The organism is Flagellimonas olearia (genome assembly GCF_009184425.1).
In the GTDB taxonomy this organism is placed as follows: domain Bacteria; phylum Bacteroidota; class Bacteroidia; order Flavobacteriales; family Flavobacteriaceae; genus Flagellimonas; species Flagellimonas olearia.
The window spans coordinates 978,200-1,035,870 of sequence record NZ_WELG01000002.1; the positions used below are offsets into that span (position 1 = coordinate 978,200).

A 57,671-nucleotide genomic window follows, 5' to 3' on the forward strand; every position below is an offset into this window, starting at 1 on the left:
GAATAATTGTAACATGAAAAACACTACGATATATAAAAGTTTCATTCTAACTGCATCCTTGGGTCTGATCCTAATGGGCTGTGGAAGTGATAAAAAACAAACTGCGGATACAACCGCAGCAGTACCGGTAACCGTTGCCAATGTGGATACAGGCGATAGCTCCACCATTTTGGCCGGAAGTGGTCAAATTACAGCCGTGAACAGCGCTACGTTGAGTACCCGAATGATGGGTTACGTGGAGTCCCTTCCTGTGAAGATAGGTCAGAAAGTAAACAAGGGAGACCTTCTTATTTCCATCAACAATGTGGATCTACGGGCCAAAAAAGCACAAGTGGAAGCTTCCATTACCGAAGCTACGGTAGCCTTCAACAATGCGAAGAAAGATTACGAAAGATTCCAGAGCCTTTTTAAGGAAAGCAGTGCCTCACAAAAGGAATTGGATGATATGACTGCACGCTACGAAATGGCCAAAGCCAGATTGGAAGCAGCCAATCAAATGAAGAACGAGGTGAATTCCCAGTTCGCCTATGCCAACATTAGGGCGCCTTTCAATGGGGTGGTTACCAACACCTATATCGATGAGGGAGACATGGCTAATCCCGGTGTTCCCTTAGTATCGGTGGAATCCCCAGGAACAGGATTTGAGGTGGAGGCCAAAGTGGCCGAAAACAATATTTCTTCCATTGAAGTGGGAACCAAGGCGCAGATTTTAGTGAAAGCGTTGGATACCACTCTTACAGGTGAAGTATCCGAACTGAGTGCTTCGGCACAAAATACTGGAGGACAATATATAATGAAGGTGGCATTGGACAAGACAGACGCCAAGATTTTGTCAGGCATGTATGCAACCATAAGGCTGGAGACGGAACAAAAAGGTTATGGGAATGACATGGTTGTGGTTCCGTCGAAGGCCCTGGTGCATAAAGGTCAATTGACCGGGGTGTATACGCTTGGTCAAGATAATGTGGCCTTGCTTCGCTGGTTGCGTTTGGGTGAAAATTATGGTGACGAAGTAGAAGTATTGTCCGGTTTATCCAAAGGAGATCAATACATCGTATCAGCCGAAGGAAAGCTGTACAATGGCGTTAAAGTAAGCATTCAATAACCCAAAAAAGCTAACAATGAAAGACGGACTAGCAGGAAAAATAGCCAAAGGGTTTATCAGCTCCAAACTAACGGTGCTCTTAATGATTGTGTTCATGGTCATTGGGGTGTACAGTTCTTTTTTGATCCCAAGGGAAGAGGAGCCACAGATTGATGTACCCATGGCGGATATTTTTGTGGGATACCCTGGAGCCAGCCCAACAGAGGTGGAATCCAGGATCACAAAACCGCTTGAAAAAATTATATCGAACATTAAAGGCGTAGAGTACGTGTACACCACTTCCATGCAGGAGCAGGGGATGGCCATTGTGCAGTTCTACGTTGGGGAAGATATCGAAAGATCATTGGTGCGCTTGTATGACGAAATCAACAAGCACATGGATCAAATGCCCAACGGGGTTACTATGCCTTTGGTAAAAACCCGTGCGATTGACGATGTGCCCATGCTTGCTCTAACCCTCTGGAGTGATGAGTATGATGACTTTCAACTTAGAGAGATTTCTGGAGAGCTCATCAATGAGGTTGAAAAAGTAAACGGGGTTTCCATCACTAAAAAGATTGGAGGAAGAAACCGTCAGCTTCGAGTGGTGGTGGACAAGGATAAAATGGCCGAATCAGGCATCGATATGTTGGCCGTGGCCCAAATGATTCAAGCCAACAACCAACAAATGGATGCTGGGAATTTCCTTTCCAACGATACTGAGTTCCACATTAGCACAGGTAACTTTTTGGAAAGCAAGGAAGATTTGGAAAACCTGATTGTGGGAACCAAACAAAATCAACCCATCTATTTAAAGCAGGTAGCAACAGTTTTGGATGGTCCAGAATTGCCTAAAAATTATGTTTCCCTTGGATTTGGGGCTGCGAGTTTGAAGTCAGAAACTTTCAAATCTGAATATCCAGCGGTAACCATTTCCATTGCCAAAAGAAAAGGGGCCGATGCCATGAAGATTGCCGATGTGGTGTTGGACAAAGTAGAGCATTTAAAATCAAATTTGATTCCAGCTGATGTACATGTTGAGGTAACCCGTAACTACGGTCAAACTGCTTCGCAAAAAGTATCTGAATTATTGATGCACTTGATCGGGGCAATTATCGCTGTAACCTTTGTGGTGATGTTGGCCATGGGTTGGAGAGGTGGATTGGTGGTATTCCTTTCCGTACCGATCACATTCGCTTTGACCTTGTTGAGCTATTACATGCTCGATTACACTTTGAACCGAATCACTTTGTTTGCATTGGTGTTCGTAACGGGTATTGTGGTGGACGACTCTATTATTATCGCGGAGAACATGCACCGCCACTTTAAAATGAAACGATTGCCGTTCAAGGATGCGGCACTCTATGCCATCAATGAGGTAGGAAACCCGACCATTTTGGCCACCTTTACGGTAATTGCATCCGTATTGCCCATGGCATTTGTATCGGGATTGATGGGGCCTTATATGTCCCCAATGCCCATCGGAGCATCCATTGCCATGTTATTATCACTATTTGTAGCCTTGACCATTACCCCTTATTTGGGATTCATTTTCTTGAGGGAAAAGGACAAAAAGAAAAATAAAAAAGAAAAAGAGGCGGTCGAAATTCAGGACACTTTTATTTATAAAGCCTACGAGCGTTTCGAAAAACCCCTGATTGAAAGTAGAAAGAAGCGATGGGTTTTTATTGGCATCACTGTGGTGTTGTTATTTGCTTCTGTGGGGATGTTCTTCACCAAATCGGTAGCCGTAAAAATGCTTCCTTTTGATAACAAGAACGAGTTCCAAGTAGTTATCGACCTCCCTGAGGGGTCTACTTTGGAACGTACTTCAGCAGTCGCTAAAGAAGTAGGGGCTTATTTGTCCACAAGACCTGAGGTTGTGAACTATCAAACCTACGTGGGCACATCAGCACCAATTACTTTCAACGGATTGGTAAGACACTATGATCTACGTGGCGGAAGCAACATGGCCGATATTCAAGTAAACCTTACCGATAAGCACGACCGAAGCGAGCAAAGTCATGATATCGCCAAGGTGTTGCGACCTAAAATCCAAGAATTGGGCAAAAAGTACAATGCAAACATTAAGATTGTTGAGGTGCCACCAGGCCCCCCTGTACTTTCCACCATTGTTGCTGAGGTATACGGACCCGATTACGAAAAGCAAATTGCATTGGCCGAGGATGTAAAAGGTATCTTGAACAATACCACCGACGTTGTGGATGTGGATTGGATGGTTGAAGACGATCAAGTGGAATACGATTTTGTGGTGGACAAAGAGAAAGCTATGCTTTATGGTGTAACACCCCAGCAAATTGTACAGGTGATGGCCATGGCTTTCCGTGAGCAGCCCGTTTCCCATATTTATCGCGAAGAAGCATTTGACCAAATCGGAATTGTGTTGTCCGTTAGTGAAAAAGACAAATCGAGCTTGGATCAGATCCAACAATTAAAAATAACATCCCAACAAGGGAATATGGTGTCCGTGGGTGATTTGGTTTCCATAAAAGAGGGGACCAAAGCCAAAAGCATCTATAGAAAAAACCAAAAGCGAGTGGTTTATGTGATGTCCGATATGGCAGGTGAACTGGAAAGCCCAGTGTACGCCATTTTGGGCATGACGGATAAGTTAAATCAATTGGAGCTACCTCAAGGCTATTCCATTAACGAACTCTATATGGAGCAACCCCAGTATGAGGATGACTACACGGTAAAATGGGATGGGGAATGGCAAATAACCCTTGAGGTGTTCCGTGATTTGGGAATCGCGTTCCTTGGTGTAATTGTGATCATTTATATGTTGATCGTAGGATGGTTCCAAAACTTTAAAGCGCCAATGGTGATGATGGTGGCCATTCCACTTTCCTTGATCGGAATTGTGTTGGGTCACTGGATGTTGGGCGCATTTTTTACCGCAACCTCCTTTATCGGGATGATTGCCCTGGCGGGAATCATGGTGCGGAACTCGGTATTGCTTATCGACTTCATCAACCTTAGGTTGAATGAGGGAGTTCCCCTTAAGCAAGCCGTAATTGAAGCGGGTGCCGTACGTACCACACCTATTTTGTTAACTGCGGGAACCGTTGTTATTGGAGCTTTTGTGATCTTGTTCGACCCCATTTTCCAAGGGTTGGCCATATCACTTATGGGTGGAACCATAGTGTCTACCGTATTGACGCTTTTGGTGGTGCCATTGGTGTATTATATGATTGAACGTAAAAATTATAGTTAACATGAAAATGATCATTGTTACCACGGTAGAGGAATACAAAAAGGATGTCCTGAAGATTTTTAAAAAGGCAGGTGTTGAAAGTTTTAGCGGTTCCGATATCGACGGATACAAAGGGGCAGCCCCATTGATGTATACCAGCAGTTGGTTTCCCAGTGAAAAAGGCGGGGCCGCTTCCAATATGTTTTTCTCGTTCACCGAAGAGGAAAAAGTAACCGAACTGTTCAAACTCTTGAAACAGTTTAATGAGGAGAGCGAGACCACCAATCCCATAAAGGCGGTGGAAATCCCTATTGAAAGAACCGTTTAAAATACTTAAAATGAGAAATAGAATTGTAAGAGGAGTAGCAGGAACCTTTATATTGATCAGTTTGATCTTGGCCATTTATGTGAACATCAATTGGCTTTGGTTTACTGCGTTTGTAGGAGCCAACTTGTTGCAATCTTCCCTCACCAAATGGTGTTTGTTGGAAGATATCCTGAAAAAGTTCGGCGTTTCCGACTCGGACAAGAGTTGCTGTTGAAACCGTAGGTTTGATATTTAAGGCATTTTCTCCACCTTTGTCATAAATTGGAGAAAATGCTTTATCAAACATGGCCTTGGTATGTGTCGGGCCCCCTTATAGCCTTGATTATGGCGCTGCTCATTTTAATGGGCAAACGTTTTGGAATGTCTTCCAACCTAGAGACGTTTTGTTCCATTGGTGGGGCAGGAAAGTTTTCGGATTACTTCAAAGTGGATATTAAATCCAAACGCTGGAACCTATTGGTGGTTCTGGGCTCCGTTATTGGAGGATTTTTGGGAGCACATTGGTTGTCGCCCAACCCCGCAGTCGATATTTCACCCAAAACCGTAACCAAACTTCAAGAATTGGGATTTGATAGTGCTGGAAAAGCCTATTTGCCCACGGAACTTTTTAGTTTGGAATCGTTGTCCGACCCAAAAATTTGGATCATTCTGTTGATTGCAGGTTTTTTGGTGGGCTTCGGAACCCGTTATGCCGGTGGGTGTACTTCCGGACACGCCATTTCCGGCCTCAGTAATCTGCAACGACCTTCGCTCATAGCAGTCATCGGATTTTTTATAGGTGGACTGATCATGGTTCACTTGTTGTTCCCCCTAATTTTTGCATCATGAAGAACTTGGCATATATTTTAATCGGTACTTTTTTGGGAATTGTCCTTTACAAATCGGAAGCGGCATCATGGTTCCGGATTTATGAAATGTTCCAATTCGATTCTTTTCACATGTATGGGATAATCGGTTCTGCTTTGGCTGTAGGGGTTATTTTGGTCTTATGGATCAAAAAATCAAAAGTGAAATCCTTTTCAGGAGAACCCATTAGCATACCCGACAAAGAGAAATCCTTTACCCGATATATTGTGGGAGGAACGCTCTTTGGATTGGGTTGGGCGTTGGCAGGGGCATGCCCTGGACCGATGTATGTTTTGGCGGGTGCCGGTTTTTGGCCCATACTTATAGTTATAGTTGGGGCGTTGTTCGGAGCCTTTATCTATGGTGTTTTGAGTGATAAATTGCCACATTGAGGTTGATTTAACGGAATATTTGGGCAAAACAACGAGTTTGGATGGCATCTCAGAAGTAGGGCTTTAGCTTTGGAGCACCCAAACCTACTTATAGTCCCAAGATGAAGCTTACCGTTTGTATCATAGACGATGATTTAGTGTCCCAGTTTGCGACACGTTACTGCATACAGCAATCCCAAGGAGATTTTGATATTATTACCTGTGCCAGTGGAGAGGAAGGCCTTTCCGTGTTTCTGGACTTGGTAGAGAATAATGGAAGTCTGCCAGATGTGGTCTTTTTGGACTTGGTCATGGAAGGAATGAATGGGTGGACCTTTTTAGAGAATATTCAAAATCTCTTTAAAGGACATGTACTTCCCAGGGTCTATATACTGTCAGCCTTTTCCAATACGTTGGACAGGACCATTGCCAAGGGGAACCAACTCATTTCAGGGTATATAGACAAGCCACTTTCCCGTTCTTTTTTGGATAAAATCTTACAACAGGAACAAAAGAGGGCTGGTTTTTCCTCCTAGAAACTGTTTGTGCGCTCTTCATATACTAAGACTTTATGTTGAGTAAAGGCCAATTGGTAGTGCAAAGTTTTTCAAAAAAACATATTTTTGCAGTCCATTTTCAGGAATGGCCCCGTAGTTCAATGGATAGAATAGAAGTTTCCTAAACTTTAGATGCAAGTTCGATTCTTGCCGGGGCTACAAAGTAGCCGCGCAAACACGGAAAGTATGCAAAGCGAAGCTTTGGAATCGAAGTTTATGCCGTACCCTGATATGGTGATTCTTGCCGGGGCTACTTTTTGACTTCTGAATGATTCAATGAATCATTAAATAAATGAAAATCAGACATTTAGCATTTTTTGATTTTGGAAACAAATACCTTTTTCACGGAAATCATCCCTCAAGAACAAGTATTTGGTTAAAAATCACCTCGCTCAGTAGTATTGGTTAGTGGTAAGATTTGGGCTTGCAGCGCGAAACGTGGTTTCGCTCGCTTGTATTAAAGGGGTGTATAAACCCTTAAATGAAATAACCAATTCAATTCATATGGGATACAATGCGGTCTGTTTGTAGCAATCTTTTATATTCTACTGGATTTGAACTTTTTAGGATAAGATAAGGTGCGCCAAGGCAGCAAGAATGCTACCAATGATAGGGCCTATTACAGGAATCCATGAGTAACTCCAATCACTTCCATCTTTTTTTCTAATAGGAAGTAGGGTATGAATTAACCTTGGGCCAAGGTCACGAGCAGGATTTATGGCGTAACCAGTAGTGCCACCAAGAGCAAGGCCTATCACAAATACCAAAAGAGATACGGGTACCGCTCCCAAAGACCCCATTCCTATAGGGGTCTTCGCGTTGCCTTCACCCAAAAGGGGGTCGCTAAAATAAAAGATTACAAAAATGAGACAAAACGTCCCTATTATTTCACTCAATAAATTTGATGACCAATCTCTTATGGCTGGTGCAGTACAGAAGGTGGCTCTTTTGGCATCTGCATCATCTGTCTGGCGATAATGGTTACGGTACATTGCCCACACAACAAAACTGCCAAGCATAGCGCCAATCATTTGTGATGTTATATATGTTGGAACGAGTTCCCATGAAAATTTTCCAGCCATGGCCAAGCCAATGGAGACGGCGGGATTGAGGTGGGCTCCACTATATGGACCTGCAACGACCACACCAATAAATACTGCTAGAGCCCAACCTGTGGTTATTACAATCCATCCACTGTTGTTTCCTTTGGTATCCTTTAAGACCACATTGGCGACTACACCATTCCCCATCAGAATAAGAAAGAAGGTTCCGATAATTTCGGCTAGATATGCTGTCATTTGGTTATGATTTAATTATGATTAGACCAATTACTTGTAGTATCAATGGCTTTGTGCCATTGGCAGATACTTTTTTCCAATGGAAAATCACCATTTGGTTTGTATTCGGTTTTTACTTTCCATTGTCTTTTGATTTGTTCCACATCACTCCATATACCAATGCCAAGTCCTGCCAAGTAAGCTGCTCCCAATGCCGTAATCTCCGTAGTTTCCGGTTTGACTATACCGGATTGAAGCACATCGGATTGGAACTGCATCAAAAAATTGTTGGTAGTGGCCCCACCATCAACCCTTAACTCTTTGATTTCAATATCCGCATCTGCTTCCATGGCCTTGAGTACATCATAGGTTTGAAAGGCAATGCTCTCCAGAGCTGCTCGGGCAATGTGCCCTGCAGTGGTTCCTCGGGTAATGCCCACAATGGTTCCACGAGCATGTTGGTTCCAGTGAGGGGCTCCCAACCCGGTAAATGCGGGAACAAAACTTACCCCGCCATTATCATCGGTACTGTTTATTAGTTCTTCGATTTCTGGTGCGGAATGAATAATACCAAGTCCATCCCGTAACCATTGTACAACCGCCCCGGCAATAAAAATGCTGCCTTCCAAAGCGTAAACCACCTCATCACCAATCTTCCATGCTAGTGTGGTGAGCAATTTGTTTTTGGAAATAATGGGCTTGCTTCCAATATTCATGAGCATGAAACAACCGGTGCCATACGTATTCTTTACCATTCCTGGTTCTGTGCACATTTGCCCGAATAAAGCGGCATGTTGGTCCCCTGCAATTCCTGTAATAGGGATTTTCTTTGCAAATATAGCCCCTGATGTTGTGGCCAAGTCCCCGCTGGAATCACATACTTCTGGCAACATTTTTTTTGGTATGCCAAAAAGTTCTAATAACTCATCGTCCCAAGAGAGCGTATGGATATTATATAAAAGATATCTTGAAGCGTTGGTACTATCCGTAATGTGCTTTTCGCCTTCTGAAAGGTTCCATATCAACCACGAATCAACTGTTCCGAGAGCCAATTGACCTGCTTCAGCCTTTTCACGTGCGCCTTCCACATTGTCTAGTATCCAACGGACCTTGGTTGCGACAAAATAGGCATCGATGACCAAGCCTGTTTTTTCGCGGATCATCGGCTCATGACCTTGGGCAATGAGTTCATCACAATAGTCAGAGGTGCGCCTATCTTGCCAAACTATGGCATTGTAGACGGGTTCCCCCGTTTCTTTATCCCAAACCACGGTGGTTTCCCTTTGGTTTGTGATGCCTATTGCAGCTATATCATCTGATTTTAATTTGGACATTGAAACCGCTTCGGCGGCAACCCCAATTTGGGAAGACAAAATCTCATTGGCATCATGCTCGACCCATCCCGGTTTTGGAAATAGTTGCCTAAACTCTTTTTGGGCTATGTTGATGGCCTTTCCGTTCTGATCAAAAATCAAAGCGCGGGAACTAGTGGTGCCTTGGTCAAGGGCAAGAATATATTTTGACATGTTGGTTATTATTTTTTGTTTTATTCTATCTTTTGTAATTCACCGGATATTAATACCTCGCCCAATAATGGATTGACAAGGTAATTTTTTGCGATGTTCTGAAAATCTTTTATCTGAGTATTTATCCATTCCTGATCTTTACCCATTTCTCCAGCCATAATTTCCGCTACTTTTGGAGCCAGTTCAATAGCCGCTCTGGCGTTCAGGAATAGAATGCGCAATCGGCGAGCCAGTATGTCGTCAACCGTACGGGCCATTTCATGGCGGACCGCCCAGATTACCTCGGCAACGGTAAACGGAAATTTAGGATGGAGCGGGTGGTTCCAATCAGGATGGTCTTTTTTAAGCTGAGCAATCCCTATGGCATCTGCCCCATAAAACTCAAGCGCTCCGTCAGCTATCTTCCCTGTTGTATATCCATGGATTTTTAAGGTCTGTGTTTGACATGGGCCAGCTGATAAACTACCAACTTCTATAGCTTGGTCCACCGTATCTTCTGCCATCTTCCTATAGGTGGTCCATTTGCCTCCCGTAATGGTGATTAATTTGGATGCGGTGACTTTAAGCTTATGGTCCCTGGATATTTCTTTGGTGCCCACTTCCTTGTTTTCAGGTAGTACGAGAGGTCTGAGACCTACGAATACACTTAGTACATCTTTTTCCTTAGGGACTATTTTCAGATAATCTTTTAAGGTATCCAAAATGAAATTTATTTCTTGCTTCAAGGGTTTTGGCTCCAGTTGATGACGATCTAATGGTGTATCGGTAGTGCCTACTAAAAGATGATTATGCCATGGAACGGCGAAAAGTACCCGACCGTCAGTGGTGGCTGGGATCATAAGTGCGTGCTCGCTATCGAGGAAGGATTTGGGTAAAACCAAATGAATTCCTTGGCTTACCTTTAATAATGTATTGGCATCCGGATTGTCCATTTTAAGGATATCATCTACAAAGACCCCAGTAGCATTGATGACCACTTTTGCTTGGACACTATAGGTTTTTCCTGTTTCCATATCAGTTACCTGCACTCCGGTCACTTTGCCATTGAAATCTTTATTCAACTCATTTACCTTCATGTAATTAAGTAGATTCCCTCCTTGTTCAATACTGGTCTGGGCCAAGTTGATGGCCAAACGGGCATCATCGAACTGGCCATCAAAATATTGCACACCTCCGTTAAGCTTATTAGGACTTAAATTGCTCATCTGCCTAAGTACAGTAATGCGTTTTAGCAAGGATGTATTTCCCATTCTGAATTTTTGAGCCATCCAGTCATAGATTTTCAACCCTATGCCATAGAAATATTTTTCCCACCAGCGATAGCTTGGAATGATAAAGGAGAGAGAATTGACCAAATGAGGTGCATTTTCTAGCATTATACCTCTTTCCCTCAACGCCTCAAAAACCAATTTAATGTTTCCTTGGGCCAAATAACGTACGCCTCCATGCACCAATTTGGTGCTTCGGCTAGAGGTTCCTTTGGCAAAATCGGATTGTTCAAAAAGCATGGTCTTTAATCCGCGTGAACTGGCATCCAATGCCACACCCAGTCCTGTGGCTCCACCACCAATGATCAGAATGTCCCAAACTTCATGTTCTGTTTCTATTTTATGTAACAACCGCTCGCGGCTAAAAAGAGTTTCTTTTTGTTCTTTTTTCATGTATAATTGGAAATAAAACGAAGCAAATATAACACAAATACAATGCTTACATAACATAAAGACAAAAAAAAGTTCTATAAAATGTCAAAATGGTATTTGTTTTTATTTTTTTTTGTTACTTTCGTAATTGTTAAAATTGTATTGCTTTTAAAAACCAACTACTAAAACTAAATTTTAGGAATCCAATGAAAAAAAGTTATGTGTATGTGCTTCTTTGCAGTTTGCTCTCTTTCTCTGCTTGGTCACAGGATACTATGATCAAGGGGGCGATCACCGATCAAGGGGGCGTTCCTCTTCCAGGGGCGTCAATTGTTGAAAAAGGAACCTCCAATGGTGTCGTTTCCGATTTTGACGGACAATTTGGCCTAACTCCTTCCAAGAATCAAGTGGTTCTTGTAATTTCTTATGTGGGATATACGACCTTGGAAGTTTCCGCTAGGGCGGGGTCTTTTCAAGAAATTGTCATGGAGGAGGATGCCAGTGAACTCGACGAAGTCGTTGTAACGGCCCTTAATATTACCCGTGAGGAAAAATCATTGGGTTATGCCGTTGCCAAAGTTGAAGGTGAGGAAATGACCAAATCCGTAGCGGGAAACTGGTTGAACAGTATGTCAGGAAAAGTCCCGGGGCTCTTTTTTGCCCAAGCGGGATCTGGTCCCAGTGGTTCCATCCGAGTGACACTTAGAGGGGATCAGTCCCTAAATTATGGCAGCAATGAGGCGCTTATTGTTGTTGATGGTGTTCCCATAAGTTCTGGTATGACTGCCACACGTGCAGTGAGTAACTATGCCCAGGCCGATGCACCGGTGGATTTTGGCGATGGTTTGAGTGATATCAATCCAGAGGATATTGAATCTGTATCGGTCCTTAAAGGCCCTGCGGCGGCAGCTCTGTACGGTTCCAGGGCAGCGAATGGAGCTATCATGATTACGACAAAATCTGGTAAAAAAGGTAAGGGGCTTGGTGTTACCGTGAACACCACGGTGAGTTTTGAACAGGCTGGTTTCTTTCCTGATTTTCAAACGGAATACGGGAACGGTTCAGATATGGGGGAACAGCCTTATTCCCTTTGGGAACTGACTGAAGATATGGCTCCTGATGGTGTGGCGACGAATAGGCATTACTCCAGATATACTTTTGGGGAGCGTTTCGATGCAAATAAAATGCGCTACTTATATGCTTCCAAAAACTGGGAGACTGGAACATTTTCAAAATTACCCTGGGTATATCAAGATGATTGGTACACTGGCTTGTTTCGAACTGGGGTAACCACGATCAACACGGTAAGTATCAATGGGAACAATGGTGAGGGAACCTCAAGTAGGCTCTCCATAACCGATTATAAAAATGATTGGATAATGCCCAACACAGGGTTCAACCGTCAATCAGTGTCCCTAACGTTCAATACACCAATCAATGACTGGATTTCCTTGAATTCCAAAGTGAACTATTATCGTAAGAAAAGTGATAACATGCCAGGAGGAGGTTATGATGAATCCAATCCTATGTATGCCTTGATATGGGGCTTTAATGTAAACAGTATGGATGATTGGAAAAACGAATATTTTGAAGGTAGGTACAACTTCTTGAATTGGTCCGCGCAAGGGGAAAATGGAGAGGGGTTGGTATTTCCTTCTGCAAATTCATACAACCCGTATCGAACTTTATATGAGGCTCTAAGTGCTCACGACAAGAACAGGGTTTTTGGGAACATCGGACTGAACTTTGACCTTGGCCATGGTTTGTCTTTGGATTTGCGTTCAGGCCTGGATTGGTCCACGGAATTTAGAACACAAAGAAGGCCCTTTTATACAACGGATTACCAAAATGGCTTTTATAGGGAACAGACGGTACGTTATTTGGAGAACAATAACGACTTTATGTTGCGTTACGAAAACAATGATATAGCCGATGGTCGATTTACGCTCTCCACATTTGTGGGTGGAAACAATAGGGTAAATGAATATTACAACAGTAGGATTACCTTGGAGCAATTGGGCGAGGAAGGCATCTATCATTCCACTAACTTGCCAACGGGAGTCAATCCGGACAATTATAACTATAGAAGCAAGAAGATTGTGAACAGTTTGTACGGAATGTTGTCATTGGGCTGGGACGACACCTACTTTTTGGATGTTACCGCACGTAACGACTGGTCCAGTACGCTTGCTAGTAGCAACTGGTCATTCTTTTATCCTTCCGTTGCGGCAAGCGTCCTTCTTGACAAAGTATTTGATTTCCAGACCAACGTTCCATGGGTTGATTTTACCAAACTGCGTTTTTCATGGGCCAACGTAGGTAATGATACGGGTGCGTATTCATTGTCACAACCTTATGGGAATACTTCGTTTCCAGGAGGTTATGTGCTTCCCGGAACCATTAGGAATCCGTTGATCAAACCAGAGAATATTGAAAGTTGGGAAGTAGGTTTGGAGGCTAAATTCTTCAAAAATCGATTGTCATTTGATATCACCAAATACTACTCTTCAACTACCGATCAAATCGTGTCGGTGAACGTAGATCAAATTACCGGGGCAACAGGTAGGATAGTCAATGCGGGAGAAATTACCAACGAAGGAATTGAGATTGCTGCTAGGTTTGTTCCAATACGGACGAAGGATTTTGAATGGTCATTTGATGCCAATTGGTCCAAGAACAATAACACCTTGGTAAGCTTACAAGAAGGCTGGGATCCAGATGAACCCCTGCAGACTGATATGGGCACGACCATTGGTGGTAGAGTCTATGTTTATTCCTATTTAGGTGGGGAAATGCACAACATTTATGGTCGTGGATTCCAGAGAGCGCCCGAAGGTGCTACCTATATTGATGAAAATGGAGAGACGGTTGATGCTTCAGGAATGCATATAGTAAACTCCCAAGGATATCCCGTACTGGATGAGTCACCTGACCGTGAGATTGCGAAGGTAAATCCAGATTGGAGAGGGGGTATGACCCAGCGTTTTAGATATAAGAACCTCTCCCTATCTGCGGCATTTTCTGCACAAATGGGCGGAAGTGCTTATTCCGTGACCAATTTTGCCCTCTCGTATCAAGGAAAGCTTAAGAATTCCTTGGAAGGTCGTTATGATGGATTGGTCCACGAAGGGGTAAATGCAGTGGAAAATACGGATGGTAGCATAACCTATACCAAGAATACCACGGTGACAGAAAACATCCAAACCTACTATAATGCCTATATCTGGAATAGGAACAATACGGAGATGAATACTTTCAGCACGGACTTCTTAAAGTTGAGGGAACTACGATTGGATTATCAAATGCCGCGTAAGGTAATGGAAAGTACAGGCATCTTTCAAGACATGAGTTTTGGGGTTTTTGCCACCAATGTGTTCTGTTTGACAGATTTCCCACAGTATGATCCCGAAACGGGAATGTTGAACGGTTCGAATATCATGATGGGTATCGAGTCTGTGACCTTCCCGATGACCCGTACATACGGTCTAAATGTTAAACTTTCATTCTAACCATAAAGCATGAAAACGTTGAAAAAAATAGCACTTATTATAGGAATCTTGGTACTTACTTGGGCATGTACCGATAATTTTGAAGAAACCAACACAGACCCCAACAGGACCATCGTGGGGGATATTCAGGCCAGTGGCATGTTTGAACCTCTTTTGTACAATGGGGCCAATGCTTGGCAGAACTACACTTGGTTTTGGAACAACGAACTCATCCAATTCACGGCCTTTACCGGAGGGACCACCCGTCAGGAACATCGTTACTTCATAAGTGATGCCAACTGGCAGAGCGTATGGAATTTTTACGCCAGATATGCCAATAATGCCTTGCATATGCATGATTTGAGCGTTGAGCAGGAGGATCCATCGTTGGAAGCCATTTCCATTACATTGAAAGTCCTATATCTGTCGAACCTAACAGATATGTTCGGGGACATACCCTATTCCGAAGCCTTTTTGGCACTCTCGGAGGAAGGAGTGGTCAAGCCTAAATTTGATTCGCAGGAAGAAGTGTACCGACAAATGTTTTTGGATCTGGAAGAGGCCAATAATATCTATGCCACAAATCCAACGTTCATTAAACCTGCTCTTGATGGCATGTATGGTGGATCCATGAATCAGTGGCGTAAATTCAATAATTCTCTCTACCTGCGATTGCTTAACCGAGTTAGTGGACGAAGCTCTATGAATTCAGGAAGTAAAATGACGGAGATCTTGAACAATCCTTCAAAATACCCCGTATTCATGTCCAATGAGGATAATGCGACCGTGGTATTTTCGGGAAATGACCCTTATCGTAGTCAATTTGATAATACTAATGAAGGAAGTTTTACCAGTTCTGGGAGAAAACTTACGGAGCAGCTCATCAAGATGACCGTCCTGACCAATGAAAGTGATGAACAAATCTATGAAGACCCTCGATTGGCCATATACGGAAAGAAAAACCCGAATACGGACCCAAATTTGCCATTTGTATGGAAAGGCACTGTGGCAGGATGTACTGAATCTGAGCAAAGTGATGTGGATAGAGGGACCTCTTGGCTCAACGCGGCGGTTTTCTGCCGAGCCGATGCCCCTGGGTTTTTCATGGATTATGCCGAAGTACAGTTCATCTTTGCGGAAGCTGCCTTAAAGGGGTTGATTCCGGGAGGGGAATCCGCTGCGCGTCAATATTATGAGTCGGCAGTTGCGGCTTCCATTGAAAAATGGGCTCTCTTGGGACAATACAGTGAAACACCTGTGGTCATTTCCAATGAGGACATCTCTGCTTTCTTGGCTTCGGATCTAGCGGCATGGGATAGTTTGGACAATAAGGAAGAGCTTATCGGTAACCAAAAATTCCTTGCCCTTTTTTGGGTGGGAATGGAGGCATACCATGAATACAGGCGCACCGGTTACCCCGAGCTTACAATAGGGGATGGGGCTATATATAACGACTTTATACTGCCCACCCGATTTGCCTATCCGAATACGACCATGGCCACCAACGGTGAGAATGCGCAAGAAGCATTGAGCCGCATGGGCGGGGAGAACAATATGAAGACCCCTGTATGGTGGAGCAAGGAAGCCATTGAATAAACAAAGAAGCCAAATCCAAACATTTTGATAAAAATCTCAAGAATATGTATAGTAAAGGAATTTTAACAATAAAATCGTATCCAAAGTTCTTTTGGGCGTTGATCATATCTTGCTTTGTTGCTGTATCCTGTAATGACGACAATGGAGATGGAAATACAGGCGACCCCTATTTTATGATCGAAGATGACCCAACTTCCCTGACGGTGAGTGTTGAAGGTATTAGTCAAAAATATGTCGTGCGTTCCAATAGGGATTGGGAAGTGGTGGCCCAGTCAAGCGTCGATTGGGTAAAAGCCTTTCCTGATGAAGGTGATGAAGATGGTATTTTTAGTTTTGATGTGGATCCCAATGATTCTTTTGAAAGCCGGACCGTGAACTTTGCATTTGTGGTTGGTGGAGAAGAACAACCGGTTCTTTTTAGAATCGACCAGGAGGCCAACGTTCCATACATTACCATTGTTGATGGAGAAGATGGTATTTCTGTGCCATCTGCAGGAGGAGATGTGAACGTTTCACTGGAAACCAATGTGGAATGGACCTATGTATTGGGAGATGAAAGTTGGATAACCGGGGTAGAACAAACCGATAACTCTTTGGTCTTGAACGCCGAAAAAAATACTGGTTTGGAACGAAGTACCACTTTGACCATCCAATCAACCACCAATGGGCTTACCGAAGAGGTCGAGATAACCCAGTCAGCCGGTAATGTTATCTTGGAAGAGGACTTCAGTTGGCTTACCTATGGCAGCACTATTTTCTATACAACTTCTGGCGAAACCCGAATGGACAGCTGGACCGAGGAGGAAATGGCCCGTGGTTGGACAAGTACCGAAAATACCTTTACCAGTAATCAAAAAGTGGTCTATGCAAGACCAGGGTTTGTGAAGTTGGGCAAGACCAATTATGGAGGCGACCTTATTTCGCCCCCACTTGCGGAGCTAGATGGTCCTACCGATGTGCAGGTTACGTTCAAGGCCGTTCCTTATGAGACGGCAGGTGGAACCCAAGACGATAATAATCTCGTGGTAGGGGTCGTAGGCCCTGGGACTACCAGCGTTCCTTCCTTTACTGTAAACAATTATCCTGACTACGATGCCGATCCTGATTGTGTCCTGATTTGGGAAGACGAAAACAGCACCTACACTTTTACCATTACAGGAGCTACCTCTGAGACCCAGGTTCGTTTTCTTGGTGGGGCTTTTGACCTGAATGGTGTAGGGGCAGGCAAAAACAGGATTTTCATCGACGATATTAAAGTAGAAATCATCAACTAGGCATATCCAATGAAGCATACCCGTAGAAAGTTTGTGAAGACCGGTATTGGAGGGCTCGCCTCGATGACCACTTTCAATATTCCCTTTTTTGGATTGATTTCCTGTAGTTCTGATGGTAATAATGACGTTCCGCCGAACAATGGTTTGGGCATCACCGGGGTCTCCGTACCTCCGGTGATTAATGCCTCGGCCGGAAGTGAGTTCGTCCTAAATGGAAAAGGATTCAAGAAAGGTGACCAAATCGAATGGATTTCCACCTCGGATAACTCCAAAAAGTTCTCTTCCTCAATAGACTCTATTACGGAAGCGTCCGCTACTTTGGTGTTGCCAACTGAAATTCCCTCGGGCGGTTACCGTTTGGTGCTGTCCCGAAATGGGGAGACCTTGGCAATGGGGTCGGTTCAATTGAACATAGTGGCTGATTCTGATGTGCCGGATATTGAAGGGATGACCATTAAGGGTGTCGTTTTCAGTAGTGGAGTTGGAGTGGCCGGGGTGGTGGTTTCCGATGGTCATGAAGTTACCACAACCAATGAAGATGGTATTTATTATCTGCCCTCTGGCAAGGAGTCTGGATTTGTGTATATATCTGTGCCTGGAAATTATGAGGTGCCTACCAATGGTAATGCTCCCCAATTCTTCAAACGACTTAGTGCTAGCGTTGAAACGGTGGAACAGCATGATTTCTCATTGATAGAAGCCGATAATATGGAACATGTGGTGTTGACCATGGCAGACTGGCACTTGGCCAACCGAAACAACGATTTGGAGCAGTTCCAGAATATGGTATTACCTGATGTAAATGCCATGATTGATTCATATACTGCGGCCGGCACCAAAGTATATGTACTCACTCTTGGAGATATGACCTGGGACCTTTATTGGTACAGTAATGGTTTTGGCCTTAACGACTATATCCCATACATGAACCAGTTACACTCCCCGGTGTTCAATGTAATCGGTAACCACGATTATGATCCCTACTTCGCCAATGATCGTTTGGCGGAAGATCGTTACAGGAATATTTTGGGGCCAACGTACTATTCTTTTAATCTGGGCCAAATCCATTATGTGGTACTCGACGATGTGGAATACTTAAACACGGGCGGTTCACAAGGAACTGTTGGAAGTCGCAATTACAGGGAGCGTTTGGCCACGGAGCAATTGGAATGGCTCAAAAAAGATTTGGCCATGATTACGGATAAGAGCACGCCTATTGTCATTGCAACCCATACCCCTGTGTATGCCAATCCTTCACTGGACGGGAGTGGGAATCAGGTCAATTCCTACAAATTGGATAATGCACCTGAACTCATGACCTGCCTTCAGGAGTTTGCAACAGTACACATTCTTACGGGCCATACTCATATCAACTATACCGTGGAGGAAGAGCCTGGTATTATGGAGCATAATACTGCGGCCATATGTGCCACGTGGTGGTGGACAGGGCGTGAAGGCTATGCTGGTAACCACATTTGTAAGGATGGTAGTCCAGGGGGATATGGGATATGGGAAATCAACGGTGCCAATATGAAGTGGCAGTATAAAAGTATTGGCTTTGATACTGATTATCAATTCCGGGCCTACGATCTGAACACGGTTCATATCACAGCAGCCGAGTTTGCTCCAAATGCTTCGGAGGGAGATATGGAACAATATGCTGGGCCATATGCCCTGCCCAACCTCAACAATGAGGTTTTGATCAATATTTGGGGCCACGATGACCAATGGCAGATCGAGGTAAGCGAGAATGGAGAGCCCTTGGAGGTTTCTAGGGTCAAGATGATGGATCCCTTACATATTATTTCCTATGAGGCCAAGAGATTGAATGTTGGGGCCCAACCCACGGGCTCTTTTACAACCAATGAAACGGCCCACCTGTTCAAGGTAACGGCATCGGCACCGGATTCCACATTGGAAATTAAGGTGACTGACCGGTTTGGAAGGGTGTATACCGAGAGCATGCAGCGGCCCAAGGCTTTTTCAACAGCCATAACCTAATCTTAATTCAGTATCATTTATAAAATTATCGACATTTCTATAATCACTATGAATTTTTCAGTTATTTGTTCTCAATTGGCAAGACGGGGGGTATTTTTGATACTCCCCCTCCTGTTCTCAAACCTTTCCTGTTCAGAAAAGATGGACACCAGTGCCCGCGTCATTGCACATCGTGGGGCTTGGAAAACGCAGGAGCTTCCTGAAAACTCAATCGCGGCATTGAAACATGCCATTGAATTGGGTTGTTACGGGGCCGAGTTTGATGTCCATATGACTATGGACAGTATTCCGGTGGTAAACCATGACCCGGATTTTATGGGTATGGACATTGAGCGTACCAACTATGCTGACCTATTATCGGCTTCTCTTCCAAACGGAGAAAAAATACCTACTCTGGAGGCTTACCTTAAGGAAGGGCTCAGGCAAGACAGAACACGGTTAATACTTGAAATTAAAAAAGCTCCCTCTGGCAAGGAGCATACTTTGCTGTTGACCGAAAAAGCCGTGGCCCTTGTAAAGCAACTTGGCGGGGAAGATCTCGTAGAGTACATTACCTTCGATTTTGACGCTGGAGTACGGGTCAGTCAATTGGCACCTGGGTCAGAAGTGGCTTACCTTAATGGAGACATGACTCCTTCCGAGGTCAAGAAATCGGGATACACCAGTATCGATTACAACATCAAGGTTTATCGCAAGCATCCTGAATGGATTGAAGAGGCGCATAGGGAAAATATGACTGTCAATGTGTGGACTGTGAATACGGAGGAAGACATGGCAGATATGATTCAAAAAAAGGTGGATTTCATCACAACCAATGAGCCAGAGAGACTCTTTGCCCTTTTGTCCTCCCAAAAATAGTTTATTATTCAAAATTGAATATGGGCAGAATTTTAATCACCTTATTCAAAATAAGGACGTAGGATTTCTGCCCAATACAAATACCCTTTTTCATTAAGATGCAGGCCCTCATCCGTATATTTGGCGTTCAAACTTCCTGAACTGTCCAAGAACAAGGGATGAAGGTCTATCAATGTCAATCCATACTTCTCGGCTAGTTGCCTGATACCGGCATTCACTTTGGTAATGTGCTCATCTTTATTGTAATGTCTTTCATATTCCCCAAAACTACTGTTGACGGGGAGAATAGTCTGTACCACTAATCTGGTTTTAGGTGATTCCTTTTGTATGCGGGTGATGATGGTCTCGTAATTCCTTATAATCTCTTCATCTGGGAAATTCCGTGAAATATCGTTAATGCCGATCAATAGGAAAATTTGCGATGGCTGCCCCTTGGTCACTTCATCCAGGCGTTCCAAGATACCGAAAGTGGTATCCCCTGAAATCCCTCGATTTCTAGCTTGGGGAAGCCGTAGGAGCTCATTCCACTGGGCGCGAGCCGTAATGCTGTTGCCTAAAAAAATAATGTCATTGGTCGAGTCTGGATAAATTTCAAATTGACGTACTTGAACATCATAGGTGCGTGGACGGTAATCCCTGTTAATTTTATCAGCTTGTGCTGCAACACTCATGGTACTCAAAAAGGTTGTATGCAGAATCACTTTGGAAATGGGAAATCTCATTTTCATTGAATTATAGAAAGTAATCGAAATATAAGGAAATTAATCGGAACTCAAGCAAGGGGATTTTTGTAAATTTGGAAACCTGCTCAGCTGCACTTACAATTCATGAAATTTAAACGATGGTCACCTTGATTCCATACTCTTCTAGGGCATTTTGGGTAAACTTGGAGATACCTTGATCGGTGATGATCTCATCAATATGCTCAAAACCACAGATGCGGCCGAAGCCACGTTTGCTGAATTTGGTGGAATCGGCCAAAACTATTGTTTTCTGTGAAACCTTGATCATTTCCCTATTCAGGTGGGCTTCCATTACGTTGGCCGTTGTCAGTCCAAAATCAAGATCTATTCCATCGACTCCCAAATAAAACTTGCTACATGAAAAATCAGGTAAGATGGATTCTGCATAGAGCCCTGTAACTGAGGATGACCGTTTGCGGAGTACACCTCCCAATTGTATCACCTCGATTTCCAAGTGTTTGTTCAGTTCCAGTGCAACGTTCAAGGCAGACGTAATAACAGTCAGGTTTTCCTGGGGCACAATGTGTTTGGCAAGGGCGAGTACAGTGGTTCCCGAGGCGATTAGAATGGAATCATTGGGAGTGATCAATTTTGCGGCAGCAGCTCCGATTTTGGTTTTTTCATCGTAATGAATTTTTTCCTTCTCATTGACATGTTTGTCAATGGTATATGGGTTGATCAATGTTGCTCCACCATGTACTCGATAGACGAGACCTTTTTCCTCCAAAAATTTAAGGTCCTTTCTTGCAGTTACCGGTGAGATATCCATCGCCTCACAGATATATTGAACCTTTATCTGTCCCTCTTGTTGAATTTTTTCAAGGATATGCTTATGTCTTTCTACGGTGTTCATTTGCTGGATGGTTAGTTTGCGTCTGCGGAATAACTGAATGGCTTAAAGGTATAAATTCTGAAACAAATGCGATGTCTTCCTGTTCTACCTTACAATCATTTTGTGTTCAGTTATTTGAAAAAAACATGTGGATTTCCTTAATTGGTATTATTGTCTATAAAAATAAGCAAAAGAAACAAAAAGATATTGTTTGAAAGCAATGGAGGTGGTATATTAGCATATATAATAAGCTCGAAATTCCTCGATTTATCCCAAATCAGTTTTATTTTATAAAATCCAAGCAAATGAAAATTTTTCTCAGATTGATAAATTGGTCTAATGTATTTGTCCTATCTATATGCTTTCTGAGCATGGCATCCGCCCAACAACAATCCAGACCAAAATTGGTCGTGGGCATAGTCGTAGATCAAATGAGGGCTGAGTACCTATACCGTTTTCAAGAGAATTTTACCGAGGATGGCTTTAAACGCTTGATGGGTGAAGGTTTCAATGTAAAGAACATGCACTATAACTACATTCCTACCACTACTGGGGCTGGGCACTCTTCCATTTATACTGGGACAACGCCCGCCCGTCATGGTATCGTAAACAACAATTGGTTCAGCCGTGTAGAGGGCAAAACCGTTTATTGTGCCCAGGATATGGGGGTTTCACTTGTGGACGACCCAGTTTCCATGGATTCCAATAACAAGGAAAACTATTCTAGATCTCCTAAGAATCTAATGGCCAATACCATTACTGATGAACTTAAGCTTGTCTCTAATGGCAGGTCCAAGGTGGTGGGGGTTTCTCTAAAGGATCGGTCCGCCATTTTCCCTTCTGGACATATGGCCGATCATGCCTTTTGGTATCATTCAGGGAACGGTAACTTCATCAGTAGTTCATATTATGGGAAGAAATTGCCGGATTGGCTTGTTGCATTTAACCAAAGGAAGTTGTCCGACTCCCTATTGAACGAAACATGGGCTCCCTTTTTGCCCATGGAACGTTACCGGAACAGCAATCCCGATGACTCCCCTTTTGAAAAAATTTATAGGGGAAATGAAAAAAGTGTTTTTCCTTATAATTTGAAAAAGCTGAGAAAGCAAAATGGCGATTTTGCCATGCTTACAGAAGTACCCTTTGGAAATACTATAGTGACGGAAATGGCCATGGCCACGATTGAAGGAGAAGAATTGGGGAAAGGAGATGAAATGGATTTTCTTGCATTGAGTTACTCAAGTACTGACTATGTGGGCCATTATTTTGGGATTCGTTCCAAAGAACTGGAAGATACTTATGTGCGGTTGGATAGGGAACTTGCCAGACTACTTGCTCATTTGGATAGGACCTTGGGCGAGGGGAACTATTTGATTTTCCTTACGGCAGATCATGCTGCTAGTGATCATCCCGGTTTTTTGGAACAAAAACAGCTTCCAGGTAGGAGTTATGATCCTAAAAAATTGGGACAGGAACTCAATGAATATCTTTCCAAAGAATCGGGTTTTGAGAATTGTGTCTCATTCATTGATAATACCCAAGTTTATTTATCCTTAGAAATAAGGACCAACAGGGAACTTCTTGGAAAAGCGGCCCTATATCTGGAAGGGGCAAACAACATCAAAGAGGTCTTTGTACCTGCCTTGCATGATTGGAATTTGGGAAATAGTGCTATTGGAGGGTTTGTACGCAATGCATACAATTCCAAAAATTCAGGGGATATACTGCTACATTCTCTCCCGGGATGGATGGACCAAAGGGATTATGGAACGACCCATGGAACCGCCTATACCCCAGATACTCATGTTCCTATGCTATGGTATGGATGGGGAGTAAGTAAAGGATTGAGTGTTGCTCCACATACTATTACACAAATAGCACCAACATTGTCAATGCTCTTGGATATTCCCTTGCCCAACGCTTCAGATATGAAACCAATTGAGGAATTGTTCAAATAATTGAGTCAAACCTTCACATGTTTACGAGTTCTATGATTTCAATTTATAATAGCATGCTCAAAATGGATATTTATGTCGCCGTTGCAACTCTTGATTACGATGAAAATGGATACCAGAGATTAGTTTATATTTGATGTTGCAAAAGATAAATCAATCACAAAAGTTCACAAATCGTCAACATTTTGAAATAAAAAAGTGGAAACCCCAATACAATAAGGGGTCTGGGGGAAAAGTTCGATTCTTGCCGGGCTACTTTTCCACAATCAATCAAAATCAATTCACCTTCGTTTACGCAATTGGTGACTTACCCTCAAATTTTCAGATATCAAAAGGTACTTCTGTCCTGATGTTCATTGTCTCTTGGGTCATGGGATGAAGAAATTCAACCTGTTGTGCATGCAAACAAAGTCGCTCCGACGGGGTGCCATATAAATTGTCTCCCATAATGGGCGCATGTAGTCCTAATTTATGGGCGCAATGTACCCGCAATTGATGCGAACGCCCCGTGATAGGATTCAATTTGATCAAGGTTTGGGAGGCGGTCTTTTTTATGACCTCATATCGCGTCAAAGCAGGTTTGCCATGTTCATGGTTTACCATTTGCATGGGTCTGTTATTGATATCCAGGATAAGGGGAAGTGCTACCTCCCCACTGGTTTCTTCAATGGGTTTTTCTAGAACCGCAAAATAGGTTTTGTGAATGGTACGCTCCAAGAATTGTTGTTGTAACAGTTTGTGTGCTTTTTTGGATAGGGCAACAATCATAATTCCAGAGGTGTCTTGATCTAGCCGGTGTACGATCATGGGGCCGTTAGCGTTGGGATATTGTTCTAAAATGCGAGCCTTTACCGAATCCTTTATGTGTCTTCCTGGGACGGACAACATGCCAGTGGGTTTATTTACGACCACCAAATGTTCGTCCTCAAAGAGAATTTTCAGTTTCTTGCCCGCTCCAAAATTTTCCAGCAATGGATTTGGTTTTACAGGGATTCCTTTGAGCATATGTGCCAAAATAGGTCGGCATTTACCTTTACAGGCCGGATAAAATTTGCCATGTTCCCGTATTTCCGAATTGGGAGATGGGCCCCACCAAAACTCGGCTAGTGCCACAGGTTTCATTTCTTGTTTAAAAGCATATTGAAACAGTTTTGGAGCAGCACATTCCCCTGCTCCGGCCGGCGGTACATCCACCCCAAAATCGGTAAATACCGTTTTAACGCATTTGCCCTCTCCTTCCCCGTTCAAAAAAATGAATGACTTAAAAATGGCCTCCTGTAGCTCAGTGGATTTGGTTTTACGCAGGGTTTTGAGCGCTTCAATTTGTTCTGCGAATTTCCTATATGCAGCCAAGGCTTTTTCCAACCGCAAGTTCTCGGAACGGGTAAAACGTCTCAGGTCCATTCCGGCATTGGTACCTTGCCTTGCCAAATTGTCCAAGAGTTCCTGGCGTTCTTTTTCTGGAAGGTGAATAGACTCTTGCCTACGTATGGCGCGTTCCGATTTGCTTTTTTTTGCCGCTTTCTTGGCCGCCAGAATATTTTCTTTAGTCTCTTTGGTTACCTTTATTAGGTGCTGCTTGGCACTGATGAATCCATCACTTTCTTCCAACGCTTTAACCTCTTTGTTAATGGCGTTGATGGCGGTCATTTCTGGAAAGTTATCTCCTTTGGGCAATTGATGAACAGGAGGTACAAAAGGTAGTGTTTCCAACTCAGGTTGCAGCTCACCCGAATAAGCACTGAGGTAGCCAAGCGCTCCGTTTTTGGTCTGTACCACTAGAACCCCTAACATACGTCCTGTGGGTTGATTCACCAATTCCGGCAAATTTTGCTGCAATCTATTTTGAAGGTCTTTCGCCGCTTTCTTGGCTATGGCAATGGGCGTATAAAAATGGGGATATTCAAATGAATCAGGTATCGGGTCCTCCTCATTCGTTTTCAAATAAACTATTCTGGATTTCTTTAATGGCGAGCCAGTTGTCAATACCCTTTATTTTCTAAGCTTGAAAGGCAGTCCCATCAAAACTTGATTCTCCATGCAAATTTACCACTTAGAACCCTTTGTTCAACTGGCCGTTGTTCCAAATTCCCTTTTGTAAAATTTTGTGTTCCTTGTTGTAGTAGATGCCCATACCTTGGCGTTTTCCTTGTGAGAAATCCCCCAGATAATAGTCCCCACTGGGCTTATAGAATTCTTGGCCATAACCGGTATGCTGCTCATTTACAATGGTTCCGATATGTGCCAATCCCGATTTCCAGGAATAGGCCCCAACACGGTCTCTTTGGCCATTGGTGAAAAACCCAACGTAGCTATCACCATTGTTGAATTTATAATACCCAAACCCATTATTACAATCACCCACACAGTTTCCCCTTGCTATTTTGTTCTTATAGTCATTGCTAAGTAGATCTTGAACCAGTTTCCCCTTTTCAAATCTGCCTGCCTGTAGAATTTCCCCGCCATTCTTTACATATCCATATCCATTTTGAAAGCCCTTTTCCCATTGCCCAATGTAATAGTTCTTACTGTTGATCCATGTGTATATGCCAAATCCATCCCTAAGACCATTTACAAAGTTTCCTTGATAGTATCCTGAATTGTCTTTGTAGAACATGGTTCCCTGTCCATGCGGCTTTCCATCCTTAAAGAATCCTTCCACCGTATAGGTTTTATGATCTATTTTGCCAAAACCGTTGGTGCAATCACCGGAAAGGCATTTTGAGGGATATGTGTTGGTTTGGGCCGCCTGGGTAGTTTCGCTGGTCTTGTTGCGTAAGGAGGTGATTCCTTTCAGGAATTCCATGGATTTTGACATTAAAATGGGGTCACTTAGTTTTGGTAGTCCGTCCAATTTTTCTTGGTTGGCCAAATACGCCATTTCTGGGGTGTTGGGTACAGTGCTTCCGGTCACTGTGCCATCCATATAGGTGATGGTCCGGTATTTGACCTCATCAATGTGCCATTTATATTTATTATCGGTAAAGTTCGATGCTTTCAACTTTGTCCGTTCAATCCAGTTTCCACGCTCATCATAGGTGTATTTGTACAAGATATTCTCCCATATTTCTGACATACCCAATTCCTCTTCCAATACCTTTTTGTCGTTGTATTTAAAATAACGTATATCCTTTTGATTATAGGATTCGCTTAGTTTTAGTCCATCGTAGGTGTAATTACTGGAGTAGAAAACCGTGGCCTCTCCGTTGTTTGATTCAGCAAGTTCATATATGATGACATATTTTTTGTACTTGAAGATTGCCCCGTACTTTAAACCTCCAAGAACGATGTACTGCCCTTTATCGTTTTTCACGGATTCCGGGAGGTCGTCCGAAATAATACCAATGGGTGTTGTATAGATGTAAAGTTTTTTGTCGAGGCCTTCTTGCTCGTCGGATGCATTGAATTTTTTCTCAATGGCCTGTGCACTATCTTCAAGGTAGCCATAGGATGTCCGTGTTTCGTAATGGTTATCCAAGTAAAGCTTGTCTTCTATCAGATAGCCTTCGGAATTGAACAGGAGCTCATTTTTCTCACTGTACAAATGATTTCCGATCGCATGATATTTGATGATGGCCATTTCTTTTATTTGACCATTGGACATATCATAGTTGCTCAGGTGCAGTTTTTGGGAAAATCCGCAATATTGAAAAAACAAGGCAACCGGTAAAAGGAAGATTACAGAAATTTTTTGGGAAAAGGTGTTGGTTTTCATCTTTTAGGATGGATTGGTTCCTAACAAAACTATCCGTATGCCATGCTATGGCGCAATAGGACAATTGCCCTATTGTATGGATTATGGCAGGTTCTAATTTTGGTCCCATCAAATCAAATAGGGGTTATGGTCTTAAAAAGTGCCTTTAAGCACAGGGCCCAGACCAAGGATCAAGAGTAAACTACATTCAATGCCAGTACACGAAACATTGCCCTTGCAACCTGAGGATAAGCTCAAGCTCCGGCGCCAATTGTATGCCATGCTTATGTTTCCAATTGTGGTCATTGGGATATTTTGGGTGTTTCTATCATTTATGTTCAACTCGGGTTTTGCCGATGATTCCTTTGGAATTTATATGATGATGGCGTTCTCGGTGCTATTTTTTGGTGTCATCGTCTATATGATCTCGTCCACTACAATCGATTTGAAACGAGGATCAAAGACACGGGTGACCGGCAAGATTACGGACAAAAGGATGCATTGGTCCACCACGGGGGACAGACCAGGTTATGGGCACAAAACAAGGTCCCATACCAGAAGGTCGTACTATCTATATATTGATGGGAATGAGTTTTCGGTAGAGTATCCTTATTATTCCCAAGCAAGAATTGGAACAACGGTGCAGTTGGATCGCGCACCCAAGTCGGGGACCACTCTTGGCCTTGAAGTGGTCGGTCAACTTGATGATAGCGATTCGGAACCACCGGAAAATGATGAAGAAAGCCACTTGGAAAAACATGTGCCCCATGCCCGATATACCCAAAGGGACCATGAGGCGTTGAAGCGGATGTGGAAGACAGGGATAAAAGCCCGTTTTATTAGGTCCAGCCCCTTTATGGTAATCAGCTTTATGCTGCTCATAAACGGGTTTTGGAGTTTTGTGGTGGTGCTTTTTCCATTATGGGTGGTTCCGTTGTACCAAGGGATTAAATTGTATAGATCATACAGGAACTTTATAAAGAACAAGGATGGTTCGTACAAACGAGGCGTGGCCACCATTGTTGAGGATAAATATGCCCGGACGTCCAATCGGTATTCAAGTTCAAATCGAGTTGTACTTACCGCCGGACCACTCGTGGTGGATACAGCTCTGTACGATAAACTTTCGGTTGGCGATAAGGTAATCCTGTACAAGACCCAATATGGCAATCAGCCGTTGAGCCTAGTGCTCACAAACGGTGAGGAGGTTCATCTGGTTTAGATGTTGAATGGATATTCCACCAATGGATTAAAATTAAAATATGTTTGGTAGTGTTTTATTGTTGATGGCAATGACCGGGCCAATGGTGCTGTTGGCAACGATTCTCCACTTTCTTTTCCCGGATAAAAGTGTGAACAAATTGCATCAATGGATTCCACCTGCCATAACAGCAATTTCAGTTTGGTCTCTTTGTACCTGCTGGCTCTGGTTTTACCTTTTTAATCTTTATGTCACGCTGCCGGCGTTCTCTTTGGCTGTGGTGCTGCATATGTATGCCATTCGTAAAAAATTGAATCCAAAATTAAAGCGTGTAAATTCCGCTCTTCTGATCGCCACTTTGATCATGGGTTTTATAAGCTTTGTCTATTTTGATATATGAGTATGGCTTCGTGATCATATTACGACAATTGCCCTATTGAGTTTCAGATTATTGCAAGCTAGGTTTGTTCAAAACTTTAAACCAATACTATGAAACGTATCAATGTATCCCTATTGTATCTTTTGTTGATCATGCTGTGTGCTTTTCCTACGGCCAATGCACAAAATGTCAAGGATTTCAAAGTAAAGATGCTGGGTCCCGCCAATTTGAACTTTAGAAAAAGTCCAAAACGAATTGTCATCTCCGATTTTCAAGTCAATTTTCAAACCGCCTTGCAATTGGAGGATAAGAAAAAAGGGGGCAAAATGTGGCGAGGAGGATTAAAGGGAGATGCAAAGGCATCGTTGACCCTGGTACTCGATGGACTTAATATTGACGACCTTCAACAACTTACCGATAAACTCTTTGAAGAGTACAAGGCGGACCTTATTGCCAAAGGATTTGAAATAGCTCCCATTGATGAGCTATGGAACCACAGCGCGTACGAAAAAAACCGAGAGAAACGATGGGAGCTCAAGTCCGGGGACGGAGGAGAAAAAGGAGACGAGTTCGGGGCCATTGTAATGCGACCTACAGGACAAAAATTCATTGTGAACAAGCAATCCATGGAAAATAAGAAGACCGGCCCTTTGAAAATTGCCAATTATGAGGAACAGGTTGAAATGAAGGTGTCCAATCAAAAAACTGATTTTATATTCAATAAGGTGGTGTTGAACGTGCTGGCATTCGATAATGCATTGAGCGAAACAACAAGGGCCTTGAACAGACATGCCGGATATGCACAGGTAAAGGCAGAGACCGACTTTAAGATTGATGAATCCAGCTTCAACCGGTTCAATATTGGTCAAATGATCGTTCGTGGTGGTGTTGAGGTGGATGGTGTTCTGGAAAAGCAAAAATTTGATGCCTCCCAGGGTGCCGATGTGGACAGGCGCGGAACGGATGCCGGAGTATTCCACGTATGGAGGGTAGAAGATAAGGAGGATATCAATGTGTCCGTTGTAAAATGCGACCCAGAAAAATATAAGAAAGGTGCCGAAATGGCCATTGGTTCCTTTTTGGATGCCACCATTCAAAAATTGGCGGATAAGGCCAATTGAGATTTATAACAAGTTCCCCCTAAAATTTTATGTGAAAAAGGGAAGATCGTAACCTCAATTGGTTTAGTTTTAAGAACCAACCATTTTTTTGACAATGACCATTTTTCAGAAGCTTCCAATCGCCATTTTTCTTTTTCTCTTTTTTTCCTCGCAATCCATAATGGCACAGGATATTCAACAAGCCATCGATGCCTTGAAGGATACCCTACAACTCAAGGAGGGCGAGGATAGGGTTCTTGTGTTGAAAGATATCGGAATGAAGTTTCGTTCCGTAGATAGGGACAGTGCCCGACATTACATGGATAAGGCTTATCAGCAGGCAGAAACCAGTGATGACGATTATTATAAGGCAAGGATATGGGTTGCTTATGGGGTACTTTCACAAGATGAAGGCAGACCTAAAGAAGCATTGGATTTTCACTTGAAGGCGAAACCAATTTTGGAAACCTCCAAGGATTATTCTGTTTTGGGAAGTCTTTACACAAATATGGGCAATGCATATGAGGCATTATCTGAATTTGACAAGGCTGTGGACTTTCAATTAAAGGCATTGGAAAACTATGAAGCAGGAAAGGATAGTCTATGGATTGCTGGGTCATATTTAAATCTTGGAAACAGATTTAAGCTGATTGAAGAACCCGACCTTTCTTTGGAATACTATCTCAAGGCATTGGAAATTTACAAAGGGATGGGCAACGAATATATGGTGACTACCAGTAATAATAGTGTGGCATCGGCTTATATTGTAAAAAAGGAATATGATGCAGCATTTGAATATGCAAAAAAAGCATTCGACGGCTTTGAATCTATGGGAGCAAGACTGGACCAAGCCTACCCTGTAACCAATATGGCCTTGGCGAGCTGGGGACTTGAAAATTTTGAAGAAGCAGAGCAATACTATATTCAGGCCATTGCCCTTCAAAAGGAAAGAGGTGAGCGCTTGGCTTTGTTGTTCTTGAAGAATGACCTTGCCAATGTACTCCTCAAACAGGGAAAGGAGAACAGAGCTGAAGCATTGGCATTGGCCACTTATAAAGAAGCGGAGCAAATGGATTTTATTCCGGCCATTGATGCGTTATCAAAAACCTTATCCTTGATCTATGAAGAAAAAGTGGACTTTAAAAAAGCCTATGAGTATCATCAAAGACACAAGGCGGCAAGAGACAGCTTGTATTTTTCCGAAAAATCGAGGGAAGTACTTAATCTAAAGGAAAAATACGAGTCCGAGCAAAAGGAAAACGAGATTCTACGCCAACAGAACGAGCTGGTGGAAAGCGAGCTTTCCATAAAAAAACGCAACAATATGCTGATGGGTAGCGGAGGTCTGTTGGCCATACTGTTGATCGCGGGATTTGTAATGTTCAGGGAACAGAAAATAAAGGCAAAGAACTTTGCAAGGGAGACCGCTCTGGAAAAGGCCATGGCAGAGGCCCGGGCACAGGAAGACCTAAAGGAACAACGCCTGCGCATTGCCCGTGACCTGCATGACAATATCGGGTCCCAACTCACATACCTAACATCGATTACCGATTCGGCCAAGCGGGGCATTGATAAAGGGGAAGTTTTCCTTATGGAAAAGCTCACCCAAATGAAACAGTTTTCATTGGTCACCATCTCCGAGCTTCGGGATACCATTTGGGCCATGAACAAGGACGAGATCAGCTTTGAAGATATAAAGGAGCGAACCCAGCAATTGGCGGCAACCGTTCATGAAGCCACGGATGACAAAGTCAAGGTGAATATCAAGGGAAGCCCAATCCACAAGGTGCTCAATGCGTTTGTGGGGATGAATCTTTTTAGGATTGTTCAGGAATCCGTGAACAATGCTGTGAAACACTCGGACAGCGATCAGATTGATATAAGATTTGAAGAGTTGGACAACAGGGTGCAAATTGTGATTGAAGACTTTGGGAAGGGATTTGATACTTCAGGAGAATCAACCGGGAATGGACTTCATATTATGCGGAATCGGGCTCAAAAAGCGGGTATTGATTTTGATCAAGAAAGTATACTTGGCAAGGGAACCAAGGTAACCTTGCAGGTAAGGGCATAATTCTTAACACTAAAATAGTAGACCATGAGCAAAATCAGACTGGGCATAGTAGACGACAATACGTTCTTGGCTCGTGCCATTAAAGAAAAATTGGTCGATTTTGAGGAATTGGACATCAAGTACATGGTCTTCAACGGTAGTGAACTACTTGCCAAACTGGAAAAGAGCCATAACCTTGATTTGGTGCTCATGGATATAGAAATGCCTGTTTTGGACGGAATTGAAACCGTTCGCATCGTAAAACAGAAATATCCCCATATCAAAGTACTCATGCTAACGGTTTTTGACAATGATGAGAATATTTTCAATGCCATCCAGGCCGGTGCAGACGGTTATTTGTTGAAGGAAATAGAAGCCGATAAGTTGTACAATGCCATCACCGAGACCATGGAAGGCGGGGCAGCCATGAGCCCTTCCATTGCCGTAAAGACATTAAAGTTGTTGCGATATCCCGAACGGCAGGAGTCACTGTCCGCGAAGGAAGAAGCAATTGAACTCAGTTCACGGGAGCAGGAGGTATTGGAACAATTGGCAGAAGGGCTAAGCTATACCGTAATTGCCAAAAACCTATACCTCTCACCCAGTACGGTACGAAAGCATATCGAGAATATTTATAAGAAGCTTCAGGTCCACAACAAGCTCGAAGCGGTACAAAAGGCAAGAAGACAAAGTTTGATTTAAGTCAAATCAGGATTTATTTAAGTTCCAATTTTTCGGTTTTTAATTTTGAGCCTATTATTTTCTCATAAGCCGCTTTCATCTCGGCCAATTTCTCGGGATGACTTTTCGCCAAGTTGTGCTGCTGACCCAAGTCTTCTTTAAGGTTGTACAATTGGTATTCCGGGTCATTCCCTATTTCAATGTTCACGGTTTTGATGATTGCTGGTCCGTCATAAGGCGGGATCATGGCCCAATCTCCTTTACGGAATGCAGTTCGGGTGGAGGCCTCTATAATGAGTTCATCCCGACCGTTGGTGCTTTTTCCCAACAACACATCCAACAAATCTTGACTGTCCTGGGTCATGGCATCACTGTTCACCAATGCAGCCAGTGAAGCCAAAAGATCTACCTGGCTTACCATCGCATCCGAAGTGCCCGGGCTGATCTTTCCTTTCCAATAGGTGATGAAGGGCACACGGGTACCTGCTTCGAACAAACTGTATTTTCCACCACGTAGCGGACCGGCGGGTTTATGGTCACCCAGCTTCTCCACGGAATCGTCATAATATCCATCGTTTACCACAGGGCCATTGTCGCTTGAAAATACGATCAAGGTGTTCTCCAGCAACCCTTCTTCTTCCAAGGTTTTTACAAACTCACCCACACACCAATCGGCCTCCACGATCACATCACCTCGGGGTCCCATGCCACTAGAACCTGCAAAACGCGGATGTGGGGTTCTGGGCACATGGGGTTGTTGAAGGGCATAATAGAGGAAAAAGGGTTGGTCTTTCTTCTCTTTTACAAATCGTTTGGCTTCGGCCAAAAAAGTATCGGCCATATCCTCGTCAACCCATTTGGCAGCTTCTCCGCCTTTCATGAAACCGATTCGTGAAATGCCGTTCACAATGCTGTTGTCATGCCCGTGGTGCCATTTCATTTTCAACAACTCTGGGTTGTCCTTGCCCGTGGGTTCGCCCGGGAAGTTGTTTTGATAGTCGACCTGTATGCGGTCGTTGGGGTCAAGATTGTCCACCTTTCCATTTTCAATATACACCGTGGGCACCCGATCTTGGGTAGCTGCCATGATATAGCTATGGTCAAAGCCCACCTCGTTGGGCCCGGGACTGATGGTTTGGTTCCAATCCACATGTCCGCTGCCAAGTCCCAAATGCCATTTTCCAACAATCCCCGTGGTGTAACCTTGTTGTTTAAACACCTTGGGAAGGGTGGTTTGGGCGGTATCAATGATCAAGGGAGCGGTGCCCGGCAAGATTTTGGCACTTTTGTTCCGCCAAGGATAGGACCCGGTCAACAAGGCATATCGGCTGGGGGTACAGGTGGCCGAAGTGGCATACCCGTTCGTAAAGCGCATCCCATTATTTGCCAAATGGTCTAGATTAGGTGTTTGGAGTTCGGTGGCGCCATACGCTCCCAATTCGCCATAGCCCAAATCATCGGCATAGATGATCACGATATTGGGCAGGGATGTTTGTTCTTCCTGCTCCGTAGGCTCTTTTTTTTCGGTCTTACAGGAAAAAAATAATACGGTCAGCGCAAAAAAAAGGGTTCTGGCAATGTGCATTATAGTGGTTTTGTTGGGTTGATGGAATTGCAATCTAACGAAAAGAGCGCAATTTTTAAGGAAGCATTTGGACAATTGCGGAATTGTGTCAATCCTCGAAAGAAGCATTGAAAAAATCACCTAGGGATATTTCAAAATACTGACAGAGCTTTTTTAGGGTTGAAAGTTGAATGTCCCGCTTGCCTTGTTCAATTCTTGAAAATTGAATTCCTGTATCATGTAGGGCTTCTTCTTGAGTAACTCCTTTGATTCCTCTTAACTCTTTGACCCTTTTTGCCAGATCTACAAGCAATTGCTCTTTGCTTTGTTCCATTTTACAAATCCATATTTGGAACAATATAGGGATTCCAATTCCTTCATCATATTATGGTTCCACAGTCAATATGGCCCTTAGTCTAATGTCATTGGAGGAACTGCCGATCATTATTCTAAAATCGCCCGGTTCCACTACGCGGTCCATACCTTCGTTCAACATGGTTAACATTTCTGGGGTTATTTCAAAGGACAGCTCCTTGGTTTCCCCCTTTTTCAAATGGACACGCTGAAACCCTTTCAACTCCAAGATTGGTCGGGCCACGGAGGCCAAAATGTCCCTGAGGTAGAGTTGTACCACCTCATCACCATCAAACTCTCCTGTATTGGTGACCTTAAACCGGACGGTTGTGGTCTGGTCCTTGGAAATGCTCGGGGCATCAATTTGTATGTCCTCATAGACAAAGGTGGTATAGCTTAGACCATATCCAAAGGGGAAAAGTGGTTTTCCGGTCAGGTTGATATAGTCATCGCCCCTTCCAGTGGGCTTATGGTTATAATACAGCGGCAGCTGTGCTTCATGTACCGGAAAGGTAATGGGCAGTCTTCCAGCGGGGTTGTAGTCGCCAAAAAGCACATCGGCGATGGCATCGCCCCCAGCGTCGCCGGGATACCATACGTCTAGAATGGAGGGGACATCATCAATCCAACGGTCCATAGTTATGGCGCTTCCGCCCACTAAAACCACCACCATGGGTTTTCCGGTCTTGGCCACGCTTTGGATCAATTCTTCCTGATGGCCGGGAAGGGATAGATAGGCCCTATCCCTGAACTCTCCTTCCTCAATACCCACAGTGACAATGGCCACGTCGCTTTTTTGGGCAGTGGCCACGGCTTGTTGTATCTGTTGTTTCCAATCATTTTCAACGCCCACGTCCCACAACAGTTTGAACCACACATTGCCTACGGTCTCAAAAAATTCAACCTTGAGGTCATATTCCTTTCCTTTTTCAAAGCGATAGTCTTGGGTAATGGTCCTGACAGTTTGCTTGGTCCAATTGTCCACCACCAGTTCGCCATTGATGTACACACGATACCCATCGTTTCCTTTGATGCCGATTTTAAAAGTGCCTGTCTCGGGGGCTTTAAGTTTTCCGGTCCAACGCGCGGAATAGAAATCATAATTGATTTTCTCCTGATCTGGGGAAAACAAGGTCCATCTAAAATCAATCACCGGGTCAATCCGAGTAAGTGCGGGTTCCCCCTCAAGGGTAATGTTGTTGAAATATTCTGCCTGTAACCCTGCCTTTTGCTCCCCATTTTCGTAATGGTACAATTGTTCCCTGGGGATGGTCACATAATTGGTGGATTCCCTTCCGGGTCCAGCCGCATAGTTGATTGCTACGTTTTCACCCAACTTGGTCTTGAGGCCTTCCAAAATACTCATGGGCTTGTTTCCGGGACCGGAGTAGCCCCCCAGTCTTGCTTCTTCGGCATCCATGCCTATCACAGCCACAGATTTGACGGTTTTGGATAGGGGTAGTGTCTGGTTGTCATTTTTCAACAGGACCATGGATTCCAAGGAAGCTTTCTTGGCCAACTCCCGATTTGCTTTTGTGCCGTTCCATTTATCCGCTTTTTCTGGGTCTACATACGGGTTTTCAAACAGTCCCAATTTAAACTTGGCGCGTAGTACCCTTCTCACGGCCTCATCTATGGCAGCTTCATTGATCATTCCTTTTTCAAAAGCTTCGTAAAAAAGGGTATAGTGGTCGTATGAGGTCTGAAAAATCACATCCAATCCATCTTCTATGGCCTGTTGGGTGGATTCCGCATAATCCTTTGCGGTAAAGTGAAGCACATTGGCTCCGCCCGTGGCACCGGCATCGGAAATCACAAAACCATCAAAGCCCCATTCCTTTTTCAGTTTTTGGTTGAGCAACCAGTCGTTGGCAGTGCATTGTCTTCCATCAAAAGAATTGTAAGAAGTCATCACGGACCAGGCATTGGCCTTTTGGAAACTGGCCTTAAAAGCAGGAAAATATATTTCCTCCATGAGTCTTTCATTAAAATGGATGGGGTAACTGTCGCGTCCGCCGTCACCCACATTGGCCACAAAATGCTTGGGGGTGGTGAGCACATCGGCCTTTTCAAATTGTGAAATAAAGGATACCCCCATCTGTGCGGTCAGGAAAGGGTCCTCGCCATAGGTTTCCTCGGTTCTTCCCCAACGTACATCACGGGCTATATTGAGCACGGGGGACAAGATTTGCCGAATCCCCCTGGTCTTGGTTTCCATGGTAATGGCTTTGCCCACATTGGCAACGAGGAGGGTGTCCCAAGTGGCTGCCAAAGCGATGGACTGGGGAAAGGCCGTAGCGCCTTCCCGAACCAAACCGTGCAAGGCTTCATCAAAAGCAATGATGGGAATGCCCAATCGGGTTTCTTCCACAAAGTATTTTTGGATTTCATTGATCAAAACCGCGGTCTGTTCCGCGGTTCCCCCGCCGGAATAATCCAACAATTGCTCCGCCTCATTTCCCGACTTTCCCTTGGTGGCCACCTGAAACCCAAAGATGCCGTGCTTGTAGCGTTCCTTACCATCTGATAGGTCCCCGGGAATCATGAACAACTGCCAGAATTTCTCTTCCAGGGTCATTCTTGGCAATAGATCATCAACCCTTTCCTCTATGGGCAAATCTGGATTTTTATAATCCAATTGGTCTTCTTTTTGGCAAGAAAAGAGGAGAACGGTCAAAACCACCACGGCCATGCACAGGGTTTTGCAGGGGAGCACTATTGTTTTCATTGTAAAGGGTTTGGTTTAGTTGTAAAGAGGGGTCAAGGACCATCCCTTGGGTCATAAATGTATGGTATTTTCCGGGAATGGACCCAAAGTGTTTGTCCATGGCCCTTTCTTATTTCTTCCTTACCTTAGTGAAAACTTCCAGCATATATGGAGACCAAAGTCAAGAATGTATTTGTGGATGGGGCCATTTCCCCAGAGTTTATTGCCCAATCCATAGCAAAACACCAATCCAAGACCCAGATTGGGGCACATGATATTTTTTTGGGACAGGTACGTGCCGATGAGATTGATGGCAAAACCGTTTCGGCCATTGATTACTCGGCCTATGAGGATATGGCCAATCAAAAATTCCATGAAATCCGGGAGAGTACTTTTTCAAAGTTTGAAATTACCTGCATGCACATTTACCATAGCAAGGGAAAGGTGAATACAGGTGAAATTTGCCTTTTTGTGTTTGTGTCCTCCCCTCACAGGCGGGTAGCGTTTGAAGCGTTGGAGTATGTGGTCGAGGAAATCAAGGCCCATGTCCCCGTATTTGGAAAGGAGCTGTTTGGGGATGATTCGTATCAGTGGAAAGTCAATTCATAGCCCATGGTAGACATTACTCAAAAACAATCCACCCATAGAACTGCCGTGGCGCAGGCAGTGGTTAAAGTCGGGGATATGGCGACTATCGAGGCCATTAAAAATGGAACGGTTCCCAAAGGTGATGTGCTCTCCATGAGCAAGGCCGCTGGCTTTCTGGGCGTAAAAAAGACTTCGGACCTACTTCCGGATTGCCATCCTCTCCCCGTGGAGTATTGCGGTATTGATTATGAAATGGAGGGGTTGGAGATCAAGATCATCATCACCGTAAAGACCTTTTATAAGACGGGGGTAGAGGTGGAGGCCATGCATGGGGCCAGTGTTGTGGCCCTTACCATGTATGATATGTTGAAGCCCATTGACAAAAATGTGGAAATCCACCACATAAAATTATTGAAAAAGACCGGCGGTAAGTCAGATATTGATAAGTTGTGATTTTTTCAACTTTTTTTCCCAACCAAACACTTTTATTCTAATTTTAGATGGATTAGATGATAAGCCAAACACCATGAACAACCTCAAACGCGTAATTGTCGATTTTAAGAAATTGACTCCGGAAGTCTTGAAACTTTTGGTGGAAAAATACCCCGATGGCTATGGAGATAACGATGTGATCAATTTTCGGAATTTAAAAGGTGAGTTGATCGAAGCCGTTGAGGTGTCCACGGACGACACCAAATATTTGGTGAAGATAAGCTCCAAATTGGAGCATACCATGGCCAATTTTGATGAGGATGACGACGATGATGATACATCAGATTTGGATAGTAGGGAAATGGACAAACTCCCAGATGATGACGATGATTTTTCCGATTCCGAGGAAGAGGAATAATTTCACCCCTTTTTTAGGTTTTCCAACATCTCAACCGTGGTTTGGTCCAAATTGAACCTAGGTTGCCAACCCCAGTCTTTTCGCGCTGCCGTATCGTCAATACTGCTAGGCCATGAATCGGCTATTTGCTGCCTAAAATCAGGAGCATAGCTAATGGTGAAATCCGGAATGTGTTTTTGGATGCTTTTGGCCACTTCATTGGGCGTGAAGCTCATACTGCCCAAATTATAGGAAGATCGTATGGTGAGATTTTCAGCAGGACTTTCCATTAAACCAATAGTGGCCCTAATGGCATCATCCATATACATCATGGGAAGTCGGGTCTCTTTATCCAAAAAACTTTGATAGGTGCCTTTTTTAAGAGCTTCGTGATATATTTCCACGGCATAGTCCGTGGTTCCACCACCGGGCATGGTTTTCCAACTGATCAATCCTGGATAGCGCACGCTACGCACATCCACCCCAAATTTTTTAAAATAATATTCGCACCAACGTTCCCCGGATTGCTTGCTTATGCCGTAAACCGTACTGGGTTCCATAATGGTGTTCTGCGGGGTGTCGTCCTTTGGGGTGTTGGGCCCAAAAACAGCAATGCTTGAAGGCCAGAAGACCTTGGAAATCTTACCTTCCCGAGCTAGGTTCAAGATGTTGAACAGGGAACCCATGTTGAGGCTCCAGGCCCGCATGGGGAATTTCTCTGCCGTGGCGCTCAACATGGCGGCCATTAAATACACCTCATCTATCTCATAGTGCATTACAACATCCTCAATAGCTTCATAGTTTGTGGCGTCCAAAAGCTCAAAGGGACCTGATGCCATCAGGCCATCGTTACCTTCCCGGATATCACTGGCTATGACACTTTCCCTACCATATTTGTCCCTGAGTTCTATGGTAAGTTCTGTCCCAATTTGTCCACAAGCACCTAGAATGAGAATGGGCTTTTGCATTTAATTTCAAGTTAATTGCGTTCAGGGGTAAAGATAGCCTTTATTAAAATTTGTACATTCGCTTATGCGAAAATTGTTATGGATGTCCATGGTTTTTACGGTCTTATGGAGCTGTAAAAAAACCGAAGCGGTTACAGAGGAGCCGGAAAGTGAGGTGCTTGTTTTCAACTACCAAAAACTGCCGACCAAGTTGACCTTGAACCCAGAGGCGACCACTATTGTGGAATCATGGGAAGAATTTAAGGCACTGACCGCAAGCATAGATGTATTGTACCGGGCAACCAACAATGAAGATCTCAGCTTGGCCATTGACGACCTTATCGAGAAGGAGAAGCTCATGGCAGGGGGAACTTATCCCGAATTGTTCAATGCCTTTCAGGTGAAAAGTAGACAACAAGTGCTCAGAACCTATTTGTACAAGGTAAAATCCAAGATTTTGGAGAATCAGGAAACCACGGAGCCCACCATTGAAATGATGGAAGCCTATAATGCCCTTCGAAAGCAATTGAATATCATTGTGAACAGTCAGTTGGACAAAAATCTAATATTGGATGAAGAATAAAATTTGTTATCTGTTGTTTTTTGTGGTGTTGGCAGGAACGGCCCAAACCACGGAAAAGGAAAAAATCGGAAAGGTATTGGATGCCTGGCACATGGCGGCTTCCAATGCTGATTTTGATGCCTACTTTGGGAAAATGACCCGAGATGCGGTGTTTATAGGTACGGATGCTACCGAAAATTGGCAGAACGAAGAGTTCAAAGCCTTTTCCAAACCTTATTTTGATCGCGGAAAAGCATGGAGTTTTACTGCGGTACAGCGTAATATCTACCTTAACGCAACCAAGGATTTTGCTTGGTTTGATGAATTGTTGGATACCCAGATGAAACTGTGCCGGGGTTCCGGGGTTCTCAAAAAAGAAAATGGGCAATGGAAGATTGCCCATTATGTACTTTCAATTGCCGTTCCCAATGAAAATGTGGATGAATTGATCGAGATGAAGGAAAAAAAGGATGATCAGTTGCTGCTTGAACTAAGGAAGCAACAATAATCGTCTACTCTTGACCTTCGGGCTTTTCTTTTCGGGACTCCAAGGCCTGCTTGCTCAAACTGGCCAAATTGAAGTTGGGTTCAAGCTTCAAGGCCTCATCCATGGCGGCAATGGCCGCATCGATATTGTTTTGGTCCAAATTAAAGGTCAATAGGCCCTTCAAATGATAAAAAGCGGCTTTTAAAGGAACTTCATAAGGCTGTTGTCTTTCGTAGAAAGCATATTTCATATCATCTTGGGCATTGGCAATCCCATATTCTATATTGGTGCCTGCCCCGGCCGTATCCCCTGTTTGTATCTTAAGATCGGCCAATTCATAGGCCAAATAAGGAGATGGGTCTCTTTTGAAGAGTGCTTCAAACTGTTCCAATGCTCTTTTGGGTTGGTTCAAGGCCTTTAGTGAAACTGCCTTTACCTGAATGGCCAAGTCAGAATCGGAATCGTTCTTCTCTATTCCAATGGTATTCAGGGCCTGCATGTGTTGCCCATTGTTCATATAGATAAAAGACAGGGTGTCCCTTCTTTCTTGGGAAGGGGCAAGTACGTTCAAATGGGTCAGTGCTCCAATAACGCCCACAACATCGCCCTGCAAGCGCATTTCGTTGTAATATGCCTGGTAGTGCTCCAAAAGTTCGTTCTTGGTTTGGGCCATGGCACCAAAGCCAAGGAACAATAGCAATAGAGGTAAAGTCTTTTTCATTGATCTTCAAATTAGTGCGCCAAAACTAAAAAAATTATCTGAACAAAGCTGTTAAGAAAATGCCATAAGGAAATTAGGTGAGGATAGAGGTAGTGAACCTATGGGATTTGTCCAAAAAATTGGTGCTTAAGATTACTTTACCCTCATGTTCTGGAGGATTATCAAGATAGTTGGGAGGCGTAATCCCTCTTTTCTTGGCTTCATTCACATAGTAATCCATTTTTTTCGGGTGCAACGGATATACGCCATTAAAGATTTCCCCCCAGTACTGATTTTGGATGATGGTGGTTATCATGTGGATGCAATCCTCCAGATGGATGAGATTAACGGGGTCGTGTCCATTAGAAAGATCCTGTTTGTTGGAAAGCATGGTAACCGGATGGCGATGGGGTCCGATGAGACCACCAAATCGTATGACCGTGGTCTGTAGGTTGGGGTCTCCCATAAAGCGTTGTTCACAGACCAACAACTGTTTGCCCGACTCCGTATTGGGTTGTGAAGGCGTCTGTTCGGTGACTTTCCCTTCAACAGTTCCGTATACAGATGTACTGCTGATAAAAATAAGCTTTGAAACCTCACTTTTTTTGATTTCGGTGTGCACCAACTTCATTTTCTCTACAAAGCTTTCTGCATTTTTGCCACGTAGCCTTGGAGGCACGTTAATGATCAAAATGTCGATGTCCCGTAAAAATCCAGCAACATCACCCTGAAGCTCCTTTTCTGATAGGGTAATCTGAAACGGGTGTATCCCTTCTTCCTGAAGTTGCGCGAGCTTCTCCTTTGAGGTGGTGGAACCGTGAACAATATGGGAGTTTTTCACCAATCGTTTGGCTAAGGGGAATCCCAACCAACCACAACCCAAAACGCCTATCTTATCAGTCAAACCGTAATGTTTTGATGGTCAATATGGCATCGTTCAACACAAAGGGCATTGGGATGCTGGTCTCAGGTCTTTTTGGAACACTGAAATCGGGATGGGTCAACAGGTCGTTGGAAGCTTCGTAAAAGGATAGCTCCAATACCGAGTCTTTTGGAAATTGCATCTCTATTTCGGTAAAATCATTGTTGGTGATATAGTGTGTGATCAATCGATTGCCCCGGTTTTCCAAAAAATGGGAAGTCAACGGAATCCGATTTACCTGGACATTGGTCAGGGGTATGGAGTTGGTATACACATCCAAACGGTTGACATCGCGTTTTGGCGTGATGCAAATTTCAAGCACCCGGTTTTCACCAATAATGGTGTCCTTTACGGTATCAATCTGCGGAAGTGCAATATTTTTTTTGGGAGCATCAGCAATGTGGGTAAGCTCTGTACGGTATTTGCTGGCGAGTGTTTCATGTTCCTTAGCCGTGGGTTTACGCTTTTCACTTCCCAAAAACTGGCCATTCCATTCAATCAGCCTATTGTCATATGTGGCCCAAGAAGCAACATCCGTATCGGCATTATAAACATACAGTAGGCTACTGGGTTTGGGTCTTTTTGAATTGAAATTTGAGTTGATATGGGATGATATGCCAAAAACAAAGAACAGGAAGAGGAAGAGGTAGGCCAAACGGTCCTTGGTCTTCAATTGACCGAAAAATGGTAAGACCAGAACAAACAGTAGGGTTGTGAACACCGTTGCGGCCACCATCATCTTCAATCCCAGACCCACAGGAAACATTTTAATAAAGGGCGCATGGATAAAAATTGCAGGCAAGGCCAAGAACACCAACAAAAAAGGATTGGGCTCTTCTTGGTTGAGGGTTACCATAAAAGCGGCCAATAGTCCAAATAAAGGCACAACAAAGAAGCTTGCCCCGGGCAAATATTGGGCAACCAATCCACAGATGATCAACCAAATTACAATGGGAGCGACCAGAAGGTTGGGTGTACTGGTTTTACGGAATTTATGGTAGATCCAGAAGCAAACCGACAAAGCCATCATGGCATACACTAGAATATACAAGTGCCCGTTGTAGGTGAAGCCATGGAGCATATCCTTGAAACCGGGATACCACCATGTGATGACCCTCCAACAAAAATACCCCAGCACTCCATTGACGACCAAAGCGAACAAAAGAGGAACAAACCCTTTTAAAATGGCTTTGGGCTGCAACTTTTTCTTTTTAAAACCCAATACCAATAGTATCAGAAATGCCAACAAGGCCAGTCCGAACATGGGCCAGATCCAATCGAAGGGATAAGAAACCAGATTAAAAAAGGGAAGGTTAAAGTAGATGTAGTCGTTTAAACTTTTGAGGTTCCCCAAATCGGCTTGGCTGAAATGGTTCAATAAAGGCATTAGGTAACTGCCTTGATGGGCCAAGGTTTTTTTATCCAGCCTTTCATATGTATCCAGCGCCGTGTGATAATCAAAATGGTCATCAATGAATGCAAAATTGAAGCCTTCAATATCCCCATCTTCCCTGAAAACGGTCAAATCGGTATCGTTGGGCAACATTTTATAGATGCTATAGGCCAAAGAGTTGGCCACAGGATATTTTGGATGGGCTTTGGTAAATTCCTTGATCAGGGTGCCATTGCCACGATTGGTCTCAATGAGCATATAGCTGGGACCTCCACTGCCACGTGCTTCAAAATTGAGTACCAAGCCCACATCTTTTGCCCAAGGATGTTTGTTCACAAAAAGATCGGCACCGTTAAGACCCAGTTCCTCCGCATCCGTGATCAGGATGATGATATCGTTTTTTGGTGTCTGGCTTTCGGCCAAAAAGGCTCGTACCCCTTCCAGAATGGTGGCCACACCGCTAGCGGCGTCACTGGCCCCATAAGAGGAGTGTGGGTTGCTGTCGTAATGGGAAAGGAGCAAAAGTGCTTTTCCGTTCGTTGTTCCTTTTATGCGGGCCAAAATATTGGTGGCCTTGCTAAGATTTCCCCAATCGCCAGCGGTATACCCTTCCTGGGTTGAGGTTTCCAATCCCATTTTTTTGAGTTCGGCAATGATATAGTTTCTAGCTCGGATATGACCGGGAAACCCAACCGCATGGGGCTCTAGGGATAGATTCTTGACATGAACCAAGGCCCTATCCGTGGAAAAGGACTGTGAAGGTGCCTCAGCATCGGGATGGTAGGAGGGCATCAAAGCCTTGTAGCACCAATACACTGAAAATAAGAGGACTAAAAGGGCAAGCGTTCGGGAGAGCTTCATGGTTTTGCATTGTTAGGACATAAAAATAGAAAAATATGAAAGGTTCTCACATTTGAACTAAAAAAGTTATGTTATTCGCTAAAAAAAGCTATATTTAATATTCAACCTTAAATTTCAACCCTATGGCAATCAAGAGTTTTCAAGGCATACGATCTAAGGAGGAGTCCAAGAAGAAATACGATGCACCCATATTGGTGGAGGACTACATGACGAAAAAGTTGATTACGTTTTCCCCGGAACAGTCCATTCTGGAAGTCATGGAAGCCTTTGCCAAATACCACATTTCTGGGGGACCGGTCTTGGACAATAACGGATTTTTAGTGGGAATCATTTCTGAAGCGGACTGCATGAAGCAGATTTCGGAGAGCCGTTATTTTAACCAACCCATTTTGGACAAAAGTGTGGAACGGTACATGACCAAAGAGGTGGAAACCATTCCCCACGACATGAGCATTTTTGACGCTGCAGGAATCTTTGACCGTCATAACCGGAGAAGATTGCCCGTAATGAAAAAAGATATTCTCGTTGGACAAATCAGCCGAAAGGATATTGTAGTGGCCGCTCTAAAGCTCAATGCCCAGAATTGGAAATAACATCCGTTCACTCCCGTTTTACGATCATATAATAATCGTTGTCCAAGGGTAAATACCCAAGGTCGTACACAAAATAGTAGGTACTCCCTTTTTTGGTGGTATACAGGTTGGTGATGTATTCAAAATCAAAGCCTTTGTCCAGCAATCGCATCTTTGTAGTACTGGTTTTCCCTTCTTTTAAAGGAAAGCTGTCTAGGATACGATAATTCTTCCGCAATTTGTTGTTAATGTTGCGCACCAAGTTTTTGCTGTCCTTGTTCAGCCGATTGTTATAGGCATTTCTACAGTGGTCGGAGCAGTATTTTTGGTCTATCCTACCCAAGAGCTTTGCTCCACATTCCAAGCATTTTTTTTCGGCCATAGGATTGGATTTAGGTCACTACAATATCATACTTTTTTAACAAACCCATGAGGTTATCCTTGCTGAACTTACTCTTTTTGAGGGAGTTTCTGGTGGGGTCTATGGAAAAATCATAGGCAGATTCAAAATCCACACCTTCCAAATTGGTACGGTCAAAAATGGCATCCTTTAAGTCGGAACCCGGAAAAGAACTCCCTTTTAGGGAGGCGTTGGAAAAATCGGTCTGGTGCAACTTGCAATTCAAAAACCGGGTCTGGGGAATTTCCAATTCATAAAAAGAAGCCACGGAAAGATTACATCCGTCAAAATGAAACGACAGCAACATCGGGTTACAGCTGTCAAACTGAAGCCCCACCAATTTGCAATTGATGAATTCCACCTCATTAAATGTGGTATGGGCCAAGTTGGCATTGGTCAAATCGCAGTCTTCAAAGGTGCATTCCACAAAGTTCTGGTTGTCCAAAAACGCCTTGGAGAACAAACAATCCACAAAACGACAATTTTCATAATCCCCTTTGGGCAACTTGGTTTGTGTATAATCCTGTTTGATAAACTCGGTGTCCAGCCAAAATGATTGTGCCATACGAAGTGGGTTCCAATGAAATTAAATAGTTTCCGGGGTCATGTGCAATGCAGGGTAAGTTACAAAAACTGAAGGGGATTGTTAAGGAAAAGATAAACCTGAAATTTTATTTGGAACAATCGTTCTAAAATGAATACGTTTGTATTGGAACATTCATTCCAAAATAAAAACAAAAAACAATTACACCATGAAAAAACTATTGGGAAAAGTAGCCATCATTACCGGGGCAACAAGTGGAATGGGTCTGGAAACGGCCAAAAAGTATCTTGAGGAGGGGGCCAAAGTGGTCCTTACCGGTAGAAGTCAGGACAAGTTGAATGCCATAGAGGACCAACTCTCTGGAGAGTATTTATTGGTCAGGGCAGAAGCCTCCAGTGTTTCAGACAGTGCGGACCTTGTGGCGCAAACCGTGGAGCGGTTTGGAAAGATCGACATCTTGTTCTTGAACGCAGGGGTTTTTAGAATAGAGCCTTTGGAACATCTGACCGAGCAGATTTTTGACGAAGTGTACGACATAAACGTGCGAGGCCCACTATTTACCGTAAAGGCCGCTTATGAATACTTGAACGAGGGAGCCAGTATCATTTTCAACACCTCCATTGTAAACGTAAAAGGCTTTACGGGCATGTCTGCCTACGGATCTAGTAAAGCGGCATTGCGATCCCTGACCCGTACATTGGCTGCCGAGTTGGGTCCCAAGGGAATCCGGGTGAATTCCATAGCACCGGGACCTATTGACACCCCTATTTACATTAAGCATAATGCGCCGCAGGAGAACGTGGACCAAATGGCATCCAACCTTCCATCATTGATACCCCAAGGTAGGTTTGGGACTGTTGAAGAGATTGCTTCTACGGCGGTATTCTTGGGGTCTTCGGACAGTAGCTATATCACCGGGGCGGAGATTCCCGTGGATGGAGGATTGGCGCAAGTGTAATTTTTTGAATACTTTCGAAAGAATTATTTCGAAACACATGCCAAGGGTAAAGCAGTTTGATGAAGCGGAGATATTGAACAAGGCTATGGAACTCTTTTGGGAAAAAGGGTTCCATGCCACTTCAATGCAGGATTTGGTGTCCCATTTGGGCATCAACAGGGCCAGTTTGTACGATACCTTTGGTAGCAAGGAAGCTCTTTTCCAGAATGCGGTGGAACACTATATTGAGGTGAGTGGTAGCTGTATCCGAACCTTGTTCGCAGTGGAAAATGATGTCCGTGTTGGACTCAAGAAACTTTTTGATATGGCTATTAACGAATCTCTTTGTGATCTGTCCAAAAAGGGGTGTTTTGTGGTCAATACCACCACGGAGCTCATTCCCGGGGATGCGGCCATTCAGGAAATGCTACAAAAGAACAGGGAGAACATGGAGGCAGTTTTTGTGGATTATATCCAAAAAGGAATCGACAAGGGCCAAATCGATGCCTTCAAAAATGCACAGGATGTTGGGTTAATGTTTTTTGGTCTATACAATGGACTCAGGGTTTTGGCCAAAGTGGACCCTACTTCGGAAAGTCTCAAAAAAATGGCGACTGCCGGGCTTTCCATCTTGAATTAAGCAGCGTTAAGGAACCCGTTTGTAGGCGAATAGCACTTCTTCAGCAGAATTGCCATCTTCAATGAGAACATAAATGTTCATCTCATTTTCATTCACCAGTTCCATGGTGAATCCTTCAAAAAAGACTTTGTTTTTTTCAACCTTTACCAACTTAAAATCAACGGTTGCATCTTTTTCCTCCCATCCCTTGAGGTTTCCCTGAAAGTGTTTCAACTGTAGGATCATGGTGTTCTCCACTTGTTGGATGTGTCCTATTTCATAAAAAGAAACCTTGTCGTCCTTTACCAGTTTAAAGACAAACATCATGGAGTCCCCGAGGGGAGGACTCCAGATTTCTTCTGCAATGCCGCCAAAGGCTTCGCCTTGCCAATGCCCAGATATCCAAGACACATCTTCCAGAGTAGCATTTGGGGATTGTTGACCTTCGGTCAATTGTAAGGTTTCTTGGGCTGAAACCATTCCCACATGACACAGGAATAGGATAATTGCAGTTCTCATACGATGTTTTATGGTAAGACGAACGACTGGCGATTAATTGGACAATGCAAATTTTACATTTACCGTGGTCTCCACTTTTATTTTTTCAAAATCGATGTCCAAGGGTTGTGCTTGGCCCATATCGGAACTCACTGCCTTCATTTCCATCATGGGCGCTTGGTTGTATCTGGGGTAGTACGGTTGCGAGTTGTCTGCAATATGAAGGGCAAGACCCACTTTTTGACCCAACGGTTTGGTGAGGGCAGTAGCCTTTTGCTTGGCCTTTTTCACGGCCCTGGTCTTCAGTTCCAGTTCCAGTTCATCCATTTTGGAATATTCGGTTTTTTCCAAAAAGGCGTTGGCAATATCCAACTGCTCCAAGGCCATCAATACCTCGCCGGCCTGTTTTCCAGAGTATACCAAAAGGGAATATTGCTTGCTTTTTAGCACTTCCTTGCCGCGTAAAAAATATTTTTGAAAGTTGCTGCTAAGGTCCTTGATCACCAATTGCTTGTCCAAATCCACTCCGAGGGCCTTTAAGCGTTGAGCCATTTTGTTTTCCTGCTCTTCCACAGAATTTCGGCCTTTGGAGTCCTTTTCTTGGATGGTGATGTTGAGGTAAATTTTATCTGGGGTGACCAAAGTGTCCACTTGGGCAGAGGTTTCCAAATAGGGAACATCCAAGAAACTCTTTGACTGTGCAAAAATTGCTGTTGAGAACAATAACCCGATGATGGGAATGATTACTTTTTTCATGCGTTTTGATTTTTTATTTAAAGGTAAATACTTCCCCCCAAGAAGCAAAACCTGTGCCGTTTTATGATCTATAAAATTTCAAAACATAAAAAAACTGGGGTATTCTCCAATATTCTTGAGTAAATTGTAAGTATGAAATTTGTTCTGGCACCCGATAAATATAAAGGTTCGCTTACTGGGCGGCAATTTTGCGATGCTGTTGAAAGTGGTATCAAAAAAGTTTTTCCTACTGCTGAAATGGTCAAAAAACCCCTGGCAGATGGTGGGGACGGTACCATTGAAGTTGTTGGACATTACTTGAATGCCACCATGGTTTCCCTTACGGTAAAGGACCCCCTTTTCCGGGATATGGAAGCAGCATATCTACTTTCGGGAGATGGGGAAACCGCCTTTATAGAAATGTCCGAAGCTTCGGGGTATAAATTATTGGCCAAATCGGAAATGAACTGCATGCACACCACTTCTTTGGGAACAGGTGAAATGGTCCTGGATGCGATGGAAAAAGGGGCTAGGAACATTGTTCTTGGCATTGGGGGCAGTGCCACCAATGACGGAGGCATGGGGTTGGCCATGGCTTTGGGGTATGAATTTTTGGACAAGGACGGACGAGTTTTGGAACCTGTGGGGAGGAATCTTATCCATGTAAAACACATCAGCAAGGAAAAAGTTTATGCCAAATTATCTGAAATCAATGTTCAGGTGGCCTGCGATGTCAATAATCCCTTGCATGGCAAACAAGGCGCGGCCCATATATATGGTCCCCAGAAGGGAGCTTCTCCAGATGAAGTGGTCTTTTTGGACCAAGGTTTGGAAAGTTTTGCGCAAGTACTGCAAGCTGTTTTTGATGTGGATGTACAGCAAATCCCGGGAGCTGGTGCCGCAGGGGGTATGGGAGCTGGGACCTTTGTTTTCTTGAATGCCCATTTAACGCCTGGGGTGGATTTGGTGATGCAATTGGCCCGTTTTGATGAGGCCTTGGAAGATGCGGATTGGGTCATCACTGGCGAAGGACAAATGGATGGTCAGACTTTTTCCGGAAAAACCATCAATGGGGTAGTGGGCAGGGCCCGGGCCAAAAATATCCCGGTTGCCGCTTTTTGTGGTTCCATGGATGTTTCCATAGAAGATATGCAGAAGATGGGACTTCAATATGGAGTTTCCATTTTAAACCATGTGGGCAATTTGGAGGATGCCAAGGCCAAAAGTTACCGGAATCTGGAATTGGCCAGTTATAATTTTGCGAGTCTTTTGAAACAGGCCAAAATGTAGTCAGGGCATGGATTTCCCTCTTCTCATTTTAAATTCCAAGGAAGTTTTTACAGAATTCCACTCACTATCCAAAATGGAAAAAAGGACTGTATCTCGAATAACCCCTTTTTCATCAATTCGATGGTTTCTCAGGATTCCTTCCTGTTTTGCCCCCAATCGTAGAATGGCATTGCGCGAAGGAAAATTGTGAAAATGGGTCCTGAACTCCACCGCTATGCAATCCAATACCCCAAAAGCGTGTTTCAATAGTAAATACTTACATTCGGTATTGACCCCGGTTCGCTGTACCCGCTCAGCGTACCAAGTGGCTCCGATTTCAACCCTTCTGTTTTGGGCATCGGCATTCAGGTAGCGGGTACTGCCCACCACAGTGTCGGTTTTTTTGTCGATAATGGCAAACGGAAGCGCCCTCTCCGCTTTTTGTTCGGAAAAGGCGATGCCCATGTAGGTGTCAATGGTTTCGGCAGATGGAACGGAAGTATACCACAATTCCCACAGTTTGCCATCTGAAGCTGCTGAGACCAAGGCCTCTCTGTGTTCGGTTAGCATAGGGACCAGCTTTACCAATTCTCCTTCCAACGTAATGGGTTGCAACCAAGGTGCCATAGAATTTATTTAATGTTGATGTCACCAAAGGTATTATGCCTGTCTGGATTTTACATAACAGAAGAACCGATAAGTGCTTATTGATTGTCCACACTGCGTACAATGAAATCCTTGTTGAGGGCCAGATAGATGTCGGCAGAAATATCAATGACATATTCTTTGTCGCTGGTAAAGACTTTTTGCGATTCTCCATTTTGGTGATCGTGTTCTTGGATATAGATGGTCTCCAATTTATCGTACATCCGTTTTCCAAGACTGAATCGCTTGATCACCGTGTATTTGTTAATGCTTCGTATGGCTGCCATGGTTTAGGTGTTCTGTTTCATTTATAAGACACCTAATGTTTGCTTTGGGTCACTTGGTTTTTTGCTGAAGAGGGTGTAAGAATCGATTAAAATCATTTACATCCGTTTACAAACGAAAACAAATGATTTCAAACCGATTCATGGTTTTAGGAGTTTCTAAGTTTGCCCTGTCGAACAAAAACCAGTCGATACCAATAACAGTTTAACGCTTAAATCTTACATCATGAATTCATTACGAAACAAAGTACAATTGATTGGAAACTTGGGCAACGACCCAGAAATCATTATCATGGAGAATGGGAACAAATTGGCCAAGTTTGCCGTGGCCACCAATGAATCCTATAAAAATGGCGATGGAGAAAAAGTGACCGATACCCAATGGCACAACATTGTTGCCTGGGGAAAAATGGCAGAGATTGCCGAAAATTACCTGGTCAAGGGCAAGGAAGTCATCATTGAAGGAAAATTAATGTCCCGTGCCTATGAAACCAAGGAAAGCGAGAAACGCTATATCACTGAAATTAAGTGTAATGAGCTTTTAATGTTGGGGAAATAGTACAATTTTCACATATGACCGAGAAAGGGGACAGTTGGTCCCCTTTCTTTTTGTTTATGATGATTTTACGATACCTTAAAGTAGATATGTGCAAGCGTTGGGGTACTTGTTCGTCTTACTAAAAAAGGATTGTTATGAAAACGGTAACCCCCCTGATATTGTTCCTTTGTTTTGGACCATTGCTGCTGGCCCAACAGGAGAACGTTGTGCTTCAAAACTTTAGGTTTTATGAAAATCTTGCCCTACGGGATGCCCAATATGAGCAGACCTTACATACCATGGACTTGCAAGATGAACAAGATTATTGGACAGACCAGCGGAATTATGAAAGACAATTGGGCACGGAAAACTTTGCGGCCTATTTGGTATACATGAAAGGCAAAAAAGACGCCTACCAACAGCATCTGCAGAACTGTTCGGAAGCCTGCGCCCACAGTGGACATTTTTTTGAAAGGGCCCACGAATATCTGTCCATTTCGGATGTGGAATATCTTAAGCAGTTAATGGAGACCGGAATGGTACTGAACACTTCCAAAAAACGAAACCCATAGAACCAAAAAATCCACCGACTGGTGGATTTTTATGCGACTTTTTTGAAAAGGTCAAAACAGGGACAACGTTTGCAACGCTTGTTTTCCCCCTTTTTATATTTTTTACAGCATTTGGTCTTGCAATCGGTGAGTGGTAGCTCTTTCAACAAGGCCTTTTTCTGTTTTTTGGCTTCTTTTTTCTTCTTCTTTCCCATCTATCAACGATAGTAGAGGGCCAAAAATAGTTATTTTAAATCAATCTAAATAAAAAAATTATCAACAGCTGGCTGTCCATGGTTTAAAAACAGAGGGAGACCCCCATGGTATTGGGGCCAAAGGAAAGGTTCCAACTCAATTTTTTCTGGTTATTGTTGTATTTTTCATCGTACTTGGAGTCCAAATAGCGGTCTATGGATTCCACAATAAAAATACTCAGGACGGTACTGAAAGCAACATCGGAAATCCAATGGAAGTCGTCCATCACCCGAACAAATCCCGGTACCAGACCAACGGTATAGATTCCTGCCTTTACCCAAGGGTTCTTGAATTGCTTGGCAATGGCGTAGGCATTACTGAAGGCCAACATGGCATGACCGGAAGGGAAAGAATCATAATCATATACACGGTCCAAGTGCAATGGATCAAACGTACTGGAGCTGGCTCCACTTTTGGGTCTGGCCCTACCAACGATACGCTTACTTACCTGCTGTAAAAAACCACCCGCCGTGGCAGAGGAAATCAAGAGAACTCCGGTACGTCTCAATTTTTCGTTCTTGGTGAAAAGACCTGCCAAGTACACCCCGCCCGTGAGCATGTAATTGTTCTCTGGGCTGCCATACTCATGTCCATAGTCAATCACAAAATCCGGAATGTCCTCACGAAAACCATTTTTCCAATCGTTGAGTTCATCATCCACGGTAAAAAGGAGCAAGGTGCCCCCTGTCAAATACCCAAAATTGGCCCAGTCGTTTCCTTTCCAGTGAAAGGGACGTGAATAGGCATGACCCACTCCTCCAAAAATATTTCCGACATCGTAAGTGAAGTCGTTCCAGAGCGTTTTGTCTTTTTTAGATTGAAAATCTTGACCGACAACAGGAAGTGCCATCAATAAAATAAAAAGGTATTTCAGCAATTTCATAGCGATTGAAAATAGCAATAGTCGGTAAAATTACGCATAAATATCCTGCGCCAACCGAAATGTATTGGCATGGGCCTCCACAATGATCTTGATGTCCGGGGAATACCCGCCGCCCATACTGCATTGCACTGGAATTTTGGCATCAAAACAGGTTTGCAACACATAGCGGTCACGCTCCTTGCACCCCTCCAAACTCATGGCCAAGGTGCCCAGTTTGTCCGAAGCCAACACATCCACACCACAGAGATAGAAGATAAAATCCGGTCGTACCGTTTTCAAAAGTTGCGACAGGGTCTTCTTTAGGAGGGAAAGATAGGTTTCATCCGTTGTGTCTTTTTCCAAGGGGATATCCAAATCCGAAGTCTCTTTTTTGAAAGGATAATTGCCCTTGCCGTGCATGGAAAATGTAAAAACAGTGGGGTCGTCCCGAAAAATCTCTGCAGTACCATTGCCTTGGTGCACGTCCAAGTCAATAATTAAAATTTGCTTGGCAAAATGATGCTGTTGAAGGTAACGGGCACCGATGGCTTGATCGTTCAGCAGGCAAAAGGCCTCGGCCCGATTGGAATAGGCGTGGTGGGTACCTCCTGCAATGTTCATGGCTACACCATGTTCCAAGGCAAATTCGCACCCCTTGATGGTTCCATCTGCGATGATCCGTTCCCGTTCTATTAACTCCTCGCTCAAGGGAAAGCCGATTTTTCGGGCAGCGCTTTTGTCCAGATCTAGGTTGATCAAATCCCGGTAGTAGCTTTCATCATGTACCGCCAAAATGTGCTTGTCATTGGGAAGGGAAGGCTCAAAAAAATTATTTGGGGAACAGCTTCCCTCGTGTAGCAATTGCTGGGGCAAAAGCTCATACTTTAGCATGGGGAACCGATGCCCGTTGGGCAAATGGTGTTTGTAAATGGGATGGAATGCTATTTTGAGCATTGGGCCATTTCTTTATTGATGTAATGCCAACTGAATGCGCTTTCTGGCCACATCCACATCCAATACCTTGACCACCACTTGCTGATGAAGGCTTACGTGTTCGTTGACATCCTTCACAAAAGTATCTGAAAGATTGGAAATATGGACGAGCCCACTTTCCTTGATACCGATGTCCACAAAGCACCCAAAATTGGTGATGTTGTTGACAATGCCCGGCAACAACTGGCCTTGTCTTAGATCGGTTATTTCCTTGATGTTTTGGTTGAAGGTAAACACCTTGGCTTTTTCCCTACGGTCCAAACCGGGTTTTTCCAGTTCTCCCAGAATATCTTTCAAAGTGGGAATTCCAATATCGTCCGTGCAATAGGATTCAAGGTCGATGCTTTGTAAGACCGATTTGTTGCCCACGATCTCTTTCAAGGAAATGCCCTGGTCCTTCACCATTTTTTTGACGATGGCGTAACTTTCCGGGTGAACGGCCGAATCGTCCAATGGATTTCCACCCTCTTTGATACGCAGGAACCCGGCACTTTGCTCAAAGGCCTTTCCGCCAAGGCGGGGCACTTTTTTGATCTGGTCCCTGCTGGTAAAGGCACCATTTTCATTGCGATAGGTGACAATATTTTCGGCCAGTTTTGGACCTATTCCCGACACATAACTGAGAAGGGGCACACTGGCGGTATTGATGTTGACCCCAACCGAGTTCACACAACTCTCCACTACGGTGTCCAAGGAGGTTTTCAATTGGGTTTGGTCCACATCGTGTTGGTATTGGCCCACCCCAATGGATTTGGCATCTATTTTCACCAATTCGGCCAAGGGGTCTGCCAAACGGCGTCCAATGGATACTGCACCCCTGACGGTAACATCGTAGTTGGGGAATTCATCCCGGGCAATCTTGGAGGCCGAATAAATCGAAGCTCCCGCTTCACTGACCACAAAAACCTCAATGGGATTTTTGAACGCGATGCGTTTTACCAGTTGCTCCGTCTCCCGTGATGCGGTGCCATTGCCAATGGCTATGGCCTCAATTTTGTACGCATCGACCAAGGAACTTATCTTTTTGATGGCCCCTGCACTGTCCCGCTGGGGTGGATGGGGGTAAATGGTCTCGTTGTGTTTTAGATCGCCCTGCGCATCCAAACACACCACTTTACAGCCCGTTCTGAACCCCGGGTCTATGGCCAAAATACGTTTTTCACCTAAAGGAGCACCCAATAGCAATTGCTTTAGGTTTTTGGAGAATACCTGTATGGCCGAAGTATCCGCTTTTTCTTTGGCAGCCTTTAGCAGCTCGTTGGAAAGGGAGGGGAATAAAAGTCGTTTGTAGGCATCCGCAATCGCCAGTTCAATCTGTTGCGAAGAAGCATTGTTTGATTTGATGATGCGTTTTTCCATGGCATCGAGTGCCCTATCATCATCGATTTCAATCTTAACCCGGATGAACCCTTCGTTTTCAGCCCGCATGATGGCCAAAAATCGGTGGGAGGGACAGCGGTCCAGTGGCTCGCTCCAATCGAAATAGTCACGGAACTTTTGGGCTTTTTCGTCCTCCTTTTTGGTTTTGATGACCTTGGTGGTGATCACGGCATGGCGTTCCAGCTGGTTGCGCAGCTGATTTCGGATGTCCGAACGTTCATTGATCCATTCAGCAATAATGTGGCGGGCGCCTTCCAGAGCTTCATCTTCATTGTTGACGTCCTTGCCCAAATATTTTGAAGCGATGAACTCAATCTCATCACTCCGCTGGGCCATGATGATCTTTGCCAAGGGTTCCAACCCATTCTTTCGGGCGGTTTCGGCTTTGGTCTTTTTACTTTTCTTAAAAGGGAGGTAAAGATCTTCCAGGCTGGTAAGGTCGGAACAGTCCTGGAGCTTTGCCTTCAACTCTGGTGTGAGTGCGCCCTGTTCCTCGACCGCTTTGATAATGGCGGACTTTCGCTTTTCCAGGGCCTCAAACTGGACTTTGTACTGTACGATGGCCCCGACTTGGACTTCATCCAGATTTCCGGTACGTTCCTTTCTATAACGGGAAATAAAGGGAACGGTACAATCTTCGTTCAACAAGGCCACGGTATTTTCCACACTTTTTTCCGAAAGCTGGGTGTGGCGCACGATATAAGGAACAAGTTGCATTCTCTAATAAAGGTTAAGTACGTTTTCGAATAATAAGAAAGTGAATTTGGGGTGTTTCAAACTAAAACGTAACCATTTTATAAACATTTTCATCAGTTATATAGCCCAAAATAGTTTCTTCTCTTGATTTGAAAACGTCTTTAGAGTCAATGTCTTTATTGTTTTCTAGATAACTACTGATTTTGTCAAAACTATTCTGCGGGACATTGCCTTTCTGATGTTCAAAATTTTGGTTGAAAATGGATTTGAAATAAGTTGAATGACTATTGGTAACATTGAAATAAGCGAAACCGGTAACGTTTAAAAATCCGATTTCAGTAATGGGAAAAGCATATCCAATGATAGGGATTTTTACCTTTTTAAAAGATCCTAAAGAAACGATGTGATTCTCATTGGCAGGATAGATGGAAACACCAATTTCGTCATCAGACACATCTCTTAAGAACCTATTCTCATTTTCAATTTCTCGAAGATTATTACCGTAGAGGGAGCCATCTACTCCTATAGGGGTATTTTTAAAATCGATGTCCTTGTTTTTTTCTATGGTATAGGTTTGCAGAACATCCCTGCTATTATAATCCTTAATCTCAAACTTTAAAATATTGTTGGTGGCAGTTACCCCCAAATAATGCCCTTTGTAAATAAAACTGTTTGATTTTTTCCATGCAGGCGCATTGGCTATATAAGGTTTATTGAACGTTGTTATTCCATATCCAAAATCTTCAGGATCGATTTGGATAACTTGGCTATAACTTCTATTACTTTCAAAAGTAAGGTAGAAAGCATCTTTTTCAAGAAAGAGTTTGGATGCTGCCGCAGATGTTTCCAAGGAATTTGGTGTTGAAGCATCTATTTTAACCAATAATTCTTCAACCTTTCCGCCAAAAGGTTGTGACATCAGGGTGTAAATGTCCACTATAGAATTGTCCCAATATCTAAATTTTTCATGGGTAAGGTCCAATGTTTTTTTTGAATACCCGCCTTGGTCATCAAACACATAGAAATTTAGGATACTGGATTTATCTTGAATGCTAAGGATATGTACTTTTCCATTATGGTCAAAAGCTTGTAGAAAAGTCTCTTTTTTGAATTTCAGGTCAAGAGGCTCTGATTTAGTGGAACTTGAATTGAAATCGACCTCTACCACGCCAAATTCATCTTTTGATCTATTGGTCAGATAAAATATAAAAAGATTGTTGCCCTTTTTTTGTGCGCCAAATGGGATATTATATTCCTTGGGAAAAGTTGAGGCCTCAAAAG

The 57,671-nt window shown here is 43.7% G+C and carries 54 protein-coding genes and 1 tRNA gene (2 of these 55 running past the window's edge); 31 read left to right on the plus strand and 24 right to left on the minus strand.

The window, feature by feature from the left end:
• From F8C76_RS13760 to F8C76_RS13800, 9 genes are all read left to right on the plus strand, one after another.
• Positions 1–6, plus strand: the end of a protein-coding gene (locus tag F8C76_RS13760; protein WP_152132282.1) for a TolC family protein. It extends 1,299 nt beyond the left edge of the window; only the last 6 of its 1,305 coding nucleotides appear in the window; its start codon lies off the left edge, out of view; the stop codon is at positions 4–6.
• 7 nt (positions 7–13) lie between these two features.
• On the plus strand, positions 14–1,105 hold the full coding sequence (locus F8C76_RS13765; RefSeq protein ID WP_152132283.1) for an efflux RND transporter periplasmic adaptor subunit: 1,092 nt from the start codon (positions 14–16) through the stop codon (positions 1,103–1,105).
• 16 nt (positions 1,106–1,121) lie between these two features.
• Entirely contained in the window at positions 1,122–4,319 is a 3,198-nt protein-coding gene (locus tag F8C76_RS13770) for an efflux RND transporter permease subunit (RefSeq protein WP_152132284.1), read from the plus strand.
• A 1-nt stretch (position 4,320) separates the two neighbouring features.
• Positions 4,321–4,626, plus strand: a complete 306-nt coding sequence (locus F8C76_RS13775; RefSeq protein ID WP_136564787.1) for a hypothetical protein — start codon at positions 4,321–4,323, stop codon at positions 4,624–4,626.
• Between the two features lie 10 nt (positions 4,627–4,636).
• On the plus strand, positions 4,637–4,840 hold the full coding sequence (locus tag F8C76_RS13780) for a YgaP family membrane protein (RefSeq protein WP_116216925.1): 204 nt from the start codon (positions 4,637–4,639) through the stop codon (positions 4,838–4,840).
• A 56-nt stretch (positions 4,841–4,896) separates the two neighbouring features.
• Entirely contained in the window at positions 4,897–5,454 is a 558-nt protein-coding gene (locus F8C76_RS13785) for a YeeE/YedE family protein (RefSeq protein WP_152132285.1), read from the plus strand.
• Complete coding sequence (locus F8C76_RS13790) at positions 5,451–5,864, plus strand: DUF6691 family protein (RefSeq protein WP_129655166.1); 414 nt, start codon at positions 5,451–5,453, stop codon at positions 5,862–5,864. Before F8C76_RS13785 ends, F8C76_RS13790 begins: the two co-directional genes overlap by 4 nt.
• A 101-nt stretch (positions 5,865–5,965) precedes the next feature.
• Positions 5,966–6,379, plus strand: a complete 414-nt coding sequence (locus F8C76_RS13795) for a response regulator (protein ID WP_152132286.1) — start codon at positions 5,966–5,968, stop codon at positions 6,377–6,379.
• Positions 6,380–6,487: 108 nt separating this feature from the next.
• Positions 6,488–6,559: transfer RNA gene (locus tag F8C76_RS13800), tRNA-Arg, on the plus strand.
• Between the two features lie 404 nt (positions 6,560–6,963).
• On the opposite strand, the gene F8C76_RS13805 is transcribed toward F8C76_RS13800, so the two are convergent.
• Genes F8C76_RS13805 through F8C76_RS13815 form a run of 3 tightly spaced genes read right to left on the minus strand, consistent with a single transcriptional unit; the run spans position 6,964 to position 10,864 of the window.
• Positions 6,964–7,698, minus strand: coding sequence for an MIP/aquaporin family protein (locus F8C76_RS13805; protein WP_152132287.1), 735 nt, complete (start codon positions 7,696–7,698; stop codon positions 6,964–6,966).
• Between the two features lie 11 nt (positions 7,699–7,709).
• Positions 7,710–9,203, minus strand: coding sequence for a glycerol kinase GlpK (gene glpK / locus F8C76_RS13810; RefSeq protein ID WP_152132288.1), 1,494 nt, complete (start codon positions 9,201–9,203; stop codon positions 7,710–7,712).
• Positions 9,204–9,223: 20 nt separating this feature from the next.
• A complete protein-coding gene (locus F8C76_RS13815) occupies positions 9,224–10,864 on the minus strand; it encodes a glycerol-3-phosphate dehydrogenase/oxidase (RefSeq protein WP_152132289.1) in 1,641 nt (546 codons plus the stop codon).
• Positions 10,865–11,049: 185 nt separating this feature from the next.
• Here F8C76_RS13815 and F8C76_RS13820 point away from each other — a divergent pair, with 185 nt between their 5' ends.
• From F8C76_RS13820 to F8C76_RS13840, 5 genes are all read left to right on the plus strand, one after another.
• On the plus strand, positions 11,050–14,352 hold the full coding sequence (locus F8C76_RS13820; protein ID WP_152132290.1) for a SusC/RagA family TonB-linked outer membrane protein: 3,303 nt from the start codon (positions 11,050–11,052) through the stop codon (positions 14,350–14,352).
• Positions 14,353–14,361: 9 nt separating this feature from the next.
• Positions 14,362–15,927, plus strand: coding sequence for a SusD/RagB family nutrient-binding outer membrane lipoprotein (locus F8C76_RS13825; protein ID WP_152132291.1), 1,566 nt, complete (start codon positions 14,362–14,364; stop codon positions 15,925–15,927).
• Between the two features lie 44 nt (positions 15,928–15,971).
• Entirely contained in the window at positions 15,972–17,201 is a 1,230-nt protein-coding gene (locus F8C76_RS13830) for a BACON domain-containing protein (protein WP_152132292.1), read from the plus strand.
• Between the two features lie 9 nt (positions 17,202–17,210).
• A complete protein-coding gene (locus tag F8C76_RS13835) occupies positions 17,211–19,202 on the plus strand; it encodes a calcineurin-like phosphoesterase C-terminal domain-containing protein (protein WP_152132293.1) in 1,992 nt (663 codons plus the stop codon).
• A 96-nt stretch (positions 19,203–19,298) separates the two neighbouring features.
• Complete coding sequence (locus tag F8C76_RS13840) at positions 19,299–20,060, plus strand: glycerophosphodiester phosphodiesterase (protein WP_249042418.1); 762 nt, start codon at positions 19,299–19,301, stop codon at positions 20,058–20,060.
• Positions 20,061–20,101: 41 nt separating this feature from the next.
• On the opposite strand, the gene F8C76_RS13845 is transcribed toward F8C76_RS13840, so the two are convergent.
• Together F8C76_RS13845 and F8C76_RS13850 are read right to left on the minus strand one after the other, a co-directional pair.
• Entirely contained in the window at positions 20,102–20,782 is a 681-nt protein-coding gene (locus tag F8C76_RS13845; protein WP_211372156.1) for a GDSL-type esterase/lipase family protein, read from the minus strand.
• A gap of 112 nt (positions 20,783–20,894) precedes the next feature.
• Entirely contained in the window at positions 20,895–21,656 is a 762-nt protein-coding gene (locus tag F8C76_RS13850; protein ID WP_152132296.1) for a DeoR/GlpR family DNA-binding transcription regulator, read from the minus strand.
• 284 nt (positions 21,657–21,940) lie between these two features.
• Here F8C76_RS13850 and pafA point away from each other — a divergent pair, with 284 nt between their 5' ends.
• Positions 21,941–23,593, plus strand: coding sequence for an alkaline phosphatase PafA (pafA, locus tag F8C76_RS13855; protein ID WP_152132297.1), 1,653 nt, complete (start codon positions 21,941–21,943; stop codon positions 23,591–23,593).
• A 318-nt stretch (positions 23,594–23,911) separates the two neighbouring features.
• Here the strand turns inward: pafA and F8C76_RS13860 are convergent, their stop codons facing one another.
• Positions 23,912–25,534, minus strand: a complete 1,623-nt coding sequence (locus tag F8C76_RS13860) for an RluA family pseudouridine synthase (protein ID WP_152132298.1) — start codon at positions 25,532–25,534, stop codon at positions 23,912–23,914.
• 109 nt (positions 25,535–25,643) lie between these two features.
• Positions 25,644–27,305, minus strand: a complete 1,662-nt coding sequence (locus F8C76_RS13865; protein ID WP_152132299.1) for an MORN repeat-containing protein — start codon at positions 27,303–27,305, stop codon at positions 25,644–25,646.
• A gap of 190 nt (positions 27,306–27,495) precedes the next feature.
• Here F8C76_RS13865 and F8C76_RS13870 point away from each other — a divergent pair, with 190 nt between their 5' ends.
• The 5 genes from F8C76_RS13870 to F8C76_RS13890 all read left to right on the plus strand — a co-directional run bounded on the left by F8C76_RS13870 (position 27,496) and on the right by F8C76_RS13890 (position 32,719).
• Positions 27,496–28,506, plus strand: coding sequence for a hypothetical protein (locus tag F8C76_RS13870; RefSeq protein ID WP_152132300.1), 1,011 nt, complete (start codon positions 27,496–27,498; stop codon positions 28,504–28,506).
• A 40-nt stretch (positions 28,507–28,546) separates the two neighbouring features.
• Entirely contained in the window at positions 28,547–28,885 is a 339-nt protein-coding gene (locus F8C76_RS13875; RefSeq protein WP_129655191.1) for a hypothetical protein, read from the plus strand.
• Positions 28,886–28,974: 89 nt separating this feature from the next.
• Positions 28,975–29,985: a hypothetical protein gene (locus tag F8C76_RS13880; protein WP_152132301.1), complete on the plus strand. Its 1,011-nt coding sequence runs from the start codon at positions 28,975–28,977 to the stop codon at positions 29,983–29,985.
• Between the two features lie 160 nt (positions 29,986–30,145).
• On the plus strand, positions 30,146–32,038 hold the full coding sequence (locus F8C76_RS13885) for a tetratricopeptide repeat-containing sensor histidine kinase (RefSeq protein WP_170284032.1): 1,893 nt from the start codon (positions 30,146–30,148) through the stop codon (positions 32,036–32,038).
• A 24-nt stretch (positions 32,039–32,062) separates the two neighbouring features.
• Positions 32,063–32,719, plus strand: a complete 657-nt coding sequence (locus F8C76_RS13890) for a response regulator (protein ID WP_152132303.1) — start codon at positions 32,063–32,065, stop codon at positions 32,717–32,719.
• Positions 32,720–32,732: 13 nt separating this feature from the next.
• On the opposite strand, the gene F8C76_RS13895 is transcribed toward F8C76_RS13890, so the two are convergent.
• The 3 genes from F8C76_RS13895 to F8C76_RS13905 all read right to left on the minus strand — a co-directional run bounded on the left by F8C76_RS13895 (position 32,733) and on the right by F8C76_RS13905 (position 37,344).
• Complete coding sequence (locus F8C76_RS13895) at positions 32,733–34,283, minus strand: sulfatase family protein (protein WP_152132304.1); 1,551 nt, start codon at positions 34,281–34,283, stop codon at positions 32,733–32,735.
• An 88-nt stretch (positions 34,284–34,371) separates the two neighbouring features.
• Complete coding sequence (locus tag F8C76_RS13900; protein ID WP_152132305.1) at positions 34,372–34,596, minus strand: helix-turn-helix domain-containing protein; 225 nt, start codon at positions 34,594–34,596, stop codon at positions 34,372–34,374.
• Between the two features lie 51 nt (positions 34,597–34,647).
• Positions 34,648–37,344: a glycoside hydrolase family 3 C-terminal domain-containing protein gene (locus F8C76_RS13905; RefSeq protein ID WP_152132306.1), complete on the minus strand. Its 2,697-nt coding sequence runs from the start codon at positions 37,342–37,344 to the stop codon at positions 34,648–34,650.
• Positions 37,345–37,491: 147 nt separating this feature from the next.
• Between F8C76_RS13905 and F8C76_RS13910 the strand changes: the two genes are divergently transcribed.
• The 3 genes from F8C76_RS13910 (at position 37,492) to F8C76_RS13920 (ending at position 38,761) form a co-directional block, all read left to right on the plus strand.
• A complete protein-coding gene (locus F8C76_RS13910) occupies positions 37,492–37,932 on the plus strand; it encodes a molybdenum cofactor biosynthesis protein MoaE (RefSeq protein ID WP_152132307.1) in 441 nt (146 codons plus the stop codon).
• A gap of 3 nt (positions 37,933–37,935) precedes the next feature.
• Positions 37,936–38,364, plus strand: coding sequence for a cyclic pyranopterin monophosphate synthase MoaC (gene moaC, locus F8C76_RS13915; RefSeq protein WP_152132308.1), 429 nt, complete (start codon positions 37,936–37,938; stop codon positions 38,362–38,364).
• Positions 38,365–38,437: 73 nt separating this feature from the next.
• Complete coding sequence (locus F8C76_RS13920; protein ID WP_152132309.1) at positions 38,438–38,761, plus strand: hypothetical protein; 324 nt, start codon at positions 38,438–38,440, stop codon at positions 38,759–38,761.
• Between the two features lie 2 nt (positions 38,762–38,763).
• Here F8C76_RS13920 and F8C76_RS13925 read toward each other — a convergent pair whose 3' ends face one another.
• On the minus strand, positions 38,764–39,708 hold the full coding sequence (locus F8C76_RS13925) for an NAD-dependent epimerase/dehydratase family protein (RefSeq protein ID WP_152132310.1): 945 nt from the start codon (positions 39,706–39,708) through the stop codon (positions 38,764–38,766).
• Positions 39,709–39,772: 64 nt separating this feature from the next.
• Here F8C76_RS13925 and F8C76_RS13930 point away from each other — a divergent pair, with 64 nt between their 5' ends.
• Positions 39,773–40,270 (plus strand): hypothetical protein, encoded by a 498-nt coding sequence (locus tag F8C76_RS13930; protein ID WP_152132311.1) that lies wholly within the window; start codon positions 39,773–39,775, stop codon positions 40,268–40,270.
• Positions 40,260–40,757: a nuclear transport factor 2 family protein gene (locus F8C76_RS13935; RefSeq protein ID WP_152132312.1), complete on the plus strand. Its 498-nt coding sequence runs from the start codon at positions 40,260–40,262 to the stop codon at positions 40,755–40,757. The genes F8C76_RS13930 and F8C76_RS13935 overlap by 11 nt, the downstream gene beginning before the upstream one ends.
• Positions 40,758–40,761: 4 nt before the next feature.
• Here the strand turns inward: F8C76_RS13935 and F8C76_RS13940 are convergent, their stop codons facing one another.
• The 3 genes from F8C76_RS13940 to F8C76_RS13950 form a co-directional block, all read right to left on the minus strand.
• A complete protein-coding gene (locus tag F8C76_RS13940) occupies positions 40,762–41,457 on the minus strand; it encodes a tetratricopeptide repeat protein (protein ID WP_152132313.1) in 696 nt (231 codons plus the stop codon).
• A gap of 73 nt (positions 41,458–41,530) precedes the next feature.
• Positions 41,531–42,340 carry an NAD(P)H-binding protein gene (locus tag F8C76_RS13945; RefSeq protein WP_152132314.1) on the minus strand — a complete coding sequence of 270 codons (810 nt, stop codon included), beginning with the start codon at positions 42,338–42,340 and terminating at the stop codon, positions 41,531–41,533.
• A complete protein-coding gene (locus F8C76_RS13950) occupies positions 42,333–44,612 on the minus strand; it encodes a M28 family peptidase (protein WP_152132315.1) in 2,280 nt (759 codons plus the stop codon). Before F8C76_RS13950 ends, F8C76_RS13945 begins: the two co-directional genes overlap by 8 nt.
• A gap of 122 nt (positions 44,613–44,734) precedes the next feature.
• On the opposite strand from F8C76_RS13950, the gene F8C76_RS13955 reads away from it, so the two are divergent.
• On the plus strand, positions 44,735–45,205 hold the full coding sequence (locus tag F8C76_RS13955; protein ID WP_116216946.1) for a CBS domain-containing protein: 471 nt from the start codon (positions 44,735–44,737) through the stop codon (positions 45,203–45,205).
• A gap of 7 nt (positions 45,206–45,212) precedes the next feature.
• Here F8C76_RS13955 and F8C76_RS13960 read toward each other — a convergent pair whose 3' ends face one another.
• Both F8C76_RS13960 and F8C76_RS13965 read right to left on the minus strand, forming a co-directional pair.
• Entirely contained in the window at positions 45,213–45,566 is a 354-nt protein-coding gene (locus tag F8C76_RS13960) for a hypothetical protein (protein ID WP_152132316.1), read from the minus strand.
• Positions 45,567–45,576: 10 nt separating this feature from the next.
• Positions 45,577–46,149 (minus strand): pentapeptide repeat-containing protein, encoded by a 573-nt coding sequence (locus tag F8C76_RS13965; protein WP_152132317.1) that lies wholly within the window; start codon positions 46,147–46,149, stop codon positions 45,577–45,579.
• Between the two features lie 187 nt (positions 46,150–46,336).
• On the opposite strand from F8C76_RS13965, the gene F8C76_RS13970 reads away from it, so the two are divergent.
• Together F8C76_RS13970 and F8C76_RS13975 are read left to right on the plus strand one after the other, a co-directional pair.
• Positions 46,337–47,086, plus strand: coding sequence for an SDR family NAD(P)-dependent oxidoreductase (locus F8C76_RS13970; RefSeq protein ID WP_152132318.1), 750 nt, complete (start codon positions 46,337–46,339; stop codon positions 47,084–47,086).
• A gap of 37 nt (positions 47,087–47,123) precedes the next feature.
• A complete protein-coding gene (locus F8C76_RS13975) occupies positions 47,124–47,705 on the plus strand; it encodes a TetR/AcrR family transcriptional regulator (protein ID WP_170284033.1) in 582 nt (193 codons plus the stop codon).
• Positions 47,706–47,711: 6 nt separating this feature from the next.
• On the opposite strand, the gene F8C76_RS13980 is transcribed toward F8C76_RS13975, so the two are convergent.
• On the minus strand, positions 47,712–48,203 hold the full coding sequence (locus F8C76_RS13980) for a DUF6265 family protein (protein ID WP_152132320.1): 492 nt from the start codon (positions 48,201–48,203) through the stop codon (positions 47,712–47,714).
• Between the two features lie 33 nt (positions 48,204–48,236).
• A complete protein-coding gene (locus tag F8C76_RS13985; protein ID WP_152132321.1) occupies positions 48,237–48,938 on the minus strand; it encodes an SIMPL domain-containing protein in 702 nt (233 codons plus the stop codon).
• 132 nt (positions 48,939–49,070) lie between these two features.
• Between F8C76_RS13985 and F8C76_RS13990 the strand changes: the two genes are divergently transcribed.
• Positions 49,071–50,207: a glycerate kinase gene (locus F8C76_RS13990; protein ID WP_152132322.1), complete on the plus strand. Its 1,137-nt coding sequence runs from the start codon at positions 49,071–49,073 to the stop codon at positions 50,205–50,207.
• On the opposite strand, the gene F8C76_RS13995 is transcribed toward F8C76_RS13990, so the two are convergent.
• Together F8C76_RS13995 and F8C76_RS14000 are read right to left on the minus strand one after the other, a co-directional pair.
• Positions 50,208–50,813 (minus strand): GNAT family N-acetyltransferase, encoded by a 606-nt coding sequence (locus tag F8C76_RS13995; protein ID WP_152132323.1) that lies wholly within the window; start codon positions 50,811–50,813, stop codon positions 50,208–50,210. It lies immediately after the preceding gene.
• Between the two features lie 77 nt (positions 50,814–50,890).
• On the minus strand, positions 50,891–51,118 hold the full coding sequence (locus tag F8C76_RS14000) for a hypothetical protein (protein ID WP_152132324.1): 228 nt from the start codon (positions 51,116–51,118) through the stop codon (positions 50,891–50,893).
• Positions 51,119–51,341: 223 nt separating this feature from the next.
• Here F8C76_RS14000 and F8C76_RS14005 point away from each other — a divergent pair, with 223 nt between their 5' ends.
• Together F8C76_RS14005 and F8C76_RS14010 are read left to right on the plus strand one after the other, a co-directional pair.
• A complete protein-coding gene (locus F8C76_RS14005; protein WP_152132325.1) occupies positions 51,342–51,674 on the plus strand; it encodes a single-stranded DNA-binding protein in 333 nt (110 codons plus the stop codon).
• 134 nt (positions 51,675–51,808) lie between these two features.
• On the plus strand, positions 51,809–52,225 hold the full coding sequence (locus tag F8C76_RS14010; protein ID WP_152132326.1) for a hypothetical protein: 417 nt from the start codon (positions 51,809–51,811) through the stop codon (positions 52,223–52,225).
• A 277-nt stretch (positions 52,226–52,502) separates the two neighbouring features.
• Here F8C76_RS14010 and F8C76_RS14015 read toward each other — a convergent pair whose 3' ends face one another.
• The 4 genes from F8C76_RS14015 to F8C76_RS14030 form a co-directional block, all read right to left on the minus strand.
• On the minus strand, positions 52,503–53,342 hold the full coding sequence (locus tag F8C76_RS14015) for a phosphatase PAP2 family protein (RefSeq protein ID WP_152132327.1): 840 nt from the start codon (positions 53,340–53,342) through the stop codon (positions 52,503–52,505).
• 30 nt (positions 53,343–53,372) lie between these two features.
• Positions 53,373–54,275: a histone deacetylase family protein gene (locus F8C76_RS14020; protein WP_152132328.1), complete on the minus strand. Its 903-nt coding sequence runs from the start codon at positions 54,273–54,275 to the stop codon at positions 53,373–53,375.
• 12 nt (positions 54,276–54,287) lie between these two features.
• Positions 54,288–56,411 (minus strand): Tex family protein, encoded by a 2,124-nt coding sequence (locus F8C76_RS14025; RefSeq protein ID WP_152132329.1) that lies wholly within the window; start codon positions 56,409–56,411, stop codon positions 54,288–54,290.
• A 61-nt stretch (positions 56,412–56,472) separates the two neighbouring features.
• Positions 56,473–57,671, minus strand: partial view of a hypothetical protein gene (locus F8C76_RS14030; RefSeq protein WP_152132330.1) — the 3' portion only. 220 nt of this gene lie beyond the right edge of the window; 1,199 of the gene's 1,419 nt are visible here — the last part of the coding sequence; its start codon lies off the right edge, out of view; it ends in the stop codon at positions 56,473–56,475.

What these genes read in the sequence shown, in the direction of transcription:
- F8C76_RS13765 (WP_152132283.1), top strand. Translation starts at nt 14, where the DNA reads ATGAAAAACACTACGATATATAAAAGTTTCATTCTAACTGCATCCTTG.
- F8C76_RS13770 (WP_152132284.1), top strand. Translation starts at nt 1,122, where the DNA reads ATGAAAGACGGACTAGCAGGAAAAATAGCCAAAGGGTTTATCAGCTCC.
- F8C76_RS13775 (WP_136564787.1), top strand. Translation starts at nt 4,321, where the DNA reads ATGAAAATGATCATTGTTACCACGGTAGAGGAATACAAAAAGGATGTC.
- F8C76_RS13780 (WP_116216925.1), top strand. Translation starts at nt 4,637, where the DNA reads ATGAGAAATAGAATTGTAAGAGGAGTAGCAGGAACCTTTATATTGATC.
- F8C76_RS13785 (WP_152132285.1), top strand. Translation starts at nt 4,897, where the DNA reads ATGCTTTATCAAACATGGCCTTGGTATGTGTCGGGCCCCCTTATAGCC.
- F8C76_RS13790 (WP_129655166.1), top strand. Translation starts at nt 5,451, where the DNA reads ATGAAGAACTTGGCATATATTTTAATCGGTACTTTTTTGGGAATTGTC.
- F8C76_RS13795 (WP_152132286.1), top strand. Translation starts at nt 5,966, where the DNA reads ATGAAGCTTACCGTTTGTATCATAGACGATGATTTAGTGTCCCAGTTT.
- F8C76_RS13805 (WP_152132287.1), bottom strand. Translation starts at nt 7,698, where the DNA reads ATGACAGCATATCTAGCCGAAATTATCGGAACCTTCTTTCTTATTCTG.
- glpK (WP_152132288.1), bottom strand. Translation starts at nt 9,203, where the DNA reads ATGTCAAAATATATTCTTGCCCTTGACCAAGGCACCACTAGTTCCCGC.
- F8C76_RS13815 (WP_152132289.1), bottom strand. Translation starts at nt 10,864, where the DNA reads ATGAAAAAAGAACAAAAAGAAACTCTTTTTAGCCGCGAGCGGTTGTTA.
- F8C76_RS13820 (WP_152132290.1), top strand. Translation starts at nt 11,050, where the DNA reads ATGAAAAAAAGTTATGTGTATGTGCTTCTTTGCAGTTTGCTCTCTTTC.
- F8C76_RS13825 (WP_152132291.1), top strand. Translation starts at nt 14,362, where the DNA reads ATGAAAACGTTGAAAAAAATAGCACTTATTATAGGAATCTTGGTACTT.
- F8C76_RS13830 (WP_152132292.1), top strand. Translation starts at nt 15,972, where the DNA reads ATGTATAGTAAAGGAATTTTAACAATAAAATCGTATCCAAAGTTCTTT.
- F8C76_RS13835 (WP_152132293.1), top strand. Translation starts at nt 17,211, where the DNA reads ATGAAGCATACCCGTAGAAAGTTTGTGAAGACCGGTATTGGAGGGCTC.
- F8C76_RS13845 (WP_211372156.1), bottom strand. Translation starts at nt 20,782, where the DNA reads ATGAGATTTCCCATTTCCAAAGTGATTCTGCATACAACCTTTTTGAGT.
- F8C76_RS13850 (WP_152132296.1), bottom strand. Translation starts at nt 21,656, where the DNA reads ATGAACACCGTAGAAAGACATAAGCATATCCTTGAAAAAATTCAACAA.
- pafA (WP_152132297.1), top strand. Translation starts at nt 21,941, where the DNA reads ATGAAAATTTTTCTCAGATTGATAAATTGGTCTAATGTATTTGTCCTA.
- F8C76_RS13865 (WP_152132299.1), bottom strand. Translation starts at nt 27,305, where the DNA reads ATGAAAACCAACACCTTTTCCCAAAAAATTTCTGTAATCTTCCTTTTA.
- F8C76_RS13870 (WP_152132300.1), top strand. Translation starts at nt 27,496, where the DNA reads ATGCCAGTACACGAAACATTGCCCTTGCAACCTGAGGATAAGCTCAAG.
- F8C76_RS13875 (WP_129655191.1), top strand. Translation starts at nt 28,547, where the DNA reads ATGTTTGGTAGTGTTTTATTGTTGATGGCAATGACCGGGCCAATGGTG.
- F8C76_RS13880 (WP_152132301.1), top strand. Translation starts at nt 28,975, where the DNA reads ATGAAACGTATCAATGTATCCCTATTGTATCTTTTGTTGATCATGCTG.
- F8C76_RS13885 (WP_170284032.1), top strand. Translation starts at nt 30,146, where the DNA reads ATGGCACAGGATATTCAACAAGCCATCGATGCCTTGAAGGATACCCTA.
- F8C76_RS13890 (WP_152132303.1), top strand. Translation starts at nt 32,063, where the DNA reads ATGAGCAAAATCAGACTGGGCATAGTAGACGACAATACGTTCTTGGCT.
- F8C76_RS13895 (WP_152132304.1), bottom strand. Translation starts at nt 34,283, where the DNA reads ATGCACATTGCCAGAACCCTTTTTTTTGCGCTGACCGTATTATTTTTT.
- F8C76_RS13900 (WP_152132305.1), bottom strand. Translation starts at nt 34,596, where the DNA reads ATGGAACAAAGCAAAGAGCAATTGCTTGTAGATCTGGCAAAAAGGGTC.
- F8C76_RS13905 (WP_152132306.1), bottom strand. Translation starts at nt 37,344, where the DNA reads ATGAAAACAATAGTGCTCCCCTGCAAAACCCTGTGCATGGCCGTGGTG.
- F8C76_RS13910 (WP_152132307.1), top strand. Translation starts at nt 37,492, where the DNA reads ATGGAGACCAAAGTCAAGAATGTATTTGTGGATGGGGCCATTTCCCCA.
- moaC (WP_152132308.1), top strand. Translation starts at nt 37,936, where the DNA reads ATGGTAGACATTACTCAAAAACAATCCACCCATAGAACTGCCGTGGCG.
- F8C76_RS13920 (WP_152132309.1), top strand. Translation starts at nt 38,438, where the DNA reads ATGAACAACCTCAAACGCGTAATTGTCGATTTTAAGAAATTGACTCCG.
- F8C76_RS13925 (WP_152132310.1), bottom strand. Translation starts at nt 39,708, where the DNA reads ATGCAAAAGCCCATTCTCATTCTAGGTGCTTGTGGACAAATTGGGACA.
- F8C76_RS13930 (WP_152132311.1), top strand. Translation starts at nt 39,773, where the DNA reads ATGCGAAAATTGTTATGGATGTCCATGGTTTTTACGGTCTTATGGAGC.
- F8C76_RS13935 (WP_152132312.1), top strand. Translation starts at nt 40,260, where the DNA reads ATGAAGAATAAAATTTGTTATCTGTTGTTTTTTGTGGTGTTGGCAGGA.
- F8C76_RS13940 (WP_152132313.1), bottom strand. Translation starts at nt 41,457, where the DNA reads ATGAAAAAGACTTTACCTCTATTGCTATTGTTCCTTGGCTTTGGTGCC.
- F8C76_RS13950 (WP_152132315.1), bottom strand. Translation starts at nt 44,612, where the DNA reads ATGAAGCTCTCCCGAACGCTTGCCCTTTTAGTCCTCTTATTTTCAGTG.
- F8C76_RS13955 (WP_116216946.1), top strand. Translation starts at nt 44,735, where the DNA reads ATGGCAATCAAGAGTTTTCAAGGCATACGATCTAAGGAGGAGTCCAAG.
- F8C76_RS13960 (WP_152132316.1), bottom strand. Translation starts at nt 45,566, where the DNA reads ATGGCCGAAAAAAAATGCTTGGAATGTGGAGCAAAGCTCTTGGGTAGG.
- F8C76_RS13965 (WP_152132317.1), bottom strand. Translation starts at nt 46,149, where the DNA reads ATGGCACAATCATTTTGGCTGGACACCGAGTTTATCAAACAGGATTAT.
- F8C76_RS13970 (WP_152132318.1), top strand. Translation starts at nt 46,337, where the DNA reads ATGAAAAAACTATTGGGAAAAGTAGCCATCATTACCGGGGCAACAAGT.
- F8C76_RS13975 (WP_170284033.1), top strand. Translation starts at nt 47,124, where the DNA reads ATGCCAAGGGTAAAGCAGTTTGATGAAGCGGAGATATTGAACAAGGCT.
- F8C76_RS13980 (WP_152132320.1), bottom strand. Translation starts at nt 48,203, where the DNA reads ATGAGAACTGCAATTATCCTATTCCTGTGTCATGTGGGAATGGTTTCA.
- F8C76_RS13985 (WP_152132321.1), bottom strand. Translation starts at nt 48,938, where the DNA reads ATGAAAAAAGTAATCATTCCCATCATCGGGTTATTGTTCTCAACAGCA.
- F8C76_RS13990 (WP_152132322.1), top strand. Translation starts at nt 49,071, where the DNA reads ATGAAATTTGTTCTGGCACCCGATAAATATAAAGGTTCGCTTACTGGG.
- F8C76_RS13995 (WP_152132323.1), bottom strand. Translation starts at nt 50,813, where the DNA reads ATGGCACCTTGGTTGCAACCCATTACGTTGGAAGGAGAATTGGTAAAG.
- F8C76_RS14000 (WP_152132324.1), bottom strand. Translation starts at nt 51,118, where the DNA reads ATGGCAGCCATACGAAGCATTAACAAATACACGGTGATCAAGCGATTC.
- F8C76_RS14005 (WP_152132325.1), top strand. Translation starts at nt 51,342, where the DNA reads ATGAATTCATTACGAAACAAAGTACAATTGATTGGAAACTTGGGCAAC.
- F8C76_RS14010 (WP_152132326.1), top strand. Translation starts at nt 51,809, where the DNA reads ATGAAAACGGTAACCCCCCTGATATTGTTCCTTTGTTTTGGACCATTG.
- F8C76_RS14015 (WP_152132327.1), bottom strand. Translation starts at nt 53,342, where the DNA reads ATGAAATTGCTGAAATACCTTTTTATTTTATTGATGGCACTTCCTGTT.
- F8C76_RS14020 (WP_152132328.1), bottom strand. Translation starts at nt 54,275, where the DNA reads ATGCTCAAAATAGCATTCCATCCCATTTACAAACACCATTTGCCCAAC.
- F8C76_RS14025 (WP_152132329.1), bottom strand. Translation starts at nt 56,411, where the DNA reads ATGCAACTTGTTCCTTATATCGTGCGCCACACCCAGCTTTCGGAAAAA.